Annotated in this window: 55 protein-coding genes (2 of these 55 running past the window's edge); 30 read left to right on the top strand and 25 right to left on the bottom strand. The window is 66.1% G+C overall.

The genetic code is table 11. The annotated features are described in order from the left end of the window. On the bottom strand, positions 1-125 hold the start of the coding sequence (locus DCG74_RS19160) for an aspartate/glutamate racemase family protein (RefSeq protein WP_172784640.1). It extends 589 nt beyond the left edge of the window; 125 of the gene's 714 nt are visible here — the first part of the coding sequence; the start codon lies at positions 123-125; its stop codon lies beyond the left edge, outside the window. Positions 126-356: 231 nt separating this feature from the next. On the opposite strand from DCG74_RS19160, the gene DCG74_RS19155 reads away from it, so the two are divergent. Beyond that, positions 357-1,067: a GntR family transcriptional regulator gene (locus DCG74_RS19155; RefSeq protein ID WP_172784490.1), complete on the top strand. Its 711-nt coding sequence runs from the start codon at positions 357-359 to the stop codon at positions 1,065-1,067. A gap of 3 nt (positions 1,068-1,070) precedes the next feature. Further along, complete coding sequence (locus DCG74_RS19150; RefSeq protein WP_172784489.1) at positions 1,071-1,820, top strand: aspartate/glutamate racemase family protein; 750 nt, start codon at positions 1,071-1,073, stop codon at positions 1,818-1,820. On the opposite strand, the gene DCG74_RS19145 is transcribed toward DCG74_RS19150, so the two are convergent. Beyond that, the gene (locus tag DCG74_RS19145; RefSeq protein WP_172784488.1) at positions 1,821-3,209 is read right to left on the bottom strand and encodes an amidase; all 1,389 of its coding nucleotides are present in this window, start codon (positions 3,207-3,209) and stop codon (positions 1,821-1,823) included. An 88-nt stretch (positions 3,210-3,297) separates the two neighbouring features. Between DCG74_RS19145 and DCG74_RS19140 the strand changes: the two genes are divergently transcribed. Genes DCG74_RS19140 through DCG74_RS19125 form a run of 4 tightly spaced genes read left to right on the top strand, consistent with a single transcriptional unit; the run spans position 3,298 to position 7,166 of the window. After that, on the top strand, positions 3,298-4,392 hold the full coding sequence (locus tag DCG74_RS19140) for an ABC transporter ATP-binding protein (protein ID WP_172784487.1): 1,095 nt from the start codon (positions 3,298-3,300) through the stop codon (positions 4,390-4,392). Positions 4,393-4,437: 45 nt separating this feature from the next. Then, positions 4,438-5,484 (top strand): ABC transporter substrate-binding protein, encoded by a 1,047-nt coding sequence (locus DCG74_RS19135; protein ID WP_172784486.1) that lies wholly within the window; start codon positions 4,438-4,440, stop codon positions 5,482-5,484. A 3-nt stretch (positions 5,485-5,487) separates the two neighbouring features. After that, positions 5,488-6,351: an ABC transporter permease gene (locus DCG74_RS19130; protein WP_172784485.1), complete on the top strand. Its 864-nt coding sequence runs from the start codon at positions 5,488-5,490 to the stop codon at positions 6,349-6,351. Next, positions 6,351-7,166: an ABC transporter permease gene (locus DCG74_RS19125; protein WP_172784484.1), complete on the top strand. Its 816-nt coding sequence runs from the start codon at positions 6,351-6,353 to the stop codon at positions 7,164-7,166. The genes DCG74_RS19130 and DCG74_RS19125 overlap by 1 nt, the downstream gene beginning before the upstream one ends. On the opposite strand, the gene DCG74_RS19120 is transcribed toward DCG74_RS19125, so the two are convergent. Then, complete coding sequence (locus tag DCG74_RS19120) at positions 7,167-7,502, bottom strand: hydroxyisourate hydrolase (protein WP_172784483.1); 336 nt, start codon at positions 7,500-7,502, stop codon at positions 7,167-7,169. It lies immediately after the preceding gene. Between the two features lie 26 nt (positions 7,503-7,528). On the opposite strand from DCG74_RS19120, the gene DCG74_RS19115 reads away from it, so the two are divergent. Genes DCG74_RS19115 through DCG74_RS19105 form a run of 3 tightly spaced genes read left to right on the top strand, consistent with a single transcriptional unit; the run spans position 7,529 to position 10,970 of the window. Then, a complete protein-coding gene (locus DCG74_RS19115) occupies positions 7,529-8,737 on the top strand; it encodes an MFS transporter (RefSeq protein ID WP_172784482.1) in 1,209 nt (402 codons plus the stop codon). Next, positions 8,718-10,085: an amidase gene (locus DCG74_RS19110; protein ID WP_172784481.1), complete on the top strand. Its 1,368-nt coding sequence runs from the start codon at positions 8,718-8,720 to the stop codon at positions 10,083-10,085. Before DCG74_RS19115 ends, DCG74_RS19110 begins: the two co-directional genes overlap by 20 nt. Before the next feature lie 24 nt (positions 10,086-10,109). Next, the gene (locus DCG74_RS19105; protein ID WP_172784480.1) at positions 10,110-10,970 is read left to right on the top strand and encodes an alpha/beta hydrolase; all 861 of its coding nucleotides are present in this window, start codon (positions 10,110-10,112) and stop codon (positions 10,968-10,970) included. A gap of 124 nt (positions 10,971-11,094) precedes the next feature. On the opposite strand, the gene DCG74_RS19100 is transcribed toward DCG74_RS19105, so the two are convergent. From DCG74_RS19100 to DCG74_RS19055, 10 genes are all read right to left on the bottom strand, one after another. Continuing rightward, positions 11,095-11,427 carry a Rieske 2Fe-2S domain-containing protein gene (locus DCG74_RS19100; RefSeq protein ID WP_257187581.1) on the bottom strand — a complete coding sequence of 111 codons (333 nt, stop codon included), beginning with the start codon at positions 11,425-11,427 and terminating at the stop codon, positions 11,095-11,097. Beyond that, positions 11,420-12,124: an ABC transporter ATP-binding protein gene (locus DCG74_RS19095; protein WP_172784478.1), complete on the bottom strand. Its 705-nt coding sequence runs from the start codon at positions 12,122-12,124 to the stop codon at positions 11,420-11,422. The genes DCG74_RS19100 and DCG74_RS19095 overlap by 8 nt, the downstream gene beginning before the upstream one ends. Further along, on the bottom strand, positions 12,117-12,899 hold the full coding sequence (locus DCG74_RS19090) for an ABC transporter ATP-binding protein (protein ID WP_172784477.1): 783 nt from the start codon (positions 12,897-12,899) through the stop codon (positions 12,117-12,119). Before DCG74_RS19090 ends, DCG74_RS19095 begins: the two co-directional genes overlap by 8 nt. Continuing rightward, positions 12,899-13,945, bottom strand: a complete 1,047-nt coding sequence (locus DCG74_RS19085) for a branched-chain amino acid ABC transporter permease (RefSeq protein ID WP_172784476.1) — start codon at positions 13,943-13,945, stop codon at positions 12,899-12,901. The genes DCG74_RS19090 and DCG74_RS19085 overlap by 1 nt, the downstream gene beginning before the upstream one ends. Further along, entirely contained in the window at positions 13,942-14,814 is an 873-nt protein-coding gene (locus DCG74_RS19080) for a branched-chain amino acid ABC transporter permease (RefSeq protein WP_025035388.1), read from the bottom strand. The genes DCG74_RS19085 and DCG74_RS19080 overlap by 4 nt, the downstream gene beginning before the upstream one ends. A gap of 282 nt (positions 14,815-15,096) precedes the next feature. Then, positions 15,097-16,251, bottom strand: coding sequence for an ABC transporter substrate-binding protein (locus tag DCG74_RS19075; RefSeq protein WP_172784475.1), 1,155 nt, complete (start codon positions 16,249-16,251; stop codon positions 15,097-15,099). 72 nt (positions 16,252-16,323) lie between these two features. After that, positions 16,324-17,523 (bottom strand): 2Fe-2S iron-sulfur cluster-binding protein, encoded by a 1,200-nt coding sequence (locus tag DCG74_RS19070; RefSeq protein WP_172784474.1) that lies wholly within the window; start codon positions 17,521-17,523, stop codon positions 16,324-16,326. After that, on the bottom strand, positions 17,520-18,356 hold the full coding sequence (locus DCG74_RS19065; RefSeq protein ID WP_172784473.1) for a xanthine dehydrogenase family protein subunit M: 837 nt from the start codon (positions 18,354-18,356) through the stop codon (positions 17,520-17,522). Before DCG74_RS19065 ends, DCG74_RS19070 begins: the two co-directional genes overlap by 4 nt. Then, positions 18,353-20,746, bottom strand: coding sequence for a xanthine dehydrogenase family protein molybdopterin-binding subunit (locus DCG74_RS19060; protein ID WP_172784472.1), 2,394 nt, complete (start codon positions 20,744-20,746; stop codon positions 18,353-18,355). Before DCG74_RS19060 ends, DCG74_RS19065 begins: the two co-directional genes overlap by 4 nt. Positions 20,747-20,755: 9 nt before the next feature. Next, the gene (locus DCG74_RS19055; RefSeq protein WP_172784471.1) at positions 20,756-22,033 is read right to left on the bottom strand and encodes an amidohydrolase/deacetylase family metallohydrolase; all 1,278 of its coding nucleotides are present in this window, start codon (positions 22,031-22,033) and stop codon (positions 20,756-20,758) included. A gap of 210 nt (positions 22,034-22,243) precedes the next feature. On the opposite strand from DCG74_RS19055, the gene DCG74_RS19050 reads away from it, so the two are divergent. Both DCG74_RS19050 and DCG74_RS19045 read left to right on the top strand, forming a co-directional pair. Next, positions 22,244-22,687 carry a MarR family winged helix-turn-helix transcriptional regulator gene (locus DCG74_RS19050; RefSeq protein WP_172784470.1) on the top strand — a complete coding sequence of 148 codons (444 nt, stop codon included), beginning with the start codon at positions 22,244-22,246 and terminating at the stop codon, positions 22,685-22,687. 266 nt (positions 22,688-22,953) lie between these two features. Next, on the top strand, positions 22,954-24,372 hold the full coding sequence (locus DCG74_RS19045; RefSeq protein ID WP_172784469.1) for a cytosine permease: 1,419 nt from the start codon (positions 22,954-22,956) through the stop codon (positions 24,370-24,372). 20 nt (positions 24,373-24,392) lie between these two features. Here the strand turns inward: DCG74_RS19045 and treZ are convergent, their stop codons facing one another. Then, positions 24,393-26,222 carry a malto-oligosyltrehalose trehalohydrolase gene (treZ, locus tag DCG74_RS19040; RefSeq protein ID WP_246708749.1) on the bottom strand — a complete coding sequence of 610 codons (1,830 nt, stop codon included), beginning with the start codon at positions 26,220-26,222 and terminating at the stop codon, positions 24,393-24,395. Positions 26,223-26,400: 178 nt separating this feature from the next. Here treZ and DCG74_RS19035 point away from each other — a divergent pair, with 178 nt between their 5' ends. The 3 genes from DCG74_RS19035 (at position 26,401) to DCG74_RS19025 (ending at position 30,207) form a co-directional block, all read left to right on the top strand. After that, a complete protein-coding gene (locus DCG74_RS19035; RefSeq protein ID WP_172784467.1) occupies positions 26,401-26,634 on the top strand; it encodes a DUF3606 domain-containing protein in 234 nt (77 codons plus the stop codon). Positions 26,635-26,668: 34 nt separating this feature from the next. Continuing rightward, complete coding sequence (glgX, locus tag DCG74_RS19030; protein ID WP_172784466.1) at positions 26,669-28,906, top strand: glycogen debranching protein GlgX; 2,238 nt, start codon at positions 26,669-26,671, stop codon at positions 28,904-28,906. 290 nt (positions 28,907-29,196) lie between these two features. Then, positions 29,197-30,207 carry a patatin-like phospholipase family protein gene (locus DCG74_RS19025; RefSeq protein WP_172784465.1) on the top strand — a complete coding sequence of 337 codons (1,011 nt, stop codon included), beginning with the start codon at positions 29,197-29,199 and terminating at the stop codon, positions 30,205-30,207. A gap of 317 nt (positions 30,208-30,524) precedes the next feature. Here DCG74_RS19025 and DCG74_RS19020 read toward each other — a convergent pair whose 3' ends face one another. From DCG74_RS19020 to DCG74_RS18990, 6 genes are all read right to left on the bottom strand, one after another. Then, positions 30,525-30,962 carry an NUDIX hydrolase gene (locus DCG74_RS19020; protein WP_172784464.1) on the bottom strand — a complete coding sequence of 146 codons (438 nt, stop codon included), beginning with the start codon at positions 30,960-30,962 and terminating at the stop codon, positions 30,525-30,527. 367 nt (positions 30,963-31,329) lie between these two features. Further along, positions 31,330-31,800: a metallophosphoesterase family protein gene (locus DCG74_RS19010; RefSeq protein ID WP_172784463.1), complete on the bottom strand. Its 471-nt coding sequence runs from the start codon at positions 31,798-31,800 to the stop codon at positions 31,330-31,332. Between the two features lie 14 nt (positions 31,801-31,814). Next, positions 31,815-32,033, bottom strand: coding sequence for a hypothetical protein (locus DCG74_RS19005; protein ID WP_172784462.1), 219 nt, complete (start codon positions 32,031-32,033; stop codon positions 31,815-31,817). Between the two features lie 190 nt (positions 32,034-32,223). Then, on the bottom strand, positions 32,224-33,993 hold the full coding sequence (locus tag DCG74_RS19000) for an SDR family oxidoreductase (protein WP_172784461.1): 1,770 nt from the start codon (positions 33,991-33,993) through the stop codon (positions 32,224-32,226). 88 nt (positions 33,994-34,081) lie between these two features. Then, a complete protein-coding gene (locus DCG74_RS18995; RefSeq protein ID WP_172784460.1) occupies positions 34,082-35,014 on the bottom strand; it encodes a hypothetical protein in 933 nt (310 codons plus the stop codon). Continuing rightward, entirely contained in the window at positions 35,011-35,157 is a 147-nt protein-coding gene (locus DCG74_RS18990) for a hypothetical protein (protein WP_172784459.1), read from the bottom strand. Before DCG74_RS18990 ends, DCG74_RS18995 begins: the two co-directional genes overlap by 4 nt. 206 nt (positions 35,158-35,363) lie before the next feature. On the opposite strand from DCG74_RS18990, the gene DCG74_RS18985 reads away from it, so the two are divergent. From DCG74_RS18985 to DCG74_RS18915, 15 genes are all read left to right on the top strand, one after another. Beyond that, complete coding sequence (locus tag DCG74_RS18985; protein ID WP_172784458.1) at positions 35,364-36,464, top strand: inositol-3-phosphate synthase; 1,101 nt, start codon at positions 35,364-35,366, stop codon at positions 36,462-36,464. After that, complete coding sequence (locus DCG74_RS18980) at positions 36,464-37,060, top strand: histidine phosphatase family protein (RefSeq protein WP_172784457.1); 597 nt, start codon at positions 36,464-36,466, stop codon at positions 37,058-37,060. Before DCG74_RS18985 ends, DCG74_RS18980 begins: the two co-directional genes overlap by 1 nt. After that, the gene (locus tag DCG74_RS18975; RefSeq protein ID WP_172784456.1) at positions 37,057-38,160 is read left to right on the top strand and encodes a glycosyltransferase; all 1,104 of its coding nucleotides are present in this window, start codon (positions 37,057-37,059) and stop codon (positions 38,158-38,160) included. The genes DCG74_RS18980 and DCG74_RS18975 overlap by 4 nt, the downstream gene beginning before the upstream one ends. A gap of 2 nt (positions 38,161-38,162) precedes the next feature. Then, positions 38,163-38,963, top strand: a complete 801-nt coding sequence (locus DCG74_RS18970; protein ID WP_172784455.1) for a nucleotidyltransferase family protein — start codon at positions 38,163-38,165, stop codon at positions 38,961-38,963. Then, positions 38,960-39,727, top strand: coding sequence for a TIGR04290 family methyltransferase (locus DCG74_RS18965; RefSeq protein WP_172784454.1), 768 nt, complete (start codon positions 38,960-38,962; stop codon positions 39,725-39,727). The genes DCG74_RS18970 and DCG74_RS18965 overlap by 4 nt, the downstream gene beginning before the upstream one ends. Beyond that, on the top strand, positions 39,724-40,674 hold the full coding sequence (locus DCG74_RS18960; RefSeq protein ID WP_172784453.1) for a beta-xylosidase: 951 nt from the start codon (positions 39,724-39,726) through the stop codon (positions 40,672-40,674). Before DCG74_RS18965 ends, DCG74_RS18960 begins: the two co-directional genes overlap by 4 nt. Further along, positions 40,662-41,867 (top strand): phosphopentomutase, encoded by a 1,206-nt coding sequence (locus DCG74_RS18955; RefSeq protein ID WP_172784452.1) that lies wholly within the window; start codon positions 40,662-40,664, stop codon positions 41,865-41,867. The genes DCG74_RS18960 and DCG74_RS18955 overlap by 13 nt, the downstream gene beginning before the upstream one ends. 195 nt (positions 41,868-42,062) lie before the next feature. Next, positions 42,063-43,175 (top strand): SDR family NAD(P)-dependent oxidoreductase, encoded by a 1,113-nt coding sequence (locus tag DCG74_RS18950; protein ID WP_172784451.1) that lies wholly within the window; start codon positions 42,063-42,065, stop codon positions 43,173-43,175. Continuing rightward, complete coding sequence (locus DCG74_RS18945; RefSeq protein ID WP_172784450.1) at positions 43,175-44,236, top strand: SDR family NAD(P)-dependent oxidoreductase; 1,062 nt, start codon at positions 43,175-43,177, stop codon at positions 44,234-44,236. The genes DCG74_RS18950 and DCG74_RS18945 overlap by 1 nt, the downstream gene beginning before the upstream one ends. Further along, on the top strand, positions 44,233-45,519 hold the full coding sequence (locus DCG74_RS18940; protein WP_172784449.1) for a TIGR04295 family B12-binding domain-containing radical SAM protein: 1,287 nt from the start codon (positions 44,233-44,235) through the stop codon (positions 45,517-45,519). Before DCG74_RS18945 ends, DCG74_RS18940 begins: the two co-directional genes overlap by 4 nt. After that, positions 45,516-46,628 (top strand): glycosyltransferase family 4 protein, encoded by a 1,113-nt coding sequence (locus tag DCG74_RS18935; RefSeq protein WP_172784448.1) that lies wholly within the window; start codon positions 45,516-45,518, stop codon positions 46,626-46,628. The genes DCG74_RS18940 and DCG74_RS18935 overlap by 4 nt, the downstream gene beginning before the upstream one ends. After that, positions 46,625-47,755, top strand: coding sequence for a glycosyltransferase (locus DCG74_RS18930; protein ID WP_172784447.1), 1,131 nt, complete (start codon positions 46,625-46,627; stop codon positions 47,753-47,755). Before DCG74_RS18935 ends, DCG74_RS18930 begins: the two co-directional genes overlap by 4 nt. Beyond that, positions 47,752-48,840, top strand: a complete 1,089-nt coding sequence (locus DCG74_RS18925) for a glycosyltransferase (RefSeq protein ID WP_172784446.1) — start codon at positions 47,752-47,754, stop codon at positions 48,838-48,840. The genes DCG74_RS18930 and DCG74_RS18925 overlap by 4 nt, the downstream gene beginning before the upstream one ends. Further along, positions 48,837-49,961: a glycosyltransferase gene (locus DCG74_RS18920; protein WP_172784445.1), complete on the top strand. Its 1,125-nt coding sequence runs from the start codon at positions 48,837-48,839 to the stop codon at positions 49,959-49,961. Before DCG74_RS18925 ends, DCG74_RS18920 begins: the two co-directional genes overlap by 4 nt. 11 nt (positions 49,962-49,972) lie before the next feature. After that, entirely contained in the window at positions 49,973-51,037 is a 1,065-nt protein-coding gene (locus DCG74_RS18915; protein ID WP_172784444.1) for a UDP-glucuronic acid decarboxylase family protein, read from the top strand. Positions 51,038-51,082: 45 nt separating this feature from the next. On the opposite strand, the gene DCG74_RS18910 is transcribed toward DCG74_RS18915, so the two are convergent. Then, positions 51,083-53,395: a TonB-dependent receptor gene (locus DCG74_RS18910; protein WP_172784443.1), complete on the bottom strand. Its 2,313-nt coding sequence runs from the start codon at positions 53,393-53,395 to the stop codon at positions 51,083-51,085. Beyond that, positions 53,376-54,440, bottom strand: coding sequence for a HoxN/HupN/NixA family nickel/cobalt transporter (locus tag DCG74_RS18905; protein WP_246708747.1), 1,065 nt, complete (start codon positions 54,438-54,440; stop codon positions 53,376-53,378). Before DCG74_RS18905 ends, DCG74_RS18910 begins: the two co-directional genes overlap by 20 nt. 270 nt (positions 54,441-54,710) lie before the next feature. Here DCG74_RS18905 and DCG74_RS18900 point away from each other — a divergent pair, with 270 nt between their 5' ends. Continuing rightward, positions 54,711-54,914: a hypothetical protein gene (locus DCG74_RS18900; RefSeq protein ID WP_172784441.1), complete on the top strand. Its 204-nt coding sequence runs from the start codon at positions 54,711-54,713 to the stop codon at positions 54,912-54,914. Positions 54,915-54,939: 25 nt separating this feature from the next. On the opposite strand, the gene DCG74_RS18895 is transcribed toward DCG74_RS18900, so the two are convergent. The 3 genes in view from DCG74_RS18895 to DCG74_RS18885 are tightly spaced (at most 40 nt apart) and all read right to left on the bottom strand, a layout consistent with a single transcriptional unit that may run on beyond the window. After that, positions 54,940-55,941: a formate dehydrogenase subunit gamma gene (locus tag DCG74_RS18895; RefSeq protein WP_172784440.1), complete on the bottom strand. Its 1,002-nt coding sequence runs from the start codon at positions 55,939-55,941 to the stop codon at positions 54,940-54,942. A gap of 40 nt (positions 55,942-55,981) precedes the next feature. Beyond that, positions 55,982-56,578, bottom strand: coding sequence for a formate dehydrogenase FDH3 subunit beta (fdh3B, locus tag DCG74_RS18890; protein WP_027571966.1), 597 nt, complete (start codon positions 56,576-56,578; stop codon positions 55,982-55,984). A 13-nt stretch (positions 56,579-56,591) separates the two neighbouring features. Next, positions 56,592-56,731: the end of a formate dehydrogenase subunit alpha gene (locus DCG74_RS18885; protein ID WP_172784439.1), read on the bottom strand. The gene runs 2,803 nt beyond the window's last position; the window shows 140 of its 2,943 coding nt (coding positions 2,804-2,943); its start codon lies beyond the right edge, outside the window; it ends in the stop codon at positions 56,592-56,594.

Genomic DNA, 56,731 nt, shown 5'->3' with positions numbered 1-56,731 from the left:
GCGGCGGCATCGAGCGCGATCTCGGTGACGCGGAAGCGCGAGAAATGTGCGGTGATGCCGGAGACACCGGCCAGCATGGCGCTGGTGACGGGCTCGAGCACCGAGTTGGAGGACGGCGTGATCATGCCAAGGCGTTTGCGCAAGACTACATCGGTCACGATCGCTCCGTTGCCGTGGAACGCATGAACGCTCCCTCGAAACGATCATCGGCATCCCCCGTGGTGCGCGCAACCGGCAATTTGCATACTGCATGCAATTTGTTCGATATGCATTTGTTTTAAGCCACATACGTCGCCTATTTGGGCATCGCCTTCGGCTCGGGATGGCTAGGATGAGTTGCAAGCAGGAAATCTCTCGTGCAGCAGAAATCCGAACCGAACCCGGGGCGAAAGTCGCCCAAGCTCAAGCGAATGGGACTGCATGAGCGCGCCGCCGCGCGGATGCGGACGATGATCATTCGCGGCGAGCTGCCGCCGGGCTCGCAGACCCAGGAGACGAAACTGTCGAAGGAGCTCGGCGTATCGCGCACCCCCTTGCGCGAGGCGATGAAGGTGCTGGCGGCGGAAGGGTTGATCGAGCTGCGTCCCAACCGCAGCCCGCGCATTGCCGATATCGCGGTCGACGGCATCTCGGAATTGTTCGAGGCCCTCGCCGGCATCGAGCGGCTCGCCGCCGAGCTTGCCGCGGAGCGCGCCACCGAGCGCGATCTCGCCCGCCTGCGCACGCTGCAGACCCGGATGGAAGGTCATCACCGCAACGGCAAGCTCGACGATTATTTCGCACTCAACGGCGAGATCCACAACACCATCGTCCGCATGGCGCGCAACACGCCGCTGCGCGAGGCGCACGAGACGCTGATCTCCCGCGCCGAGCGCGCGCGCTATCTCGCGCTCGGCGCCGACAGGCGCTGGAGCAATTCGGTCGACGAGCACGCCGACATCCTCGCCGCCCTCGAAGCGCGCGACGGCGAAGCGGCCGGCCGCTTGCTCGGCGCGCATGTCGCGCGCACCGGCACGGCGCTGCTGGAAGTCCTCGCCGCCTCTCAGGCCAAGCGGACGGCGGCCTGAACCATGAAGCTGCTGCTGCTCAACCCCAACACCAGCACCGAGGTCACGCAGCTGATGCTGGAGGTCGGGCAGCGCGCGGCCTCAGAAGGCACCGAGCTGATCCCCTGCACCGCGACCCGCGGCGTGCCCTATATCGCGACCCGCACCGAGGCGCAGATCGGCGGCGCCATCGCGCTGGAAATGCTGGCCGAGCAGCACAGGAAGGTCGACGCCGCGATCATCGCGGCGTTCGGAGATCCCGGCCTGTTCGCCGCGCGCGAGAGCTTCGACATTCCCGTGGTCGGCATGGCGGAGGCGGCGATGCTGACCGCGTGCATGGCTGGACGCCGCTTTGCCATCGTCACCTTCGCTCAGGCGCTAGGGCCCTGGTACGAGGAATGCGTCCGCGCCCACGGCCTGTGGGAGCGCTGCGCCGGCATCCGCATGCTGGATACGCCGTTTCAGGCGATCTCCGAGGTCGGCACCGAGAAAGAGGACGTGCTGGTCGAGCTCGCCCGGCGCGCCATCGTCGAGGACGAGGCCGATGTGCTGATCTTCGCCGGCGCCCCGCTCTCGGGCCTTGCCGAGCGCGTTGCCGACCGGATCCCCGTCCCCGTGGTCGATCAGGTCATAGCGTCAGTGAAGCAAGCCGAGGCGCTGCATGCGCTGCGTCTGCGCAAGGCGAGCGCCGGCACGTTCCGCCGGCCCGCCGCCAAGCCGACCATGGGCCTTGCCGATGCGCTCGCCGCCCGGCTCGAACATCGCGACAGCTGATCAGAGAGGCGGCCGGCGATGCGAAAAACCCAGTTCGTTTTCGAGCATGCGGCCGAAGGCAAACAAGCGGGATTCGCATCCCGGCGGCGCGATGATCTGGATGCCGAAGGGCAGCTCATTCTCCCCGCGCGGCACCGGCAAGGTCAGGACCGGAAAACCGACCAGCGACACGATGAAGGTGACGGCGAGATAATCGATCGGCGTCTCGAGCGCGGCCCCATCGATGGCAGTGATGTCGCTGATCTCATTCGGCCAGGGAAAGACCGACGCAGCCGGCGCGACCAGGAAATCGGTAACAGTGAACAGCTCGCGAAAGCTGCGATAGATCGCGGTGCGACGCCGCTCGGCGGTGAGGTAGTCCTGCGCGGAGAGGTTTGCGCCGGCCTCGATGTTCCAGATCACCGTCGGCGTGAGCTCAGAACGCCGCGTCCTCAGCAAGTCGCCATAGCTGTTCGCGATGTGCGCGGCTCGCAAGGTGCGGAAGGCTTCGATGGCGCCGCTGCAATCGGGCGAGGACGGCACGACATCGGCAACACGCGCGAGCGACTCGCAAGCCGCAGCGAAGCGCACACGAACCTCGTGTGCAACGGGCGCGACACCGAAATCGGGCGTGACGGCAATCCGGGGACGGCCAGCGATGGGTGGATCATCACCGGCGCTGCCGAGCGAGAGCGGATCATCCGCATCGCCTCCAGCGCAGACCGACAACGCGAGTTCGAGATCATCGACACCACGGGCGAGGAAGCCGTGGGTCGCCAGCATGTCCCAGCCGAGCGGCCGGCGCGGCGACGGGATGCGGCCGGGCGTCGGCCGGATCGAGGCGACGCCGCAGAAACTGGCGGGCGTGCGCACCGAGCCGCCGAAATCGGTGCCATGCGCCAGCGGCACCATGCCGGATGCGACCGCGACGGCAGAGCCGCCGGACGATCCGCCGGAGGTCAGCGCGGGATCGAACGGATTGCGTGTCGGTCCGCGCAATCTGTTGGTGCAGACCGCGCCGAAGCCGAACTCCGGCGTGTTGGTCTTGCCCAGAATGATCGCGCCGGCGCGCCGCAGCCGCGCCACAACGAGATCATCCTCGGCCGGGACGTGATCGCGGAACAGCACCGATCCGTAAGTCGTCGCAAGTCCCGCAGTGTCGGTGAGGTCCTTGATGCCTATGGGCACGCCGTGCAGCGGGCCGACCGGCGCGGAGGCCGCATCGCACATCCGCGCAGCGCGGCGGGCGCCGTCCGCATCCACCGTCACGAATGCCGCCAATTGCGGATCGAGGCTCGCAATCCGCGCCAGATGCGCTTCGACGGCCTCACGCGAGGATACTTCGCCCCTCGCAATGGTGCGGGCAAGCTCGGTGGCCGTGAGGTCGCAAATCGATCCGTCCGATGTCATCGGACCACCATGCCAAAGCGCTCGCCGAAAAGCGACAGGTGCGGGCACAAGACTTGCTTTCTCCTTGGGAGCAACGGGAGGCAACACCATGGCTGATGCGCCAAGCGGCCGATCGCTCGTCGTCGATGCGGTCACCCACCGGTATCCGAGTGGCGCGCTTGCGGTCGAGAACATCAATCTCGACATCAAGGGCGGCGAGATCATCGCCCTGCTGGGCCCCTCCGGCTGCGGCAAGACAACGCTCCTGCGCATCATCGCGGGCTTCATCGCGCAGACGCAAGGGAGGATTATCATCGGCGACGACATCGTCGATGCGCTGCCGCCGAACAAGCGCGCCGTCGGCATCGTGTTCCAGAACTACGCGCTGTTCCCGCACCTGTCGATCAGCGAGAACGTCGCCTATGGCCTCGCCGCCCGCGGCATCGACAAGGCGACACGCCAGCGCGAGGCACAGCGCCTGCTGGAGCTGGTGCAATTGCCCGCGATGGCCGAGCGGCTGCCGCGGCAGCTCTCCGGTGGCCAGCAGCAGCGCGTGGCGCTCGCCCGCGCGCTCGCGATCAAGCCGTCGATCCTGCTGCTCGACGAACCCTTCGCCGCGCTCGACAAGAATTTGCGGCTGGACATGCAGATCGAGGTCAAGCGGCTGCAGCGCGTCTCCGGCATCACCACGCTGATCGTGACCCACGACCAGGAGGAAGCGCTGTCGATGGCCGATCGTGTCGCCGTGCTGAGCCATGGCAAGCTCGAGCAGTTCGGCTCGCCATCGGACGTCTATGACCGTCCGCAGACGCTATTCGTCAACACCTTCGTCGGCTCCACTAACCGCATGCCCGGTGTCGTGGTCTCGGCGGACCGCACTGCTGCCAAGGTGCGTCTCGATGCCGGCGCGGAGATCATCGCACGGCCCGCGGGCGGTGCACTCAGCGAAGGCGGCCGCGTCACCGTCTGCATCCGCCCCGAGCATCTGCAATTCGTCGGCGACGAGACCGGCTTTGCCGGCGTCGTCGGCATGTCGCTGCCGCTCGGCGCCACCGTCGTGCACGAGGTCACCACGGCCGACGGGTCCGGCGTCAAGGTTTCTCAGGCACGCATCGGCGAGACGCGAGCTTTGGAGAACGGCGCGGCGGTGCGCCTCGCACCGCTTGCCCCATCGCTCGCCAATGCCTTTCCCGCAACGCTTTAGATCCAGTCCAGAACGCTTTAGATCCAGTCCAGAGGGGAGTTTGACATGATCATGAACCGCAGAAGCCTGCTGACCACGGCGCTCACACTCGGGGCCATGAAGGCGTTTCCCGGCCTGAGCTTCGCCCAGGCGCGGCCGCTGGTGTTTGCGACCTTCACCGGAAGCTGGGAGGAAGCGCACAAGGCCGTGCTGGTGCCCGCGTTCCGCAAAGCCAATGCGGATGCCGCGATGGTGCTCGATCCCATGCTCTCGGTCGACCAGATCGCCAAGGTCAACGCGGCGAAAGCAAATCCGCCGATCGACGTCATGCTGCACGATCCCGGCCCCGCCCTCGTCGCCGTCGGCCAGGATCTGGTCGAGCCCTATCCGGTCGAGAAGAGCGCGTACTACAAAGATCTGATCGCCGAGGCGCAGGAGCCGATGGGCCCTGCACCGTTCTTCCAGGTCGTCGGCCTCACCTACAATCCGGAAGCGGTCAAGACGCCGCCAACCTCCTGGGCCGATCTCTGGAAGCCGGAGTTCAAGGGCCGCGTCGGCATCACCAACCTCAACTCGACGCTCGGCACCGGCTGGCTGGTCGAGATCGCCAAGATGCGCGGCGGCTCGGAGGCCAATGTCGATCCCGGCTTCAAGGCGCTGGAGGAGCTCAAGCCCAGCCTCGCCGCGGTCGCCGCCAATCCCGGCGCGCTCGCCACCTTGTTCCAGCAGGGCCAGATCGACATCTCGCCCGGCAATTTCAACGCCATCCAGATCCTGAAGGCGCGCGGCGTGCCGGTCGAGTTCGTGGCGCCGAAGGAAGGCGCGATCGCCTTCAAGACCACGATCCACATCGTCAAGAATTCGCCGAACCGCGAGCTCGCCTTCAAGCTGATCGAGGCGGCGCTGACGCCAGAGGTGCAGACCACGCTGATGAACCCGCCCTATCTGATCGTGCCGACCAATTCCAAGGTGACGATGGGCGGAGAGATCGCGCGTGTGCTGGCCAAGGACACGGCCGAGCTGAAGAAGAAGTTCGTGTTCCAGGACTGGAAGAAGATCAACGAGCAGCGCTCGGCCTGGATCGAACGCTTCAACCGCGAGATCAAGATCTGAGCTATGGGCGCAGCGCCGGCATCACGGGACGTGACGTCCTACGGAATGGGATTGGCAGCGCCGCTGGCGCTGTTCTTCCTGGTCTTCTTCGTCGCGCCGCTGCTGCAACTGTTCTGGCTCTCGCTGCACAACGACACGGCCGGGCTCCATTGGGGGCTCGGCCAATACCTGCACTTCCTCACCGACCCCTTCAGCCTTGGCGTGCTCGGCTCGACGCTGCTGCTGGGCGCGGAGGTGACTGCCGTCTGCCTCGTGCTCGGCTTTCCCATCGCCTGGCTGTATCAGCGGGTCGGGCCAAAGCTTCAGACCATCATCATCCTGATCGTGCTGCTGCCGCTTCTGACCAGCGTCGTGGTCCGCACCTTCGCCTGGATCGTCATCCTGGGGCGGCAGGGCATCATCAATGCGACGCTGCAATCGCTCGGCCTGATCGATACCCCGCTGAAACTGCTCTACACCCAGTTCGGCGTGGTGATCGCGCTGGCGCAGGTGCAGATGCCCTTGATGACGCTGCCGCTGATCACCGCGCTCGGCCGCATCGATCCCAATCTCGACGATGCCTCCTGCTCGCTCGGCGCCGGAAGCTGGCGCACCTTCTTCCGGATCGTGCTGCCGCTATCGCTGCCGGGCGTCATCGCCGGCTGCACGCTGACCTATGCCGCCGCGATCACCGCCTTCATCACCCAGTCGCTGATCGGCGGCGGGCAGATGCTGTTCATGCCGATGTATCTCTACCAGCAGGCCTCGACGTTGCAGAACTGGCCGTTCGCGGCCGCGATCTCGATCATCTTCCTGGTCGCCGTGCTCGCGGTCGTCTCGGTGTTCACCACGCTCGGCCGCATGTCGCGCGGCTATGGAGGCGCATGATGAGCGGCCGCAAGCGCACGCTCGAGGCGATCAGCTTCGAGCTCGTCATGACTGTGATCGCGGTGATCGCGCTTCTCATCATCATCGCGCCGTCGCTCGTGGTTCTGATCGTCTCCTTCACCAGCGGCTTCTCGCTGCGCTTCCCGCCGCCCGGCTATTCGCTGCGCTGGTACGTCGAGCTGTGGAATGCCTGGCAGCTGCATTTCGCCGCCAAGAACAGCCTGATCGTGGCGCTGTGGGCGACCGGCCTGTCCGTCGCTCTCGGCGTCGCTGCGGCGCTTGCGATCTCACGGTCACAGACGCTGTCGGCACGGCTGCTCGATTCGCTGTTCATGTCGCCGCTGGTGCTCCCCGCCCTCGCCTTCGGCCTCGCCGCGCTGATGCTGTTCTCGCTGGTCGGACTGCCGGTGTCGCCGCTGACGCTGGTGATCGGCCACACCGTGGTCTGCGTGCCCTATGTCGTGCGCAACACGGTCGCGGCGCTCGCCCAGCTCGAGCCGACCCTGCTCGAAAGCTCGGCCGTGCTCGGCGCGAGCCGCCTCTACACCTTTCGCAGGATCGTGCTGCCGCTGATCCGGCCGGGCATCATCGCCGGCGCCTTCATCGCCTTCATGTCGTCCTTCGACAACGTGCCGGTGTCGCTGTTCCTGCGCGATGCCGCGACCGACATGCTGCCGATCCGGATGTGGCAGGATCTCGAAGGCAAGCTGGATGTCACCATCGCCGCGCTGTCGGGCGTGCTGATCATCGCCACCGTCGCGCTGGTCGCACTCATGGAGCGCGTCACCGGCCTGTCGCGTCGGCTCACCAACTGATCAGGCGCCGCGGAACAGCGAATAGCCCCAGCGCGTGAATTTCAGCGGCAGATGAAAATGCTCGTCAACGTTCTTGATGCGAAAGCGGAACGGCGTCACGGTGAGGAAGCCGTCGTGCTCGCCAAAGAACTCGCCGAGATGAAACAGCACCTCGTACTCGCCAGCCGTGACGCCTGTGCCTTGCGCGACGGCATGATCGAGCACGCCGTTTGCGCCGAGCCGCCCGTCGGCGATGCGCTGGGACTCCGGATCGATCCGCCAGATCTCGACGCGCAGGCCCTGCGCGGGCCGTCCGCTCGCCACATCGACCGCGTGAATGGAAATACCGCCTGCCACAATGTTCCTCCCATGAGCACGCCGCCATGGTAGACGGAAACACGGCCGCTCGGCCAGCGCCCGCGCTGCTGCCGGCTCTGTTGCCTGCTTTGGGGGCGATGACCGGGCTTCAGGCCCTCGTGGCGCTGGCCTTGTTCGCGCCCGGCGTGGTCGCCCCGCGCGCCCAGATCGAGGTCTGGCAGCTCTCGATGTTCTCCTGCGCGGTGTTCGCGGTCGGCATCCCCGCCTCGTTCTGGGGCGGCGGCTTCATCGCGCGGGTTGGCTCGCTGCGGATCGCGAGCCTGTGCGCGGCGGCCATCGCCGTCGGCATGGCACTGGCTTCGCTCGGAACGAGCGCCGCCCTGCTGGCGGCAGGCCTCTGCATCGGCCTTGCCATGGGGCCCGAGACGCCGGCGAGCGCGGCGCTGCTGGCGCGGCTCGTGACCGCCGAGCGGCGCGCCTTCGTGTTCTCGGTGCGCCAGACCGGCAACCAGATCGGCGCGGTCTGTGGCTCGCTGGCCCTGCCCGCAATCGCCATCGCGTTCGGACCGGCATGGTGCTATGCGGCCGTAGCTGCCGTGGCGCTGCTGGCGATCTTGCTGTTCGAATGGTTGCGGCCGACCTATGCTGGCAAGGTCGCCCCGCCGCCGAAGCTCGATCTCCGCGCGCGGCTGGCGCTGGTGATTGCGGACCGGCGGATCGCGATGCTGGCGCTGGCCTCGATGCCGTTCAGCGCGATGCAGGTCTCGCTCAACACGGTCTTCGTCACGCTCGGCACGCGCGAGCTCGGCCTCAGCCATATCGCGGCCGGCATGGCGCTCGCCTGCGCGCAGGCCGGCGGCCTCGTCGGCCGGCTCGGCTGGGGCTATGTCGCCATGCGCCTCGATGCCTCGCGCGCCGTTCTCGTCGTCATCGGCCTCGGCATGGCCTTCTGCGCCGCGCTGCTGGGCCTCGGTGGCGCATCGCTCGGCCGCAACGGGCAATTCATCGTTGCCGCATTGTTCGGCCTGACGGCGTCGGGCTGGAACGGCGTCTTCGTCGCCGAGATCGCCCGCCTCGCGCCGCAGGAGCGGATCGGCGAGACCACCGGCGCGGTGCTGACCGCATCCTATGTGGGCCTCCTTGCGGCGCCGGCGCTGGTGTCGATCCTGGATGGCGTGGCCAGCCTCGGCATGGCGTTCTTCGCCCTGGCGTGCCTCGCCCTCTGTGGCACAGTGGCGCTGATCTGGGGAGGCCATGACAAAGCCAGCACATAGCGCCCGCGAGATCGCGGCTGATGTTGCGGCCGGACGGACGAGCGCCGTCGAGACCGCAAAGGACGCGCTGGCGCGGATCGAGGCGGCCAAGGCCTTGAACGCGGTCGTCACGATCGATCCTGCACGCACGCTGGCCGATGCTGCGGCGGTCGATGATCGCCTGCGTATGGGCGAGATCATGCCGCTCGCCGGCGTGCCCATGATCGTCAAGGACAACATCTGGGTCGGCGGCTGGCGCGTGACGCAGGGTTCGCGCCTGTTCGCCGACTTCATCGCGCCGCGCGATGCCATCGCGGTCGAGCGGCTGCGCAAGGCTGGTGCCGTCGTCGTCGGCATCGGCGCGACATCCGAGTTCGCCTGCAAGGGCGTCACCACCTCACAGCTATACGGGCCGACGCGACATCCGCTCGATCCCGCGCTGACGCCGGGCGGCTCGTCGGGCGGCCCGGCCGCGGCCGTTGCGGCCGGCCTGGTGCCGCTCGCGATCGGCACCGATGCGGGCGGCTCCAGCCGCAGGCCGCCGGCCCATGTCGGGGTCGCCGGCTTCAAGCCGTCCTATGGCGCGATCCCCTATGGGCCAGGTTTCGCCGAGCCGTTCTTCGGCGTCTCCGTCATCGCGCCGATCGCATCCGATGCGACCGACATCGCGCTGGCCTTTGAAGCCATGGTCGGCACCGATCCGCGCGATCCGGATTCTGCCGTCGTGGCGCAGCAGGCCAAAGACATCGGCGGTCAGCGCATCGCATTCTCGCCGCGCCTTGGTCTCGACGCCGCGATCGACGACGTCGTCGCGAATGGCCTCGCCGCCGCCGTCGACCGGCTTTCCGCCGCAGGTCTGCGCATCACACGACGCGATCCCGTCTGGCCGGCAGGCGCCGCGGAGGACGCCATCATGCCGCTGCAGCATGCCGGCCTCGCGGCGCTCCATGGCGACACCTTCCGCAAGGATCCGGCTGTCTTCGATCCTGACATCGCCAAGCAGATCGAGCGAGGTCTCTCCTGGTCGGGTGCCGACGTTGCCGCAGCGCTGCTCGCGAGCACCGCGATCGCCAACGCCTTCGCGGCGTTCTTCACTGAGATCGACCTGCTGCTGACGCCGACCGTCCCGTGCGTCGCCTGGCCGCTGACGCAGCTCGGCCCTGATATGATCGGTGGAAAAGCCGCAAGCCCGCGGGCCCACGCGGTGTTCACGCCCTTCGTCAATCATGCCCGCCTCCCGGCGATCTCGATTCCGTGCGGAACGGATCAGCGCGGGCTTCCCTTCGGCCTTCAGATCATCGCGGCGCGCGGACAAGACCGCTCGCTGCTCGCAGCCGCGCAAGAGATCGAAGCGATCTTGCGAGCGTAGTGCCTGACGCAAACGGAGACTCCCATGGTTGAGAACGCTCATTCGACAATTCGGCCGCTCGACCCTCGCGACCACTGGTCCGAGCTGTCCCGGGCGGAGCGCAGCGCGGCCTATGACAACAACGCGGCGGTCAGGAACAGCCCGGCCCTGATCGCCGAGCGCAATGAGGCTTCGGCACGGATGCGGAGCACGCTGAAGTCCCATCTCGACCTGCCCTATGGCGAGCGGGCCAACAACAAGATCGACATCTACCCGGCCGCCAAGCCTGATGCGCCCTGCCTGGTGTTCCTGCATGGCGGCTACTGGCAGCGCAATTCGCGCGAGCTGTTCGCCATGCTGGTCGAAGGCGTCGCCGCGCATGGCTGGTCGGTTGCGATCCCCGGCTATTCGCTGGCGCCCGAGGTGTCCCTCACCGACATCGTCGCCGAGATCCCGCGCGCACTCGACTGGCTCGCGGCGCACGGCGCGTCCTACGGCGTTGCCGGACCGGTCGTGCTGTCGGGTTGGTCCGCCGGCGCCCATCTTGCTGCGATGGCGCTGGACCATCCGCGGGTCCATGCGGGGCTCGCGCTCTCGGGCGTCTACGATCTCGCGCCGATCCGCGATACCGGGTTGAACGATGCGCTGAAGCTGACCGACGAGGAGATCGCCACGCTGTCGCCGCTGCGCCTGCCCGTCACCCGGAAGCGCCTCGACATCGCCTATGGCAGCAGCGAGCTGCCGGCGCTGGTCTGCGATTCAATCAATCTCTTCGACAAGCGCGTGGCGGAGAGAGCGCCGGGCAAGCTCATCTCGGTCGAAGGCGCCGACCATTTCACCATTCTCGAGGCGCTGCGCCGGCCGGACGGAGTCCTGGTGGAGGCCGCGCGGCGGCTGCTGGACTAAGACTCGCGAAAACAACCCCATGCACAGTAGCGATGCCGTTGTTTGCAAAGGGACATTTTTCGAAGGCCCATCGACACCGTCGTGACCGCTTTGACTCGTCGGGCAAAACAGGGGCATGATGTCATCATCGCCCCGGCTGCCGCTCCTGCAGCTCAATCCAGATTTTCTCGCCCATGATCCGCGCCGGATAAAGCCGCAACGGCGGACTCGGCCATCCCGCGGTGATCGCGCCATCGCGCAAATCGAACGATGCCGCGTGACGCGGGCAATACAGCCGCCCCGTGCTCACCTGCCCCAAGGCCAGATCAGCCTGTTCGTGCGGACATGCACGTTTGCAGGCGACGACATCGCCCTCGTTCCAGATCACGAGCAGGTCGCATCCGGGGACGCGGACGATCGTCTCCGCCTTCAGCCGGTCGAGATCGCAGACGGCAATCCACCCGGCGTCGTCAGCCACCGAGATAGGCCTTGCGCACATGCTCGTTCGCGATCAGCTCGGTGCCGGCGCCCGACAGCACGATGCGGCCGTTCTCGAGCAGATAGGCGTGATCGCACATCTCGAGCGCGGCGAACGCGTTCTGCTCCACCAGCAGCACCGTGGTGCCGGCATCGCGAATGCCGCGGATGATCGCAAAGGTGCGCTCGACGATGTTGGGCGCGAGCCCGAGCGAGGGCTCGTCGAACATGATCAGCCGCGGCCGCGACATCAGCGCGCGCCCGATCGCGAGCATCTGCTGCTCGCCACCCGACAGCGTGCCCGCCGCCTGCCGGCGCCGCTCGGCGAGCCGCGGAAATTCCGTGTAGATGCGGTCGCGGTCGGCCGCGATCTCGCCCGAACCACGCCGGAGGTAAGCCCCCATGTCGAGATTTTCCTCGACGCTCATATGCGGAAACACGCGCCGCCCTTCCGGGCAATGCGCGATGCCGCTCGCCAGCACGCGCGGCGGCCTCGCGCCGGTGATGTCGATGCCCTCGAATTTCATCTGGCCCGAGCGCGGCGGCACCAGGCCGGAAATCGCGCGCAGCGTCGTGCTCTTGCCGGCGCCGTTGGCGCCGATCAGGGCGACCAGCTGGCCGGCCTTCACGTCGAGCGAGATGCCGCGCAGCGCGGTGACGCCGCCGTAGGTGCAGACCATGTCGCGGATCTCAAGCACGCCCCGCTCCATGTCCGAGATAGGCTTCGATGACCGCGGGATCGTTGCGGATCACCTCCGGTGTCCCTTCGGCGATGATGCGGCCATAGTTGAGCACCACGATGCGATCCGAGACCGTCATCACCATCGGCATGTCGTGCTCGACCAGCAGGATGGTGATGCCGCGGTCGCGAATGCTGCGGATCAATTCGACGAAGCGGTGCGTCTCCGAGGCGTTCATGCCGGAGACGGGCTCGTCGAGCAGCAGCATCGACGGCTCGGCTGCAAGCGCCAGCGCGACGCCAACGAGACGCTGCTCGCCGTAGGACAGCGAGCCAGCGGCATCGTGGACGCGGCGTTCGAGCCCGACCCATTCGAGCAGCTCGCTCGCCCGCTGCCGTAAGCGGCGCTCCGAGGCGCGCGCGCCTGGCAGGCCGAGGATGGCGTCGAGCAGCCGAACCCGACCCTGCCGGTGCAGGCCGATCAGGAGGTTGTCGTAGACGGTGTCGTTCGGGAATACGCTGGTGCGCTGGAAGGTGCGGATCAGGCCTAGATCGGCGATCTCATGCGGCTTCAATCCGGCGAGCGCAGTGTTGCGATAGGTGACGCGGCCCGCGCTCGGCGTCAGGAATCCGGTCATGACGTTGAAGGCGGTGGTCTTGCCGGCGCCGTTCGGCCCGATCAGGCTGACGATCTCGCCCTCGCCGACGTCAAAGCTCATGTCGGAGATCGCGACCAGTCCGCCGAAGCGCACCGCGACTTGATCGATGGTCATGGCGATGCTGCGCGCCGTCATCAGGCCGACTCCTTGGCGCTGGTTTCACTGAGCGCGACCGGTGCCAGCGCCGCCGTCCCGCTCCGTTGTCGGGTCAACCGCTGCGCCAGCGACGGCACGATGCCGCGCGGCAGCACGAACAGGATCGCGATCAGCACGCCGCCATAGGCGATCCATTGCGCCTCCGGCGCCATGACCGGACGAAGCGCGACCGGCAGAAGCCCGAAGATCAGGCCGCCCACGACGGGCCCCGCCAGCGAGCCCTTGCCACCGCTGATCACCATGATCACCATGGTGACGGTGTTGATGAAGGCAAACACTTCGGGATCGATGATCCGGATGTAGTGCGCATAGAGGCTGCCGGCCGCACCGGCGATCGCGGCCGAGATCACCGCCGCAATCGTCAGCGTCCTGGTCACGTCAATGCCGACGGAGACGGCGAGCGTTTCGTTCTCCATCAAGCCACGCATCGAGCGGCCGAAATGGGAATGAACGAGGCGCGCGATCAGCAGATAGGCGATGAGCGCGACAACCAGGACGAGATAGTAGCTGTGGAATTTCGTGCGCAGCGTCAACTCGCCAAAGCCGGGCAACGGCAGCGCGATGGAGGGGATGTTGGTCAGCGCCAACGGGCCCTGCGTCAGCTCGACCCAGTTCAGCGCGACCAGCCGGACCACCTCGGCAAATGAGATCGTCACGATGACGAAATAGGCGCCGCGAACGCGGAACGACAAAAGGCCGACGAAATAGCCGCACAATCCCGCAATCAGGATCGCCAGCACGAAGCCTATGATCGGTGGCCAGGGCGTGTGAACCAGCCGAAAGCCTCCGGGCAGGCCGATGTCGAAGCCGAGCGAGGTCAGCGCGCTGACATAGGCGCCGATCCCGAAGAAGGCGATGTGGCCGAGGCTGAGCTGGCCGGTGAAGCCGAGCAGCAGATTGAGGCTCATCGCGCCAATGACGAAGATGCCGGTGGTGATCAGCGCGTTGAGCAGATAGGGATCGCGCAGCCAGAGCGGCACGGAGGCGAGCGCGGCAACGGCGAGGATAGTGATGATCGCCCTCATCCGACGCGCTCCGCGCGCGCGAACAGGCCGGTCGGCCGGAAGATCAGCACCGCGATGATGATGAGAAAGCCCATGGCGTCGCGGTAGCCTGACGAGACGTAGCCGGCGCCGAGCTCTTCGGCGAGCGCCAGGATGAAGCCCCCGATCACCGCGCCGGTGATGTTGCCGAGGCCGCCGAGGATGACGATGGCGAAGGCCTTCACTGCGGCGAGGTCGCCCATCTGCGGGAAGATCACGTAGACCGGCCCGAGCAGCGCGCCCGCGGCGGCGGCAAGGCTGGAGCCGATCGCGAAGGTCGAGGTGTAGATCATGTCGACGTTGACGCCCATGAGCGAGGCCGTGTCGTGATCCTGGAACGTCGCCCGCATCGCGCGGCCGAGGCTGGTCTTGTTGATGAGCAGATACGTCACCAGGATCAACATGGCCGCGGCGGCGAGCACGAACAGGCGCAGCCAGGAGACGGAGACCGGCCCGAGCACCAGCGGCGCCTCCGGGAATGGTGTCGTCACCGATTTGGCGACCCCGCCCCAGATCCACAGCGTGCCCGACTGCATCGCGATCCAGGCGCCGATCATCACCAGCATGGTGGTGTCGATGTCCGAGCCGCGCAGCGGACGCAGCAAGGTCAATTCGATCGCCGCACCCAGCAGCCATCCGGCCAGCACCGCCACGGGCAGCGCCAGAAAGAAGTTGAGCCCCAGCTGCTGCACCACGATGAACATGATGTAGGCGCCGAACGTGTAGAGCACGCCATGCGTGAAGTTCACGACGTTCATGATGCCGAAGATCAAGGTCAGCCCGATGCCCAGCAGCGCATAGGTGCCGCCGAGCACGAGCATGTTGATCAGATGCTGGAGGAATTCGCTCAAGGCTGGTCCCTGAATTTCTGGATGCCGGCGAAGGCCGCAACGTGCCGCCCTCGCCCGGGATTGATCGATGCTAAAGCTGAATGGCTTTAGGTTGGATCGATGACTGCGGCGGCTCCTTCACCTCTCCCGCTTGCGGGAGAGGTCGCGCCGAAGGCGCGGGTGAGGGCTTTCTCCCCTAGGGGAAAGTCCCATTGCGGAGACACCCTCTCCCCAACCCTCTCCCGCAAGCGGGAGAGGGGGCGCACCTCCTTGATCGCTGCGTCGAACCTGATCTCATCCGCTCTAAAGCGTTTTCATCTCGACCTTGCCGTCGTTGATCTCGATGAGATAGACGTTCGGCTGGCTCTGACCGCTTTCCTTGCCCTCGGGGCCCGACTTGCGGAACACGATGTCGCCGTTCAGCCCCTTGATGTTGATGTTCCAGAGCGCCGCCTTGATCGCGGCGGGCTCGGCCTTGCCGGCCTTCTCGATCGCGGCAGCCACGGTGCGGATGCCGTCATAGCCGCGAAAACTCTCGGTGCAGCCGGCGAACTCGAAGCCGCGCTTCTTCCATTCCGCGATGAAATAGTTGGTGGCTTCCGGGTTCGGCGTCTTGTCCGGGAACCAGGGCAGGAACGTCGTCAGATGCATGGTGCCGTTGGCGGCAGCGCCGGCTTGCGCGATGATCTGGTCCGGGTTCTGCGAGCCGCCGGTGGTGATGATACGCTTCTTCAGGCCGAGCGCGGCGGCCTGCTTGAAGATCAGGGTCAGCTGGTCGACGGCGGTGGTGACGATCACCGTCTCGGAATCCGAGCTCTTGATCTTGGAGAGCTGCGCGCTCATGTCCTGCGCGCCCTGATCCATGGTTTCGACCAGGCCAATGGTGATGCCCTTGTCCTTCATCATCTTGCTGAAGTCCTCGGCGGTGCCGCGGCCCCAGTCGTTGTTGATGACGAGGAAGTCGACCTTCTTGAGCGCGAGCTTGTCGACGATGCCCTTGAAGGCAGCGGCCTCGACCGCCGAGGGCGGCGAGATGCGGAAGATAAAGGAATTGCCCGTCGTCGTGATCTTGCCGGAAGACGAGGTCTCCACCACCATCGGCGTCTCGTATTCCATCAGCTTCGGCATCACCGCGAGCGTCAGGCTGGAGCCCCAGGCGCCCATCAGCACCGGCACCTTGTCGCTGGTGATGAGTTTTTCGGCAACGGCGGCGGCCTCCGTCGGGTTGCTCTTGTTGTCCTCGATGACGAGCTCGATCTTCTTGCCGAGGATGCCGCCCTTGGCGTTGATCTCGTCGGCGGCGATCCTGGCACCGTTGACGACGTAAGTGCCGGACGCGGCGAAAGCGCCGGTGAGCGGCTCGTTGACGCCGATCTTGATGGTCTGCGCCCCCGCGGCGCCGCCGAACAAGGCCGTCGCCAGCGCGATAGCCGGAACCAGTCCGAGTGTTCGTGTCATGCTGTCTCTCCAAATCCCACGCTGTTGATTGTTATGGCAGTCCAGGCTCAGTCCGCGGCGCCGGCGCGCCGATCATTCCGCGCCACCTTTTCGGTTGAAGGCGCGGCCAAACATGCGTGCGAGCCGGGCTCGCAAAACATCCGAGACAATCGACCAGCCACTAAGCTCTGCCGCGGCCGCCTGCCCGGAAGGCATGCCGGACATGTGGCGGTCGAGATTGGCGGCGAAGTCCGCGACCAGACGGCGGGCGAGATCGCGCACCAAGCCTGGGCGGCCGACCTGCGCCAGCATTCCCGTGAGCGTGTAGCCGATCGACAGCTCGACGGCCGTCGCCGCGCCGTCTTCGCGCGCAAGCAGGCGATAGCGGATCTCACCTTGCGTTGCCGAATGGCTGCGCTGGTCGGTGCCGATGCCGACGATGCGGCCAGACAGCGTTGCGGGATCGCGCTCGACGCGAGCGGCGCCCTCGAAGCTTGCTGCGATCGGCCCGAGCCTGACGCGGATCAAGCCTTCCACGCGCTCCGGCCTTGGCGGCGATTTCAGCGATACGCCGGGAAGGCAGGCGGCGATGCCTGCGATGTCGTCGAACAGCGCGAACACCTTGGCCGGCGGATGCGGCAGCGTGAAACGCTGATCGAGAACGGTCGCCGGGATGAAGTCGGGGATGCTGCCGGGCGCGGCACTCTCCGATGCTGGAGCCAACGCCTGCTGCGCCGGCCGCGGATCGCTTCGGCCGGATGCAGCTCGGTCCGATCCCGCAGGACCAAGGACTGTCCGGCCGCCATCCGCCACCGGCGCGACGTTGCGCGCGCGCCTTGCCTCGATCACGGACTGCACCGCGCGCACGATGCCGACATAGCCGGTGCAGCGACAGAGATTGCCGCTGAGGCCGACGCGGATGCGGCGCTCGTCGGCATCGGGCAGACGCAGCACCAGGTCGCGCGCCGAGACCAGCATGCCGGGCGTGCAATAGCCGCATTGCAACGCGTGCTCGCGGGTGAAGGCGGCGCGCAACTCGGTGGTGATCTCGTCCTCGTCGAGGCCTTCGATGGTGGTGACGTCGGCGCCCTCGCAAGCTGCCGCATAGGTGATGCAGGAGCGCGCCGGCGCGCCGTCGAGCAGCACGGTGCAGGCGCCGCAGACGCCGTGCTCGCAGCCGAGATGCGTGCCGGTGAGATCGAGCTTGTCGCGAACGAAATCGGCAAGGCTGGTGCGCGGCTCGGCGGGCAGCTCCACCGCGCGGCGATTGACCTGAAGCGCGATCGTGGTCATGCCGCGGCCTCCTGGACCGCGCGCTTGAGCACGCTGACATGGATGTGGCGCTGCACGGCATCGTCGATGCCGGCCCTGGCCAGAGCCGCGTCGGCAACCCTTGCATCGAAACGTTGCTTGTAGTCGGCGGCAATCCGTCCGCCGAACAGCGCGGCCACATCGGTCATGACGATCGGCGCCGTGTCGATCGCACCGATCACGACACGAGCGGTCGCGCCGGCGGGATCGACCAGCACCGCGCCGATCGCATGGGCGAACTCGCCGGTCTTGCGGCAGCTTTTGGCATAACCCCAATGGGACGAAGCCGTGCGCGCCGGCACATGGACCGCCTCGACGATCTCGCCGGCGTGCAGCGCGGACTCCAGCGCACCGACCACAAACGCTTCGACCGCCATCGATCGCGCACCGGCAAGACTGCGCAGCGTCACGCGTGCGCCCAGGGCCGCCAGCGCCGAAATCCAGTCCGCGGCGGGATCGGCATGGCTGAGCGAGCCGCCGATGGTGCCGCGGTTGCGCACGGCACGGTAGGCAATATTGGCCGCGACGCCGCGCATCGCGCCGCGCGTCACGTCGGCGGTGCGCCCGTCCTCGATATCGGCATGGGTGACGAGCGCGCCGAGCACGAGCTCATCGCCGGAGACCTCCGCGCGCTTGAGCTCGGCAAGACCGGAGATGTCGACGATCAGCTCCGGCTGCACCAGCCGCAGATTGAGCATGGGACCGAGCGACTGTCCGCCGGCGATGATTTTTGTCGATCCATTGCTTGCGGCGAGCATCGACAGCGCGGCATCGAGATCACGCGGGCGTTCGTAAGCGAAGGGCGCCGGTTTCATGCCGCGCTCCTCTCAGCCGCGCGCGCGGCCAGCACGGCCGCGACGATGCGATGCGGCGTGATTGGCGACTGCATCAGCTCGACGCCGAGCGGGCGCAGCGCGTCGTTGACGGCATTGGCGATCGCGGCCGGCGGCGCGATAGCGCCGCCCTCGCCGATGCCTTTCACCCCGAACTGCGTATAGGGCGACGGCGTCTCCATGTGGTCGAGGCGCGCGGCCGGGACCTCGGTCGGGCCGGGCAGCAGGTAATCTGCGAGCGTCGTTGCCAGCGGCTGACCGGAGGCGTCGAACGGCATCTCCTCGTAAAGCGCGGTGCCGATGCCTTGCGCGAGGCCGCCAAAGATCTGGCCGTCGACCACAAGCGGATTGACCAGCACGCCGCCGTCCTCGACGATCACGTAGTCGAGGATCTCGACCTCGCCGAGATCGGGATCAACCGCGACGACGGCGGCATGCGCGGCATAGCTGAAGGTGCCGCTGTCGCGCACGGGCTTGTAGCCTTGCGTCACCTCCAGCCCGCCCGGATCGACGTCGGCCGGCAGGTCCTGTGGGCGGCGGTACCAGGTGTGGGCGATCGCCTTCAGGCTGACGCTGCCGTTGACGCCGCGCACCTCGCCATTCTGCAACACAACGGAGGCCGGATCGTGCTGCAGGAGTTTCGCGCCGATGCGGCGGGCACGTTCGCCGAGCTCGCGGCAGGCGGTCGCGACCGCACCACCCGCCATCACCATCGAGCGCGAGCCCCAGGTGCCGGTCGAATAGGGCGTCATGGCGGTGTCGCCGAGGATGATGCGGATCTTCGCCACATCCACGCCGAGGATTTCATGCGCGACCTGGGCGAGCGTGGTCTCCATGCCCTGCCCGTGCGAGTGCACGCCGACGCGCAGTTCGAGGCCGCCGTCCGGCGTCATCCGGGCCGAGGCCTGCTCGTGGCCCGGCACCATCGGGATGCCCCAGCCGGAATAGACCGAGGTGCCGTGCGCGGCCTGCTCGCAATAGATGGAGACGCCGACGCCGATGCGGCGGCCGTCGGCCTCGCCCTGCTTTTGCCTGGCGCGGATGGCGTCGATCTCGATGGCCGCGAGCGCGCGGCGCATCGCTTCCGGATAATCGCCGCTGTCGAAATGCTTCCTGGTGATATTGTCGAACGGCATCTGCTCGGGGCGCACAAGATTGCGCAGCCGCACCTCGCCGGGCTCGAGACCGGCTTCCGCCGCTACGAGGTCCAGCATCAATTCCAGCGCAAAGCAGACGCCGGTGCGCGCGACGCCGCGATACGGCAAAATCGGGCATTTGTTGGTGGCGACCGAGAAGGTGCGGCAGCGATAAGCCGGCATCTTGTAGGGACCGGGCAAAATGCTCGCGACCTGCGCGGCTTCGAGACAGGCCGAGAACGGATAGGACGAATAGGCGCCGGAATCCACGGTCGCCTCGCAATCGATACCGCGCAGCGTGCCGTCGCTGTCAGCATAGACCGTGATCTTGTAATGATGCTCGCGGCAATTGGAGCTGGCGACGAGGTGCTCGCGGCGATCTTCAAGCCAGCGCACGGGATGGCCGCAGCGCATGGTCAGCCAGGACAGGCAAACCTCTTCGGGCAGCAGAATGCCCTTGTGACCGAAACCGCCGCCCACATCGGGCGAGATCACGCGGATCCGACCCTCCTCCATGCCGAGGCATTCGGCAAGGCCGCTGCGCGTAATGTGCGGCATCTGTGCCGCCGAGTGCAGCGTGAGCTGGTCGAGCCTCTTGTCGAAGGTCGCGACCACGCCGCGGCCTTCCAGCGGCGACATGCATTGCCGCGCGGTCGAGATCTCGCGCGTCACCTTGATCGGCGCGTCGAGCGCGGCGGAGATGTCGACCTCGTAATTGGTCTCCAGGAAGACGTTGTCGCCCCAATGCTCGTGCACCAGCGCCGAGCCGGGCTCGCGCGCCTTCAGCATGTCATAGATTGCCGGCAGCTCCTCCAGATCGAGCGTCACGGAGGCCGCGATGTCCTCGGCCTCGGCGCGCGTCGGCGCGAGGCACATCGCGACGAGCTCGCCGACCTGGCGCACCTTGCCGGTCGCCAGCACCGGCTGCTCGGAGGTCTTGAAGCCCGGAAGTCCCGACACCGCGCGGATCGGCTTGATGCCGACGAGATCGGCTGCCGTGAACACACTTCCGCGATAACGTTCGGGCACATGGATGCCGCGGATGCGCGCATGCGCCAGCGGGCTGCGCACGAAGGCGACGTCCTGAAGGCCGGCGAGCCTGACGTCGCCGACATACTGGCCGCGGCCGCGCATCAGGCGGTCGTCTTCCTTGCGCGGCAGCCGCGCGCCAACGCCCTGCCCGGATCTGCTAGACGGAAATTCCCGCTCGTTGCGCACCCCCGCGCCCTCCTTCACCGCCCGGCCTTATGCCGCGACGGCTTGCGGCAGGATCGGCGCGACCGCGTCGAAGCGCGTGCCGGCGCGCAGGCAGAAGGCCGGCTGCAGCAGGCGCTCGGCAATCACCTCGTTCTTCTCGTTGTCCTTGAGGACGAAGCGGCCATTCTTCTCGGTGAGCACGGAGACGTCGGCGTCCATGCCGACCTTGAGCGCGCCGATCTCCCCGCTGCGGCCGAGCATCTTTGCGGGATTGGCGGTGACCATCGGCACGACCTGCTCCAACGACAGGCCGAGCGCCATCATCGAGCTCATCGCCTGGACCAGGCTGAACTTGGCCTGGCCGGCGAAGGGATGGTTCTCGTCGTCCTCGTGCTGGTCCGGCGTTCCCGCCGGCGCGGGCACATGGGTGTTGTAGCCGTGGATGTCGGCGCCGAGCGTGGTCGGAATGATGCCGGCGGCGATCGCCTTCTTCGCAAGCCGATAGGAGAAGTGGCTGCCATGGCCGACATCGACCTTGAGGCCGCGGTCGAGCGCGGCCTGGATCACCGGGTGCACCTCGCCCTCGCGGTTGACGAAGCCGCCGGGATGGCGCGTGAAGGGATGAGCGAGGATGTCGCCTTCGCGCAAGAGCGGGATCACGCGGGTGAGGATGGTGTCGGCGTCCTCGCCATTGGCGCCGCTCTCGGGCAGGCCCCAGAGCTGGCCGAAATGCACATAGACCGGCAGGTCGGCGCGCTTGCCGATCTCGGCTGCCATCTCGATGACGCGAATGCCCCAGCGCGCGAAGCCGCCGATCTCGGCATGGGCCTTGATGCCGCGCACGAGATCGAGATTGGCGGTCGCCGCCTTGACGGTGGCATCGATGTCGACGCCGTCGGGGCTGTAGAGCTGCGGATAGAAATGTCCCTCGAGGCCGCCGACGAGATAGGCGGAGATAAACGCATAGACGCGCGAGGCAGAGGCTTCCGCGATGAAATGGCGGAAGCCCGGCAGCGTCATGCAGGACGGACCGCCCTGATCGACGAGCGTCGTCACGCCGGACTGCACGCCGACCATGTCGGGGTTCATGCCGAAGCGGCCGGAGACATATTGATAGACGTGGGCGTGGGTGTCGATCAGCCCAGGCAGCACGAGCTTGTCGCTGACATCGACGATCTCCTTCGCGCTGGTCGGCAGAATGTCGGATGCGACCGCCGCGATCTTGCCATTGCGGATGGCGACGTCCTTGAGGCCATCGACGCCGGAAGCCGGACAGATCACGCGGCCACCTCGCAGCAGAAGATCGAAGCTGGCAGTGACGGACATGGCGCTCTCCTTGGCTCTCGCGCAGGCGGTTGCCCCGCTCTCGAATTACGAAGCATGCTTCGCATTTGGATAAAAGCAAGCTTCGTGCCATGATCCTGTTGTGGCGAGCGCGTTCGAATCGAGCTAAGCGCGAAAGGTCTGGGGTTGGGAGAGCGTGCATTGCGGCAAGCTAGGAAAAGTCGCAGCGGGGGCAAACACCGCCCCTGGCCATTGTCGGAACGGCCCGGCTATCTGATCCGGCGCTTGCACCAGATTCACGTTGCGCTGTTTCAGGAAGCCTGCGGCGAATTCGAGGTCACGCCGCTGCAATACAGCCTGCTCTCGGCGCTGGCGGTGCGCGAAACCGCCGATCAGACCACTTTGGCGGCCGATATCGCGCTCGATCGCACCACGACGACAGGCGCATTGAAGCGGCTCGCCGCGCGGAACCTGGTCGAGCGCGCGGTGAACAAGGACGATCGGCGCGCGCGATTGTGCCGCCTGACGCCCGCCGGCGCCGCGCTGCTAATCAGAATCGAGGGCGCGGCACGGCGGGCGCATCGCGCAACGCTCGGCGATTTGAGCCAGCGGGAACAGGCCCTCTTCATCGAGATGATGCAGCGCATCGTGGCCGGCAACCCCAGTCGCGACAGCGCCGCTGCCCTATTCGACTAGAGGCGCGTGCTGCGCTTTTGAGTTGGGCTGCTCAATTTATCATCGTACCGCTGCCCGGCCGTGCATCGATCGCGACCATCAGGCGTCAGGTCAGGTGTGACGCAGCACGTCGGCGCGTCAGCATCGCCCGCGCTTGAAAACGCAGTCGCATCCGAGGCGAGCCTCGCTATGTCCGGCATCCGAACGTGCCCTGCCCGGCCGCCCCGCAACCCATGGCACGATTTATGCTGCGATGATGCGAAGCGTGCTTCGTATTGGGGGATGTCATGACGGATTCCGAACTTCGCGCTGATATTCACAGCATCGAGCCAATTCCCGACGCGGACCGGGACTCGACCGGGCCGCAGCAGATGTGGATCTGGGCCGGCGCCAACATCGCGCCGGTGAACTGGGCGCTCGGTGCGCTCGGCATCATCCTCAAGCTCGGCCTGATGGAGACGATCGCGGTCATCGTGGTCGGCAACATCGTGGGCTGCGCGATCTTCGCCACCTTCACGGTGATGGGGCACAAGACCGGCGTCAACCAGATGGTGCTGAGCCGGTCCGCCTTCGGCGTCCGCGGCGCCTACCTGCCGAGCATCCTGATGTTCCTGATGACGCTGGGCTGGATCGGCGTCAACACCTACTTCCCGGTCAAGGTCTCGATGGGCATCCTCGGCCAGTTCGGCGTGCCCGACACCTGGCTGGTCGAGATGATCGTCATCACGCTGGTGATGGCGGTGCAGGTGCTGATCGGCGTCTACGGCTTCTACGCGATCCGCACCTTCGAGAAATACACGGTGCCGCCGACCATCGCCATCATGGCGCTGATGAGCGTGCTGGCGTGGACGCGGCCCGGCGTCGTCAACTGGGGCCTGACCACCTCGCTGCCACCCGGCGCGCATCTTGCGATGCTGACGCTGCTGATGACCGCGATCGGCGTCGGCTGGGGAATTTCCTGGGTGACCTGGGCCTCCGACTATTCGCGCTTCGTGCCGCGCTCGACGCCGTCGAAAGCCGTGTTCTGGTACAGCTATGTCGGCATGTTCGTGCCGACGGTCTGGCTCGGCATCCTCGGCGCGACCATCGCCTCGACGACGCTGGACACCGATCCCGCCAAGATGGTGAGCGCGGTGTTCGGCGGTCCGGTCAGCATCCTCGTGCTCTTGATGGTGCTGCACGGCCCGATCGCCACCAACATCCTCAACGTCTATTCGGCGACCTTGGCGGCGCTGAGCGCGGGGCTGAAACTCTCGCGCTTCTGGCTTACCGTCATCGTCGGCATCGCCGGCTATCTGGGCACCCTCTACTTCATCTTCGCGCCGTCCTTTGCGAAGGCGTTCGACAATTGGATGATCAGCCTGCTGTTGTGGATGAGCCCGTGGGCCGGCGTGGTGCTCGCCGACTTCTTCATCAAGCGCAAGGGCAAGATCGAGGTGGCCGAGCTCTATCGCTCGCCGGAGACCAGCGCCTATGGCGATATCAACTGGGCCGGCATGATCGCGTTCTTCGCCGGCCTCGTTGCCGGATGGCTGGTGCAGGACGGCCTCGTCGGCGCGCTGCAGGGACCGATCTCGATCAATCTGCTCGGCGGGGCCGATCTCAGCTGGCTGTTCGGGATCGGTGTGGCCGGCCTCGTCTACCTCGGGCTCGGCAAGTTCGCGACCTCGCCCACACCGGCCGTCGCGAGCCGGGCCGGCGGATAGCCCACTGACCTCGTCTCTCGTCAGCGCTTCCGTCCAAGCCTCACCATCATGTCGCCGGGCCCAAGCCCTCCGGCGACATGAGGTCGCAATCGCCACAGGCTCTCGCCGTCGACCAGCGAGGGCATCTGGAGTTCGTGGTCGGCGAAATTGGCGACGATCTGCAGCACGTCGCCCTGCTCGGTCTGCCAGCGTACATCCACGCCGCCCATGCGGGGATCGGTGCCCAGCAGCTGTCGCTGCGCCGAAACGAACCCGCGTTTGATCAGCGGCACGATCTTCTCGCGCCGCATCGTCAATAGCTGCGCCGTCAGCGCCCGGAACCTTGTGCCGGCAGGCGACTGGTCGATGCCGGTCCAGTCCAGCTTGGAGGCGAGGAAGGTTCTTTCGTCGCACGGGTCCGGGATCCCGGCGCGCATTTCGGGCGCCGCGAACGCTTTGAAGTGCGAAAACTCCTTGCGGCGGCCCTCCCGTGTCAATTCGGCAGCTTCGCCCGTCCAGTCGGCGAAGAACAGGAAGGGCGTTTCGGCTGCCGCTTCCTCGCCCATGAACAGCAACGGAATATGCGGACTGAGCAGAACCAGTGCGAGGGCCAGTTCCAGTCTGTCCGGACCGACCAACCGGGACAGCCGTTCGCCGAAGGCGCGGTTGCCAACCTGGTCGTGGTTCTGGGCGAAGAAGATGGTCGCTTCGGGCGGCAGGTGCGCGCTCGGCTCGCCGCGCGGCGCCTGGTGCAGGGGAAAGACCTCGCCCTGATAGGCAAAGCCTTCGGCCAGGGATCGCGCGAGATGTTGGAGCGGCGTGTCTGCAAAAGCCCGGTAATAGCCTTCGTCCTCGCCGGTGAGCAGGACGTGGAGCGCGTTGTGGAAATCGTCACCCCATTGCGCGTCGTAGTACGTCGCGCGTCCCTGTGACCGCGCGAGCAGGTGCGCCTGATTGGCCTCGTTCTCCAGCATCAGATGAACGCGCCGGCCCGCCAGCTGACTGCGCAGGGTCTCGGCGAGCTCGACCAGGAAATGACGCTTCGAATCGTCCTTCAGCGCATGAACGGCATCGAACCGCAGTCCGTCGAACCCATAGTCGCGCAGCCACATCAGGGCATTCTCGATCAGAAATCCGCGCACGAACGCACCGTCGGCTCCTTCGAGGTTGACGGCGGGGCCCCATCCAGTGGTGTGGCGCGGATTGAAGAAATTCTCCGCATAGAGATGCAGATAGTTCAGCTGCGGCCCGAAATGGTTATAGACGACGTCGAGATAGACCATGATGTCGAGCGCATGCGCGGCCCACAGCAGCCGCTTGAGATCCTCCGGCCGGCCGTAGCGGGCATTCGGCGCGTTCAGGAGCACGCCGTCATAGCCCCAATTGTGCCGTCCGGGGACGTCGTTGAGCGGCATCAGTTCGATGGCGGTGACGCCGAGATCGCGAAGATAGGGCAACTTCTTCTCGACGCCGGCATAGCTCCCCTCCTCGCTGAACGTGCCGACATGCAGCTCGTAGATCACGGCTTCCGCCCAGGGACGGCCCGGATAGAGCACCGAGTCCCTCAACGCGGCCGTATCGATCACCTCGCTCGGCGCGCCGACGTCGTCCGGCTGGAAGCACGAGGCGGGATCAGGGACGAGGAGATCTTCGTCGATCCTGAACTGATAGCGCGTGCCGGCGCGCGCGGTCCGGCTGAGCAGCTGACACCAGCCGTCCGCATCGCGCGGCATCTTCCGTGGCGGCTGGCCGATTTCGAGCAGCTCGACGGATCGCGCCGTCGGCGCCCACAAGTTGAACGAGACCCCTTGATCGACGATCTGAGGACCATGGCGCCGACTTTGCTCGGCCTTTCCCAGTCTTTGATTCAAGCCCGTCGCCTTTCGCCGCATGCCCCCTCGGCGCGCTCCAAGATCGCTTGCGCGCGTCGTGGCGACAAAGCGGAGCCGCACGCGTTCGTTCCTCCACGGCGCCGACGCCGGACATTTGCAACGCGACGGGAACGGAATCAGCAGCGCGACGGTTACCGTTCCAACAGGAGCTGTCGCCATGCGCCGCCCGAAGCCGCAACCGATCCGTAACAAGCTCGACCTGACCGACCGCACCCAGGTACGCCTCGTCAAGAAACGGCTCGGACTGTCGGACGCCGAGCTGATCGCGATCGTAGGGCGCGTCGGCAATTCCATTCCGGCCATCAGCAAGGAGGCGGCTCTGCAGAGAGCCAACGCGCTGTCCAAGCCGGCCAACGTGGAGCCCATTGCCGCGACTGCGGCGATATCCTGACGGGCAATTCGGGGGCAGAAATTCGGGGGCAGAGATGGACCAGCCAGCACATTCAGACGAGGCCCTGACGCGGACGGCCTCGCGCCTCCGCCGCACCCGGATCACCGAAGGCAGACCCTTCCCGCTCGGCGCCACCTGGGATGGCCTCGGCGTCAATTTCGCGCTGTTCTCAGCCCATGCCACCAAGGTCGAGCTCTGCCTGTTCGACGATGCCGGCGAAACCGAGCTCGAGCGCGTCGAGCTTCCCGAATATACCGACGAGGTCTGGCACGGCTATCTGCCCTCCGCCCGCCCCGGCACCGTCTACGGCTATCGCGTCCACGGCCCTTACGAGCCCGACGCCGGCCACCGCTTCAATCCCAACAAGCTCGTGCTCGATCCCTACGCCAGGCAGCTGGTCGGCCAGCTCCGCTGGGGACCGGAACTGTTCGGCTACCGGCTGGATCACGCCGACAAGGACCTCTCCTACGACGAACGCGACAGCGCGCCCTTGATGCAGAAATGCCGCGTCATCGATCCCGCCTTTACCTGGGGCATGGCGCGCAAGCCGGAAGTGCCGTGGGAACGCACGATCTTCTACGAGATGCACGTCAAGGGCTTCACCCAGCTGCATCCGCTGGTGCCGGAAGCCGACCGCGGCACGTTCTCGGGGCTCGCACATTCGGAAATCCCGGCTTACTTGCGCTCGCTCGGCATCACCAGCGCCGAGCTGCTGCCGATCCATGCCTTCGTCGACGACAGCTATCTGGTCGAGAAAGGCCTGCGCAATTACTGGGGCTACAATTCCATCGCCTTCTTCGCTCCTGATCCGCGCTACCTGAAGGCGACGTCTGCGAACGAGTTCAAGGCCACGGTCAACCAGTTTCATGCCCATGGCATCGAGATCATTCTCGACGTCGTCTACAATCACACCGCGGAAGGCAACGAGCTCGGCCCGACCCTGTCGTTCAAGGGCATCGACAATGCCAGCTATTACCGCCTGCTGCCGGACAAGAAGCGCTACTACATCAACGACACCGGCACCGGAAACACCGTCAATCTCTCGCATCAGCGTGTGCTGCAACTCGTCGCCGATTCCTTGCGTTACTGGGCGACCGAGATGCGGGTCGACGGCTTCCGTTTCGATCTCGCCACCATTCTGGCGCGCGAACCCTATGGCTTCGATGAAGGCGGCGGCTTCCTCGACGCCTGCCGCCAGGATCCCGTGCTCTCCAGCGTCAAGCTGATCGCGGAGCCCTGGGACGTCGGGCCCGGTGGCTACCAGGTCGGTCAGTTTCCGCCGGGCTGGGCCGAGTGGAACGACAAGTTCAGGGATACCGCGCGCGCCTTCTGGAAGGGCGATCCGGGCACGCTGGCCGACTTTGCCAAGCGCGTCTCCGGCTCCGGCGACCTCTTCAACAAGCGCGGACGCCGGCCTTGGGCCAGCGTCAACTTCGTCACCGCCCATGACGGCTTCAACCTCAACGACCTCGTCTCGTACAACGACAAGCACAACGAGGCGAATGGCGAGGACAATCGCGACGGTCACAGCAACAACCATTCCTGGAATTGTGGCGTCGAAGGGCCGACCACCGACCCGGAGATCATCGCCTTGCGCGAGCGCCAGAAGCGGAATCTGCTGGCAACGATGCTGCTGTCCCACGGCACGCCGATGCTGTTCGCGGGCGACGAGTTCGGGCACACCCAGAACGGCAACAACAACGCGTACGCCCAGGACAACGAGACCACCTGGCTCAACTGGATGGGCATCACCGCGAACGGCCGCAGCCTGCGCGAGTTCGTGCGCAAGCTGATCGCCACCCGCAAGGCGTTTCCGATCCTCTACCGCAGCCGCTTCCTGGTCGGCTCGCACAACGAGGAGCTCGACGTCAAGGACGTGACCTGGCTGTCGCCATCGGGCGAGGAGATGACGACGGAGCAATGGCAGGACGGCAATGCCAAATGCTTCGGCATGCTGCTCGACGGCCGCGCGCAGGAGACCGGCATCAAGCGCCGCGGCTCGGATGCGACCATGCTGCTGGTCTACAACGCGCACCATGACGTCGTGAATTTCACCCTGCCGGAAGTCACCGACGGACGCAGCTGGCTCGGCCTGATCGACACCAATCATCCCGACGCGCCGATGGCCGAGTTCGAGTTCGGGCATGCTTACGCGGTGACCGCGCGCTCGCTGGTGGTGTTTGGCCTTGCGAACGACAGCATCGCGACGCGGCGCCTCCGCCAAGGCCTCGGCGCGCTGATGGACATCGCCGACACGCCCCTGCCCGAGTAGCCGCGTGCCGTTCGCTCGCGATCAGCGATCGACTTCGCCGAAAACGATGAGCCAGCGAGCCAAGAATGGCCGGGACGTCCGCCAGCAATGCCCCTTACAGCGGAAAATCCATCGCTTGAGCCTTTGGAACACCGCATCAAGAGCCGCGTTCAATGTCGGAATTGGAGACTTGAGATGAATGTCGATTGCTCGCCGCCGCTCTCGCGATCAATCCTCGCTACGCCTGCGCGCGCCGTTACAGGAGTTACCGGTGATCGGCCCGACCAACCGACCGGCAACTGGCGCTCGTCTTGACCGACCGTGCAGCTGGACCGGGCGGCGCGAGCGCAGCCGAGCGCCCTCTCTCCGCCGTCGCGTTCTCGGGCGGTCTCGGCCTCGGCGCCTATCATGGCGGTGTGTTTGAAGCACTCACTTCGCTTCGGCTGCCGATCGACTGGGTGACCGGTTCGTCGGCAGGAGCCATCACGGCTGCGTTGATCGCGGGGAGCGCGCGCGACGACCGGCTGCGGAATTTACGCAGCTATTGGCATGCGCCAAGCAGTCCAACCGACGTGCCGAACGCGAGCCGCCATACGTTCGCGTGGCTGAGCTCGATCAGTACGCGCGTGCTGGGCCATTCGGGATTCTTCCATCCCCGCCTCCCGATTCCGGCTTCTCACTACGGCGGCCTCTACGATCTCGGCCCGACCCGCGAACGCCTGCAGCGCTTGATCGATTTCGGACGTCTGAACGGCGGCGATCCGCGCGTCACGATCTGCGCCACCGACGTCGAGAGCGGCGATGCCGTGTTGTTCGACACCGCGTCGGAGCGGATCGAAATGGACCATATCCTGGCCAGCTGCGGGTTTCTCCCTGAATTCGCTCCGGTGCAGATCGCCGGCCGCTGGCTCGTCGACGGCGGGTTCTCGCTGAACGCGCCGTTCGACCCGATCCTCGAAACTGCAGGCCCGCTCCGCCTCTATGTGGTCGATCTGTTTCCGCGCGACGGCAAGGTCCCTGACGGGCTCGAGGCCGCGTCGGAGCGCAAGAGTGACCTGACCTTCGGCAATCAGACCTTCCAGCGCCTCGGCTACGCTCTCGAAGCCCGTCAGCTCCGCGCCGAGCTCCAGGACCTCCACTACGACGACGAGGTCCATCTCCTGAGCTACCGCCCGGGCCGCGAGGAAGCTGGGCCGGAAAAATCCTTCGATCTGTCTGAGACAGCCATGGCGCAGCGCTGGTGCGCCGGCTTTCTGGACATGCAATATGCCGCAAGCCTCACGCCAGTCCCGAACGAGATCTGCAGCGTGCGGCGGCCCTAAAGCGGAATGGCTTTAGGTTGAATCATTTGCCACGGGCTCGGTGCAACCTCTCCCGCTTGCGGGAGAGGGAGCGCACTTACCTTGTCGCAATCGAACCTGATCTCATCACGCTTTTAGTGATGTCTGTCGGTGTCGGGACCCGAGCTGCCCGCTGTCTTGCCGCCCAGCCGCTCGCGAATGTCGCGCAGCAGCTGCCTGAGACCGTCATCGGCAGCCATGCCGTCGGGCGGGGCGATGCTCCTCGGATATGAGCCCTGTCGTTTGTTGGTCCATCAAGCTTTGAATGACGCGTGAGGCGTTCCTAAGGCTGACTACCCTCACCGGCTCGTCGGCGAGGATGCCTCGCGCACCGTCTGCGCTGCGAAGCGGGCGATCAGGCGCCGGAGCTGCGCCTTGTGCACCAGGCGGGCCGCCGTCTTGGGCGAGACCCAGATGGCTTCCCGCTCTCCCTTCTCGGGCCACCAGCGCTCGCGCCCGTGCACCTTCATCGGAAAGACGGCAACGTTCATGGTCCGCTTGCGATCGCCTATTCGCTTGCGATGCTTGAAGCTGCCCAAGGCGCGCGTTGCCACGACACCGACCAGGCCCGCCTCCTCATAGGCCTCGAGCGCTGCCGTCAGGTGCGGCTCCTTGTTGTGCATCGGCGATCCCTTTGGGACGCTCCACCGGCGCTTGCGCCTGGTCGTGATCAGCATCACCCGCAGCTCGGACTTGTCCAGACGAAACGGCAGAGCGGCAAATTGCTTCTTTCCCATCGAGCGCCTCCAATTCGCGTTCGATAAGCGAGCGCCGCAGCCATGGTTCCTGTTCTGCGAAGTGGCGCCTCATCCACGCAGGGAACACCCTGCTGCCACCTGGGTTATTTAAAGGGCGGTGGCACAACGCCATCGTGCGAGCTCGACAGGGAAACATATGCCAAAGTCGACTGAAAACGACCCGCGAGAGACACCGCTTGACGATCCGCGCCAGCAGACGGACATGCCGACGCACCGGCAAACGAACAAGCCGTGGCAAGGCAATCCCGAGAAGGACCAGATCGATCCGAAACGGCCGCCGGTGGACCTTGAGCGTTGGCAGAAATCGAAGACGCACTAGGCAGCGGCCGCTGGCAGTCTGCGGCAGTCAGATCCTGTCGAGATCATGAATGACGGGCCGCAGCGGCCCGCCCGGCTCGAGGTCGAGCGTTGCCAGCGTAATCGGCAGCTTGAAGCGTCGCTTCCCTGCACTGCCCGGATTCAGATAAAGCACGCCTTCCCTGGTCTCGATCCGCACGCGGTGGGAATGCCCTGAGACCACGACGTCGATGCCGCGCTCGGCAGGATCGATCGCCAGCTCGTTGAGGTCGTGCAGAACGTAGAAGGCGCGACCGCCGAGGCGCAGCGTTTGCGTTTCAGGAAAGCGTTCGGCCCACGCGCCCCGGTCCACATTTCCTCTGATCGCGGTGACGGGCGCGATGCGGCCAAGCCCGTCCATCACAGCCTGGGCGCCGATGTCGCCGGCGTGGATGATGTGCGAGACGCTGGCGAGACAGCGCTCCGCCTCGGGCCTCAGCAGGCCATGCGTGTCGGCGATCACCCCAATCCTGAACGTCATGTCAGATCATCGCTTCAGTGCATTACGTCCAACGGCACCCGGCCGATTTCCTCACCATCCTCGTTCGTGACGAGGATCGCGAAGTGACGGCCCTTGAGCTCGGGACGCTGCGCGAGCAGACGCCGCGCAATTTCTTCGGCGACGTCCAGGGCCTGCATGTCATCCGGCAACTCGGCACCTCCTTCGTCTGCCACGGTTTTAGAATCCACCAAATCAAAATGATAGCGCGGCACGTCTGGCCCTCAGCTTTTCCCGCAGGAACGCCCGGTCTCGAAGCTTCGTTCCGGCGTGGGAGCCATCTGCGGTCCAGCAGACAATACGTCGTGACGGTGGACGGAGGCCACGGCTCGTTCGGCACCAGGCTCGGCGATTGCGTCAGGGCCTATGCCTTGCCGGAGCGACGGCAACAGACGAGCGGCGGCCTCACGCGCGGCGCCGCCGCGTCCGCGCGCGGGGGCGGTACGGACGGCCAGCCCTCGATGCCGCGATCGCCAGGCCGGCAGCGATCCCGAGCAGCACGAGCCCCTTGCTGAGCACAGCGGCGGGCGGAACTTGCCTCCGCAGCAGCCAGCCGCCGTCGACGGACGTGCCCTGCGGACCCGCTTCGAGCAAGGTGCCTTCGTTCCTTGCGGCGGGACGCGCGCGCGACAGCAGCCAGCGGAATGCAGCTCCCAGGATATTCTCGGTGATCTCAGGGGCCATCGCATAGGCCAATTGTCCGGCGCGCGCCGGCCACCCCACCGCCACCTCGTCACGAGGCGCGTGGGCGAGGCGCAGGAAAGTCTCGGCCACGTCCTCGGATTGATAGAGCAGCGGACCAGGATCGAGCCGTCGTCCGGAGGCGTTGGCGCCGTGGACGAAGCCCGGCGTATCGACGATGGATGGGAAGACGCCGCAGACATGAATGTCGGGATGAGCCCGGAGCTCCTGACGCAAGCTTGCGGTGAAGCCGCGCAGGCCGAACTTGCTGGCGGTGTAGGCTGCGGCAAACGGCGTCGGCGCCCAGCCGCCGAGCGAGATGTTGTTGATCAGGACGCCACGGTTCTGGCGGAGGAAGATCGGAAGCACCGCGAACGCGCCATGCATGGTGCCGAGCAGATTGACCTCGATGGTCCGGCGATGGAGCGCGATATCCGCCTCCTGATAGGCCCCGAACACGCCGGTGCCGGCGTTGTTGATCCAGACGTCGATGCCGCCGAAGGCCTCGTCCGCCGCGCCGGCTAGACGCTGCATCGCCTGCGCGTCAGTGACGTCGGTCGGCACGGCCAGAGCACGGCCTCCGAGCGCCTCACATTCCGCAGCAAGGCGCATCAAGACCTCGCCGCGGCGCGCCGCGAGGACCACGCTTGCGCCCTCGCGGGCAAAGGCCAGCGCCGCAGCACGCCCGATTCCACTGGAGGCGCCGGTGATGACGACGCGCGTGCCGGCCGTCTGCCCCTGCACGCGTCCCGAGACCTCCGCCGGAAGCAGCCAGCGCAGGGATCGCCGCAGGCGCGCCGTTCCCTGGGTTTCGAACCAGTCGCCATGCGCAAAGATCACCCGCTCCGGAGCCAGCTTGACGAGCCGCTGGGCCGCAGCCTGCGCCGAACGGCCACCGAGCCGCAGCAGCAGCCGCAGATAGACCGGGGCCTTGCCGTCCGGCTTGGCAATGCCGAGCAGGTTCGCCGCCGCCGCATTCGGCGCGCTGAGGTGGCGGGGAGCGAGGTTCTGCACGAGATCGGTCAGAACCAGTGTTCCGCTCCGCCGGTCGAACAGCTCGACCTCGGAGAACATCGGAGCATTCACCGACGATGTTTGGAGGTCGGCGGCCCACTCCTCCGGCGTCGTGTCTCCAATTTCGCGATCGATACGGATGCCGGCCGCCCGCACCTGCCCGCGCGCCGCAAGGCCGCGCGCGGCAAAGATCGCGGCCTGCGGCAGCTGCCTTTGCCATTCAGGCAGAAACATCCAATGCGCGATATTCGGCGCCAGCAGGTACCTGATCGAGCCCAGCCGCTCCAGCTCCTGGCGCAGAGCGGGCGAATAACGCACCGGCGAATGCAGCACGAGGTCGCCATTCGACAAGCGGATGACGGTCATCCGCACGGGCAGTTGCAGGCCGGCGGCGCTGATTGGCTTGTCGTCCAGGATCCAGATATCGTCCGTCACCCGCGACAGGCTGGCGGTCGACACGGCGGCGTCGGAACTTTGCATGAGCGTCTTTCCCTCGCGAGGACGTTGCTCCAAAGCGCGTGGGCGACGCTCGTTCCTCAGCAATGTCTTGGAAATAATGGTCTGGAAATCACGTCGCCGCAGTGGCTCGACCTGCTTCGAGGCGCGCCCGCAGCGCGTCGCGGACTTCGGCGACGACATGGCCCCAATCGCCCGGCCGTCTTTGGTGAAACAGGCGCAGGCTCGGATACCAGAACGAGCGCGCGCCGGATGGAGGCCAGCGCCAGTCGCAATCGGCATGAAGCAAGACCCAGGCCTCGCATCCAAGCGCGCCCGCAAGGTGTGCGACCATGGTATCGACACATACGACGAGATCGAGCTGCCGCAGGCGATGGCCGAGAGCTGTGATGTCGGGCGTGCTGACGTCCCGCGCCCCGACCGCCGCAAGCTCTTCGGTGCTGGCGCCGCGCTGGAGCGAATGGAGCGTGACGCCGAACCCTGCGAGATTGCGCAACAAGGCGGCCGGCACCTCCCGCCGCTTGTCCCACTCACCGACCTTCCAGACCAGGCCGACGGCCAGACCTTGTCCTCTTCGGGGCGGCGGAACGGCAAGTGGAGGCAGCGCCAGGTAAGGCCCGCGCATCTCGACCTGATCGCGGCGCGCTCGGATGGCGTGCGGCACCTCCATGATCTCGATGTCGACCTCGAAAGCGATCTCGGGCGCACCATCATGCAGCGGGATCGCACGATCGACGCCGGCCGCGCCCTCGAGCAGCGGCAGCAGCTCGGGTTGACACCACAGGGTCACGCTGCGCGCAATCGCACGAAGCGGGCTCATGAAGCGCAGGAACTGGATGGTGTCGCCGAGCCCGTGATAGCAGCGCACCAGCACGTGCTTGTCCTTGAGGTCCTCGCCGCGCCAGATGCGCTGGAGATGGCGCGGACCGGTGTGCTTCGGCGGATGTGCGATCTCCAGCAGATCACGATCGTTGATCATCCAGGCGCGCGCGAAATCGCCCGCCCTGATCGCCTCCGCCCAGCAACCGGGCGCCGTCGACGTCATGTCACCTCTCTTTGACGAACCGGGCGATGAGCCCGTACCGCACCGAACCATTGGCCGACAAACGCGGGCCGGAATGATTGGTTCTTCGCGGCAGATTCGAAGCGGTCGTGCGAGGCGAGCATCATCTTCTTCATCTTCATCATGAAAGCTGTTCGTTCCCGGTTGGCGGTTCGGGAATCTATCCCATGTTAAGCACGTCGCATTTTGTCGCGATGAATCGCCCAAGCCCTGCCGCTCGCACCGCCTTTCCAGGAACGAACATACCTTCCGCACGTTCGCCGACGTACTTACACCGACTCTTGCACCGACTCTTGCACCGACGCCGCGTGTTTCCGGAGGGCTTCATTCCATGCATTCTCGTCTTCAAGACAGGCGCCGCGTGCGCGTCGGACTCGTCGGCGTCGGCAATTGCGCGAGCTCCTTCGTCCAGGGCCTCACCTACTACCGGAACGCCAAGTCGAACGAGCCGGTCCCGGGACTGATGAATGCGGACCTCGGCGGTTACCATATCAGCGACATCCAGATCGCGTCGGCCTTCGACGTCAATGCCAACAAGGTCGGCCGCGACGTCGCCGATGCGATCTTCGCGGCGCCCAACAACACGCACCGCTTCTCCGACGTCGCGCCGACAGGCGTGATCGTGCAGCGCGGTCCGGTCCTGGACGGCATCGGCCAATATCTTACAGGCGACGTTCCGGTTGCGGACGTGCCGGAGGCCGACGTGTCCGAAGTGCTGGCGATGTCCCGCACCGACGTTCTGGTATCCTATCTTCCGGTCGGCTCGCAGCGCGCCAGCGAGTGGTATGCGGCGCGCGCCATCGAGGCCGGCTGCGGCTACGTCAATTGCATTCCGGTCTTCATCGCCTCGAATCCGGAATGGCGGCGGCGCTTCGAGGAGGCCGGCCTGCCGATCGTCGGCGACGACATCAAGAGCCAGGTCGGTGCCACCATCCTGCATCGCGTGCTCGCCAATCTGTTCCGTGACCGCGGCGTGCGGCTCGACCGCACCTACCAGCTCAATGTCGGCGGCAACACCGATTTCAAGAACATGCTCGAGCGGGAGCGGCTGGCCTCGAAGAAGATCTCCAAGACCCAGGCCGTAACCAGCCAGTTCGACGTCCCCATGGACCCCGACAACATCCATGTCGGACCGAGCGACCACGTGCCATGGCTCACCGACCGCAAGCTCGCCTTCATCCGCCTGGAGGGAACGACGTTCGGCGGCGTTCCCTTGAGCGCCGAGGTCAAGCTCGAGGTCTGGGACTCCCCGAACTCGGCCGGCGTCGTGATCGACGCGGTGCGTTGTGCCAAGCTCGCCATGGACCGCGGCCAGGCCGGAGCGCTGACCGGCCCTTCCAGCTATTTCATGAAATCGCCGCCGCAGCAGTTCACCGACGAAGAGGCCGGACGGCGGACACGCGCCTTCATCGACGACAAGGCGCTTGCGTGATGGCTGGGATCATCCATCTCGTCCGGCACGGTCATCATGCCCTGCTCGGCCGCATCCTGTGCGGCCGGATGAAAGGCGTCGAGCTCAGCGATCTCGGCTGTGAGGAGATGGCACGCTGTGCCGGCACCATCGCGCCGCGGCCATCGCTCATTCAGTCCAGCCCGCAACGGCGCTGCGTGCAATCGGCCTGCATCCTCGCCGCGCATTTCAGGCTGCCGGTGGAGATCGTCCCCGCCCTCGACGAGCTCGATTATGGCGAATGGACCGGACGATCGTTCGACGACCTGGCGCCGGATCGTCGATGGTCGCGCTGGAACGGGCGACGCGGCACGAGCCGCCCGCCCGGCGGCGAGACCATGCGGTCGCTTCAGAACCGCGTGGTCGCTCATCTGGAGCAGCTGCGTGGCGATCGCAATCTGGACGCCGTCGTCCTCGTCAGCCACGCCGAGCCGATCCGCGCCGCACTCCTGCACTATTCGCGCACGCCGCTCGACCAGTTTCTTTCGATCGAGATCGATCCTGCCAGCATCAGCACGCTCCGCGCCGACAGCCGCGGCATGAAGATCACCGGGATCAACCAGCGGGTGGCGGCGTGAAGATCGTCATCTTCGGCCTGACAATCTCCTCGTCCTGGGGCAACGGTCACGCCACCTTGTGGCGCGGCCTCTGCAAGCATCTCGCGCGGTCGGGGCACAGTATCGTCTTCTTCGAGCGCGACGTTCCCTATTATGCCGGTGCCCGGGATCTCCATGAACTGCCGGGCGGCGCGCTCCGGCTGTTCGCGAACTGGGACGATGTGCGGCAGGCGGCAAGCGCCGAAATCCGTGATGCCGACGTTGCGATCGTGACTTCCTATTGTCCCGATGCGATTGCCGCGACCGAGCTGATCCTCTCCGAAGGTCGTGCTGTTCCCGTGTTCTACGACCTCGATACGCCGGTCACGCTGGCAAAGCTCGACGCCGGCGAGTCTGTGCCCTATATCGGCCCACGCGGCCTGCGGGATTTTGAGCTGGTGCTCAGCTTTACCGGCGGACCTCACGTTGAGGATGAATTCCGCAATAGGCTCGGAGCGGGGGAGACGCGGGCGCTTTATGGGCATGTCGACACGGATATCCACCATCCGGTCATGCAGCAGCCGCATTATCGCGCCGATTTGTCCTATCTCGGCACCTACTCCGAAGATCGCCAGCGCACGCTCGAGGCGCTTTTCGTCGCGCCCGCGCGGGCGCGCCAGGACCTCCGCTTCCTGATCGGCGGCGCGCAATATCCGGACGATTTCCCGTGGTCGCCGAACATCTACTTCGTGCGGCACCTGCCGCCGTCCGAACACGCACCGTTCTTTGCCTCGTCGCGGCTGACGCTCAACGTCACCCGCCGGGCCATGGCGGAAATGGGCTGGTGCCCATCCGGCCGGCTGTTCGAGGCCGCGGCCTGCGGCGCCCCGCTGCTGAGCGACCACTGGCCCGGAATAGCGGACTTCTTCGCGCCCGGAGAGGAGATCCTGATCGCACGCGACGAGCACGACGCGCTCGCCGCGCTGGCGACGCCGGATGCCGAGCTCAGGCGGATGGCCCGGCGCGCCTATGACCGCACCATGGACCAGCACACATCCGACAAGCGCGCGCGTGAACTGATCGCGATGCTCGAGCAGACAACGTCGAGCCGCATCAGCCGGCAACAAATCGAGGAGGCCTGATCATGTGGGGCATCGTTCCGGCCGCGGGCCGCGGCAGCCGTATTCAGCCGCTTGCCTTCTCGAAGGAATTGCTGCCGGTCGGCAGCCGGCGCGACGACGGTACGGACCGCCCCTGCGCGGTCTCCGAATATCTGCTGGAGCGCCTCATCCTCGGCGGCGCCGACAAGATCTGCTTCGTGATCTCGCCCGGCAAGTCCGACATCCTGGAATATTTCGGCGACCATTACGGCAGCGCCGAGCTCGCCTATGTGGTGCAGCCCGAAGCCTCCGGCCTGTGCGACGCCGTGTTCAGGGCAAGCACCGTCGTCGGGCAGCACGAGGATGTCATGGTCGGCCTGCCCGACACGGTCTGGTTTCCCAAGGCGGCCCTGCAGTCCCTGCCCGACGCAGACCTCTCGTTCCTGCTGTTCCCGGTCGAGCATCCCGAATTCTTCGATGCGGTCGTGCTGGACGGCGAGCAGGTGACGGAGATCCAGGTCAAGCAGCCGAATGCAAGCTCGCGCTGGATCTGGGGTGCTTTCAAGATGTCGGCACACGGCTTCCGCCAGCTGCAGTCGCTGTGGCACGCACGCGAGCGCCGCGACGAATATTTCGGGACGCTGGTCAACGCCTATCTTGCGGGCGGCGGCAACGGCATCGGCGTCAAGGCCGGCGAGTCCTACGTCGATGTCGGCACCATCGACGGCTATCGCACGGCGATGGCCCTGCTTGCCGAGAGCGCCGAGGGCCGCTCCAAGTCGCGGGCCCACGCCTCATCGGACGGGGCCCGACCTGTCATAGTCAACAACGGAGCGATTGCATGACCATAGGCGCCCTCTCCCGTGAGGAAATCCGCCAGCGTGTCGATGCGCTGGGGCCATGGTTTCACAATCTCGACCTCCAGGGCGTGCCGACCGCGCCGTCGCACTTTCTCGGCGACTATCCCAATGTGAAGTGGCAGCGCTTCTCCGGCATCATCCCGGACCGGCTCGAAGGCAAGACCGTGCTCGATATCGGCTGCAATGCCGGCTTCTACGCCATGGAGATGAAACGGCGCGGCGCCGAGCGCGTGCTCGGCCTCGACACCGACGAGGAATATCTGGCCCAGGCCCGCTTCGCGGCCGAGGTCAACGGGCTCAGGATCGAATTTCGCAAGATGTCGGCCTATGATGTCGGGCAGCTCCGTGAACAATTCGACCTCGTGATCTTCATGGGCGTGCTCTATCATCTGCGACACCCGCTGCTGGCGCTGGACCTGATCCATGAGCACGTCGCCGGCGATCTCCTGCTGTTCCAATCGATGCAGCGCGGCGACAGCCACGTCGATGCGATCGAGAAGAACTACGACTTCTGGACCACCGACCAGTTCGGTTCCTCCGGCTACCCGAAGCTGCACTTCATCGAGCACAAATATGCCGACGACCCCACCAATTGGTGGGTGCCCAATCGCGCCTGCGTCGAGGCCATGCTGCGCAGCGCCGGCTTTGCCATCGCGGCCCATCCCGAGGAGGAGGTCTATCTGTGCAAGCGCACGGCGCGGCCGCAGGCTGACGGGCCGGTCTATCCGTCACGGGAGGCGGGTCCATGATCGAGGCTGCCAAGATCTGGAACGAGCCCAACAACAAGTCGCATTGGGACATCCTGATCGACCCGGACTGGGCGATGTTCGCAAACCTGGCGCTCGCGGCCGGAAAGGCCATCCGCAGCGCGCATCCGACCTTGCCGCGCGTGCTCGGCGGCATCTCGCCGATCGACCCATCCTTCATGCACAACATGCAGGCGCGCGGCGTGCTCGATCACGTCGACGCCGTCGCCGTGCAAGGCTTTCCGCTCGACTGGAATTTATGGCAGATCGGAGAATGGCCGGCCAAGATCGAGGAGATCAGGGCCGTCACCTCGCTCCCGGTCTGGGTGACCGAGGTCGGTGTCTCCTCGTTCGGCGCCGAGGAGGTGCAGGCGTGGGGCCTGTCGCGCACCGCCGATCTCCTGATCGGCCGCGCGCCGCGCATCCATTGGTACAGCCTCTATGACCTGCCTTCGGCCTGGGAGGCGACCACCCGGCACAAGGAAGCCGAAGGGTCCTCCTACTACCGGCATTTCCACATGGGCCTGCTGCGCGAGGATGGAACGCCGAAAGCCGCAGCGGAGCTGTTCGGGCAATATGCCGCCGACATGGGCCTGTGCCAGTGGTTTCATTTCGAGGACCATCGCCTCGATGACGCCGTGCGCTGGATGCGCCGCTTCGGCGTGAGGCACTTGCGGACCGGGCTGTCATGGGCCGACAGCTTCCGTCCCAACGCGCTGGACTGGTTCGACCGCCAGATGGATGCGCTGGCCGAGTTCGAGGTCACCGTGACGTTCTGCTTCACGCCGGAACACCGCGGTCTCGAACCGCATCACACCAGCCCGCCGCTCGACGTCAACGAGTTCGCCGACTTCTGCGCGCAGATGATCGAGCGCTATTGCACCAAGACCGGTCTCGCCGCCTCCATTGGCGCCTCTCCACCGATCAGGGAGCCGACATGCGTGCCCTGATCCTGGTGATGGATTCCGTCGGAATCGGCGCGGCGCCCGACGCTGTCAATTACGGCGACGAGGGTGCCGACACCGTCGGCCACATCGCGGATGCGTGCATGGCCGGCCGTGCCAATGGTCCGCAACGGGAGGGCCCGCTGCGCCTGCCCAATCTCGTGGCGCTGGGCCTCGGCGAGGCCTGCCGCCTCTCCACGGGCCGGATCCCGCCCGGGCTCGACGGCCGGACACAACATGCGCGCTATGGCTGCGCCAGCGAGATCTCGAGGGGCAAGGACACGCCATCAGGCCATTGGGAGATCGCCGGCGTGCCTGTCGCGTTCGATTGGGGCTATTTTCCTAAGATCCAACCCTGCTTTCCGCGCGATCTCGTTACGAAGCTTTGCGAACAAGGCGGACTCCCCGGCATCCTCGGCAATTGCCACGCTTCCGGCACCGACATCATCGCCGAATTCGGCGAGCGCCACATGCGCGGCGGCGAGCCGATCTGCTACACCTCGGCCGACAGCGTGTTCCAGATCGCGGCGCACGAGGAGACGTTCGGGCTCGAGCGGCTCTACGACGTCTGCGCGGTCGCGAGGCGGCTGGTCGATCCCCTCAACATCGGCCGCGTCATCGCGCGTCCGTTCGTCGGAACGAGCGCGGACAATTTCAAGCGCAGCTCGCACCGGCGCGATTTCTCGGTCCCGCCGCCCGAGCGAACCATCCTCGACCTTGCAGAAACTGCCGGCCGCGACATCGTGACGATCGGCAAGATCGACGACATCTTCGCTCATCGCGGCACCGGGCGAAACCTGCGCGGCGACGGCAATGCGGCGCTTTTCGATGCCACGCTCGATGGGCTGGCAGGCCTTGCAGAAGGCGGGCTGCTGTTCGCGAACTTCATCGATTTCGACACACTCTACGGCCACCGTCGCGACGTCGCGGGCTACGCTGCGGCGCTTGAAGCCTTCGACGCCCGCCTACCCGAGCTGCTGAGCCGGCTGCGAAGCGACGATCTCCTGATCATCACCGCCGATCATGGCTGCGATCCGACCTGGAATGGCACCGATCACACGCGTGAGCAGGTCCCGATCCTGACGTGGGCCGCACAATCGACGTCTCCGATCGGCCGGCGCGCCGGCTTTGCCGACATCGGCGCGACCGTTGCAAGACATCTCGACCTGCCGGCGTCGCTTCATGGCGCGCATTTCTAGCCGGGATTCACCTGGGTTATTGATCCAGGTTAGAGAACTTTTCGTTTGTAGGTTTCGCAGGAACGAACATTCCTAGCACCGCTTCTAATTCCCAGACGTGACTGGCGCGCAGGTCGCCCGACCGAGCAAAGCGCGCTTCAACTCTCATCATCGGCCGGTCCGAACGGATCGGTCCCATGCGGCACGGAGCGGTGAATGACGCGAGTACTGATCACTGGGGGCGCGGGATTCATCGGTTCGCATACGGCGGACGTGCTGCTTGCGGCCGGGTACGAGGTCCGCCTTCTCGACAATCTCTCTCCGCAGGTCCATGGCGGCAACCGTCAGCGGCCCGCCTATCTCGCCGACGACGCCGAGCTCGTGGTCGGCGACGTCACCGATGCCGCCGCGGTCGAACAGGCCTTGCGCGGCGCCGACATGGTCCTGCATCTCGCCTCCGCCGTCGGCGTCGGCCAGAGCATGTACGACATCGAGACCTATGTCAGGACGAACGAGCTCGGCACCGCCGTGCTGCTGCAGGCGCTCGCCAGGCGACCGGTCGCACGGCTGGTGGTGGCATCCTCGATGAGCATCTACGGCGAAGGCCTGTATCGTGATGCCGTTGGAAGCGTCGTCGCCGGCGACGAACGACCGATCGAGCAGCTTCGCAAGGGCGAGTGGGAATTGCAGGATCATGCAGGCCATGCGCTCGATCCCGTGCCCACCCCTGAGACCAAGCAGCCGTCGCTGAGCTCGATCTACGCCCTGAACAAATATGCGCAGGAGCGCATGTGCCTGATCACAGGCAAGGCCTACGGCATTCCGACCGTCGGCATGCGCTTCTTCAACGTGTTCGGTCCGCGGCAAGCCCTGTCGAATCCGTATACCGGCGTGCTGGCCATCTTCGCCGCGCGGCTGCTCAACGGCCGGCCGCCGCTCGTCTTCGAAGACGGCCTGCAGCGGCGCGATTTCGTCCACGTGCACGACGTCGCCCGCGCCTGCCGCATGGCGCTCGAATCCGACCACGCCCAGGACGTCTTCAACGTCGGTTCGGGTCAGAGCCGCACCATTCTGTCGGTGGCCGAGGATCTGGCGCAGGTGATGGGACGGCGCGAGATCGATCCCGAGATCACGCGAAAATACCGTGTCGGCGACATCCGGCACTGCTTCGCCGATATCGGCAAATCACGCGACCTGCTCGGTTTCGAGCCGCATGTCGCGTTCAAGGACGGCCTTGAAGAGCTCGCCGGCTACCTCGCCGACCAGATCGCCGACGATCAGGCAGAACGGGCGACCCGTGAGCTGCTGCAACGAGGGTTGGTCGCGTGATGAGTGAGCAAGACAACAGGCCCGTCCTAGTCACCGGCGGCTGCGGCTTCATCGGCTGCAATCTCGCCGACCGTCTCGCCGAGCGGGGCGATCGCGTGCTGGTGCTGGACAATCTCGCCCGCGCCGGCGTGCGCGAGAACGCGCAATGGCTGAAATCCCGGCATGGCGACCGCGTCGCGATCACTGTGGCCGATATCCGCGACCCCATTCCGGTGATCGACGCCGTGCGCGAGGCGCGGGCCGTGCTGCACCTCGCAGCCCAGGTCGCGGTGACCGACAGCGTCAGCGATCCCTCGGCCGACTTCGAGATCAATGCGCGCGGCACGCTGAACGTGCTGGAAGCCGTTCGCCTGCACAACGCTCCGGCCCCGGTGATCTTTGCCTCGACCAACAAGGTCTATGGGCGCCTGATCGAGGACAGCGAGATCGCGCTCACCGACCGACGCTACACGCCGGTCAATGATCTGCTCGCGGGGGGCATTTCGGAGAACGCGCCGCTGGATTTCTACAGCCCCTATGGCTGCTCCAAGGGGACCGCCGATCAATACGTGCACGACTATGCCCGGGTGTTCGGGCTGCAGACCGTGGTGATGCGCATGAGCTGCATCTACGGGCCGCGGCAATTCGGCACCGAGGATCAGGGCTGGATCGCGCACTTCCTGCTCAGCGCCATCAGCGGCAATCCGCTGACGATCTACGGCGACGGCAAGCAGGTCCGCGACGCGCTGCACGTGTCGGACGCGGTGAGCGCCTGGCTCGCGGCGCTCGACCACATCGCGCTGGCCCGCGGGCGCGTCTTCAATCTCGGCGGCGGTCCGGCGAATGCGGTCAGCCTGCTGGAGTTGATCGACCGCCTCACCGAGCTGACGGGCCGCAAGGTCAGCTATCGCTTTGCGGACTGGCGACCGGGCGATCAGCCCTGGTACGTGACCGACACGCGGGCGCTCGCCACCGCGCTCGGCTGGACGCCGCAAATGCCGCTCGCCGACGGCCTGCGCTCGCTCCACACCTGGCTCGACAGCCGCTTCGGATCACAGGACAGGAGCGAGGCATTGGCATGACGCGGGTCGCCCTCATCAATCCGAACTGGGATTTTTCGGGCAGCATCTATTTCGGCTGCCGCTCGCCTCACCTGCCACTCGAGCTCGGCATCTCCGAGCATTATCTGAAGGCGGCGGGCCACAACACGCTGCTGCTCGATGCGCATATGTTCGATCTCTCCCTCCCTGAGATCGAGGCCGAGCTGCGCGCCTTTGGTCCCGACCAGATCGTCTTCACCACCGCACCGACCTATCTGTTCTGGCGCTGCGCGCCGCCCGAGCTGCGTGTGCCGCAGCAGCTCGCCATCGCGGCGCGGGACCTCGCGCCGACCCTGATCGCGGTCGGCCCGCATGGTTCGACCACGCCGAAGACTGCCCTGAAGAAGCTCGGCGTCGACATCGTGGTGATGGGCGAGTGCGAGTCGTCGCTGCTGCGGCTCGCCAATGGCGAACGGGACTTTCCCGGCCTGTGCTTCGCCGACGGTGCTTCGCTCCGGGTCAATCACGGCCCACAGGCGGTCGCGTTCAACGATCAGCCCGTGCTCGAATGGCCGGGCGAGATGATCCGGCGTCACCATCACCATCATCACCGCTTCGAGGCCGAGCCGATTGCGCCGGGCGCCGAGGTGGAGGCCTCGCGCGGCTGCCCCTACAATTGCACGTTCTGCGCCAAGGAGAATTTCCGCAACGCCTATCGGAAGCGGCCGCCCGCGATCATTCTCGACGAGATCGATCGTCTGCGCCGTCACGGCATCGAGTACGTCTACTTCATCGACGAGATCTTTCTTCCCAATCGCGAGCTCATGGAGGGCCTGACGACGCGCGGGCTGAAGTTCGGCGTGCAGACGCGGATCGATTTGTGGAAGCCCGACACTCTCGCCCTACTCGGGCGCGCCGGCTGCGTCTCGATCGAAGCCGGCATCGAGAGCCTCACCGTGGAAGGGCGCGCGGCCCTCGCCAAGAACTGCAAGATGACGACGGATCAGCTCGCCGACCGGCTGGTCGAAGCCCGCCGCCACGTCCCCTTCGTGCAGGCCAATCTGATCGAGGTGCCCGAGGACGACGATCCCGTGGTGCAGCGCTGGCGCCGCACGATGCAGGATGCCGGCGTCTGGGCCAACGATCCGGTGCCGCTCTATCCCTATCCCGGCTCGCCCGACTACCGGAAGCTCTGGGGCGAGCCTGACGATGTCGCCTGGGAGCGCGCGCACCAGCACTATCTCGCGATGTTCGACCAGTTCAGCGACGTGCAGAACGATCGCCCGGTCCCGCTCGACAGCCTCGAACTCCAGGTGGCCTCATGAGCCGTGGCGCCGACATCAGGGTCATGATGACGACCGACACGGTCGGCGGCGTCTGGACCTATTCCTGCGCCCTCGCCGCCAGTCTCGCTGCGTCCGGGGCCGACGTCACGCTCGTGACGCTGGGCCCGCGGGCGCGTGTCGATCAGCGTCAGATGCTGCGCGAGACCAGCGTGCACCTGATCGAGACGGACCTCGCACTCGAATGGCAGGACCCGGAGGGGCGGAACGTCTCCGACGCAAGGCGCGTGCTTGCGAACCTCGAAGCCAGATTGGTGCCTGATGTCGTGCATCTGAACAGCTTTCGCGAGGCGACCTTTGCCTGGCACGCCCCGACCGTGCTGGTGGCGCATTCCTGCGTGAACTCCTGGGCGCTCGCCTGCCACGATACGGCCTGGCTCGGCGAACCCAGATGGCGCCGCTACAGCGAACGGGTCGCCGCGGCGCTCGACATCACGCAGGCCTGGGTCTGTCCGAGCCGGGCCTTCCACGACGACATGACGGCGATCTATCAGCCGCGATCGCGCGGCACGGTGATCTGGAACGGAATTGCGCCACGCGCCCCTTCTGGACGAAAGCAGGGCGTGATTTTCGCGGCGGGACGGCTGTGGGATCGTGCCAAGAACATCGAAGCGCTCGCCACCGCCGCGCCCGGGCTGGATTGGCCGGTCGAGGTGGCCGGTCCTAGCGACGCACGTCTGCCAGCTGACGTCACCTGGCTCGGAGAGCTACCGCACGGGGCGCTGGAGACGCGCTTGCAGCATGCAGCGATCTTCGTCAGCCCCGCACTCTATGAACCGTTCGGCCTTTCGGTGCTGGAAGCCGCCGCCGCGGGCTGCGCGCTGGTCCTGTCCGACATCCCGACGTTCCGGGAGTTGTGGCGCGGCGCCGCCTTGTTCGTCGATCCCGCCGACAGCGTCGCGCTGCATCGGACACTGGCAGAGCTTTGCGCTGACGATAGGGGTCGAGCAAAGCTGCAGCGCGCTGCCTACGAGCAATCCCTGACCTATTCCTTGACGCGCATGACGAGCGCTTATCTCGGGCTCTACCAGGACCTGATCGCATCCAGCCGGACGAGCGCGGCGGCCAGCCAGATCGAGGTGCGCGCATGAAATGCGTCCTGTTCTACCATGCCTTCACCTCCTGCTGGAACAACGGAAACGCGCATTTCCTCCGTGGCTATGCGCGCGAGCTCCATGCGCTCGGACACGAGGTCGTCGTGTTCGAACCCATCGACGGCTGGAGCCGGCTGAACGCCATCCGCGAAGGCGGCAGTCATGCCATGGACGATATTCCGGCGCTCTTTTCCGGCATCGACATCCGCCGCTACGATACCAGCCTCGATCTCGCGCGGGCGCTTGACGGCGCCGATCTCGTCATCGTGCACGAGTGGAATTCGCCCGACCTCATCGCGCAGATCGGGCGCGGGCGGGCGCAAGGCGCGCCCTTCACCCTGCTGTTTCACGACACCCATCACCGCGCGGTCAGCGCACCCGAGGAGCTTGCGCAATTCGATCTCGACGGATTCGATGGCGTGCTCGCTTTCGGCGAGGTGCTTCGGCAGATCTATCTGAAGCTCGGCTGGGCCGACCGGGTCTTCACCTGGCACGAGGCCGCCGATGTCGCGCTGTATCATCCGCTGCCGCAGGTCGAGCGGACCGACGATCTGGTCTGGATCGGCAACTGGGGCGACGGCGAGCGCAGCGCCGAGCTGAACGAGTTCCTGGTCAAGCCCGTGGCGGAGCTGAAGCTCCGCGCCAGCGTCCATGGCGTCCGCTACTCGGATGACGCACTCCACACCATCAGGAGCGCAGGCATCCGCTATGGCGGCTGGCTGCCGGCGCACTGGGCCCCCGTCGCCTTCGCGGGCGCGCGCGCGACCATCCATGTGCCGCGCGGGCCGTACGTCGCCCTGCTTCCGGGCATCCCGACCATCCGCGTGTTCGAGGCGCTGGCCTGCGGCATTCCCCTGATTTCAGCACCCTGGTCGGATGCGGAAGGCCTCTTCCCCGAGGGTGCGTATCTCAGCGCTGCCGATGGCGCGCAGATGAAGCAGGCGCTTCGTGCCGTCATCGACGATCCGGAATTCTCTGCCGCGATGGTGGAGACCGGGCTGAAGGTCATCAGGGATCGTCATACCTGCCGCCACCGCGCCGAGCAGCTCATCGACATCGTCACCGACCTCAGGGATTCCAGCCGTTCGGCACGGCCTCAGCACGACATCGGAGCCGTCGCATGAAGATCTGCTTCTTCGGATCCAGCCTCGTCTCGTCCTATTGGAATGGCGCCGCCACCTATTACCGCGGCATGCTCAAGGAGATCGCGGCGCTCGGCCACGAGGTCACCTTCTACGAACCCGACGCCTTCGACCGCCAATCGCATCGCGACATCGACGCGCCGGAATGGGCCAAAGTGGTCGTCTATCCCGCGACTTCGGACGGCTGGCGCCGCTCGCTCGACACCGCCGCACAATCGGCCGACATGCTGGTCAAGGCCAGCGGCGTCGGCGTCTTTGATCGGGAGCTGGAGAACGCCGTCGCCGCGCTGCCGTCGCGGCTGATGCGGATCTATTGGGACGTCGATGCTCCCGCCACGCTCGAGGCGATGGAAATGGATCCGCAGCATCATCTGCGCCGCGCCATTCCGTGCTACGATATGGTCCTGACCTATGGCGGCGGCGAGCCCGTCGTATCCGCGTATCGATCGGTGGGCGCGCGGGATTGCGTGCCGATCTACAACGCGCTCGATCCGGCCACGCATTTTCCGTCGCCGCCCAATCCGCGCTTCGCCTGCGATCTCAGCCTGCTGGCGAACCGCCTGCCCGACCGCGAGACGCGCGTCGAGCATTTCTTCCTCGACGTTGCACGCCGCCTGCCCGAAAAGTCCTTCGTGCTCGGCGGTTCCGGCTGGGACGACAAGGATGCCTCCGCCAATCTGCGTAAGGTCGGCCATGTCGGCACCGCCGACCACAACGCGTTCTTCGGCTCGGCGCTCGCCACGCTCAACGTCAATCGCGACAGCATGGCGCGCTACGGATTCTCGCCGCCAACGCGGGTGTTCGAAGCGATCGGCGCCGGCGCCTGCCTGATCACCGACCAATGGGCCGGTATCGATCATTTCCTCGAACCGGACCGCGAAGTTCTGGTCGCCGCTGACGGGGCCGAGGTGGCCGAGCACCTCGCCGCGCTCGATCCCGAGCGGGCCCGGTCGATCGCCCGGCGCGCACGCGCACGCATTCTCAGCCAGCACACCTACCGGCAGCGCGCCCGCCAGTTCAACGATCTCTTCGTCGCCCACAGCTCCCGAATCGAGGCAGCAGAATGAACCTCTCCATCGTCGTCATCGGTCTTTCGGTCACTTCGTCCTGGGGCAACGGTCATGCCACGACCTACCGCGCCCTGATCGAAGCGCTGGCGCGACGAGGTCACCGCGTCACGTTCCTGGAGCGGGACGTGCCCTGGTATCGGGATCACCGTGACCTGACCAAGCCCGCTGGCTGGACTGTCGAGTTGTACCAAACTTCGAAGGATGTTCCGCGCCGGTTCGGCAAGCTGATCCGCGATGCCGATCTGGTGATCATCGGCTCTTACGTTCCCGACGGCATCGCACTCGCCGAGTGGACCACGACCCACGCGAGGGGTGTCACGGCGTTCTACGACATCGACACGCCGGTCACTCTGGCGCGGCTGGAGCAAGGTCTCGACTATCTCTCGGCGGCAATGATCCCGCGGTTCGATCTCTATCTGTCCTTCACCGGCGGACCGGTGCCCGGCCTGATCGAGCAGAGCTACGGCAGTCCGCTCGCGCGCGTGCTTTATTGCAGCGCGGATGCGGAGACCTACGCACCGAAGCAGGCGCAGCCGAAATGGGCGCTCGGCTATCTCGGGACCTACAGCGAGGACCGGCAGCCCGTTCTCGACGAGCTGCTGCTTGCACCGGCGCGCACGCTGCCGTCGGATCAATTCGTCGTCGCCGGCGCGCAATATCCGGACGATATCGCCTGGCCCGCCAACGTCGCCCGGATCGAGCACCTCTCGCCGAAGCAGCATCCGGAGTTCTACGCGGCGCAGCGTTTCACGCTGAACGCCACCCGCGCCGACATGAAGGCGCTGGGCTTCTCCCCGAGCGTCCGGCTGTTCGAAGCCGCCGCCTGCGGCACGCCCGTCATCTCGGACCATTGGCCGGGGATCGAGACGATCTTCGCGCCGTCGAAAGAAATCCTGCTGGCAACCAGCCCGCGCGAGGTCGTCGAGATCCTGCGCGACATGCCGGACGAGCAACGGCGCACGATCGCGCACAATGCGCGGCGGCGGGTTCTGGCCGATCACACCCCCGATCATCGCGCGCGGCAGCTGGAGACCTATTACGCCGAGGCAGCCGCGCGGCGCCGCCGCAAGGCGGCGCCACTCCCCGCCGTTCGCACCATGCAGGTCGCCCAACTCTGAAAGGCCACATCATGACGCTCCAGACCCGCATCCACGCGTCCCGCCGCTCGCCGACGGTCCTGGTCGCCGGCGGCGCCGGCTTCATCGGATCGCATCTCTGCGACGTGCTCCTGCAACGCGGCAGCATGGTGATCTGCCTGGACAATCTGTTCACGGGAACCACCGACAACATCCGGCCCCTGCTCAACCACCCGAATTTCCGCTTCATCGAGCATGACGTGCGCGATCGCATCGAGATCGAGGGCGAGATCGACCGGATCTACAGCCTCGCCTGCCCGGCCTCGCCCCGCCATTATCAAGTCGATCCGGTCGCGACGATGAAGACCTGTGTGCTCGGCTCGATCAACCTGCTCGAACTGGCGCGGCAGAAGGGCTCCCGGATCCTTCAGGCCTCAACCAGCGAGGTCTACGGCGACCCGGAAGTGCATCCGCAGCCGGAATCCTATCTCGGCAACGTCAACCCGATCGGGCCGCGGGCCTGCTACGACGAGGGCAAGCGCGCTGCGGAGACGCTGATGTTCGACTACCGGCGTATGCACGGGACGGAGATCAAGGTCGCGCGCATCTTCAACACCTACGGGCCGCGCATGCTCGAGAATGACGGCCGCGTCGTCTCCAACTTCATCGTGCAGGCGCTGCGCGGAGAGCCGATCACGATCTACGGCCAGGGCACGCAAACCCGCAGCTTCTGCTTCGTCGACGATCTGGTGCGGGGGCTACAGCTCCTGATGGAGAGCCCCGCCTCGGTCAGCGGTCCGTGCAATCTCGGTAATCCGCACGAGGTCACGATCGAGGCGATCGCCCGTGAAGTGCTGGCATGCACCGATTCGGCCTCCCCGCTGCGCTTCGAGCCCCTGCCGAAGGACGATCCCAGGCGGCGCAAGCCCGTGATCGATGCCGCCGAGAAGATCCTGGGATGGCGTCCGAAGGTGGCACTGAAGGACGGCCTTCAAGCGACCATTGCCTATTTTGCGCTCCGCCTCGCCGGGGAAGCGCCCACGCTCGTGCCGGCCATTGCCGCGCGCAGGACGCGCCAACCCGCACGCGGCCGGCTGACGATGTCCGAGCAAGGGTAAAGGCTCATCATTGACGGGGCGCCCAGTTGCGCTCGCGCAATAGGCCTAAAACGTCCCGGCCAAAGTGACCCGAAACGTCATCGGCTCGACCGGGTGCAGCACATAGTCCATGACGCCGTTCCGGCAGACCGCGGCCGGTGCGGCATTGGCGGCGCAGAGATTGTAGAGCGTGTCGGTCTTCAAGAGCGAGCCATAGGCATAGGTGATCTGGTTCGCCTTGCTGTTGAAGAGGTTGAGCACGTCGAACTGGATGCGCCAATCGTTCCCGGTGCGGTAGCCGAGCCGCGCGTTGACGATGCTGGTCGGCCGCGAGCGGAACGCATTGTCCTCCGTCAGCGGGCTGGAGCCGATGTAGCGCCAGCGCGCACTGCCGAACCAGCCCGTGTTCTCGCCAAGCGTAATTCCGGCCGATGCCACCATTGCCGGGGCGTTGGGAATGGAGTTGCCGGGCGCATTGCCGATCTGCGCCTCGGGATAGCCGGCGAGCGAGGCATAGACCGCGGCCTGCTCGCCGTCATGGCCGCGGAAGCGCGCATGCGTCATTGCGAGATCCGCATCGATATCGATCCAGGACCGCGGCCGGTAACGGTTGGTCCACTCGAAGCCGTAGCGGCGGCTGGCGCGGGTTGCCGAGGTATCGCCGGCATCGCCGGAGAACAGGATCTCGGAATCCTGGTCCAGGATGAAGAGGCTGAGAGAGCTGTCGAGGTAGGGAACGATCCGGCTGCGAACACCGACCTCCGCGCCTCTGGTGCGCACCAGGAGCGGCGACGGCGTGAGCCTTGTCGCGGGATCGGTGGGATCCTCCGTCGTGGTCGCGCCGCGGGCATCGTTCGAGTGCATGCCGTAGCCGGCGCCAAGGAAGAAATCCGTATGATTGAACGGACCAAGCACCATCCTGAATTTCGGGCTGCCGAGCGCGGCATCGGCGCGACCGGAATTGCTGGAATTGAACTGCGAGACGACGTCGGCGGCGTAATAATCGCCGCGCCAGCCCATTGTCGTCCGGAGCCAGTCGGTCCAGCGCACCGTGTTTTCGGCATAGACCCCGACGCTGCCCTCGCCGACCTTGTCGCTGCGGATATTGCCAATGAAGCCGCGATGGAACGTGTTGGTGAGCGCGAGGTCGATCGCGTCATAACGCGATTGCAGACCGAAGGTGGTCTGCATCGGCAGGCCGGCAAAAGAGCCGTTCAGCGTACGGGAGACGTTGGCGCCCGCCATCAGGCGGTTGTCGTGCTGGTGGAACTGGTCGCCGAGCACGGGATCGTCGAGGACGTAAGTGAAGTTGTTGAAGAGGTCGAGCTGGCTCTTCACCACATAGGCGTTGGCCTTCCACGCTCCCGCGTCATCGGTCTGCGCGATGCGCCCGGACAGCGCAAAGCGGTTGGCATGGCCACCGTCGCTCGGATCTTCCGAACCGTACCGGCCGAGCAGGCCGCTGGTGATGGCGCGCTGCGGCACCTGGTCGGTCGAATTCCATGTGTTGTCGTAGGCCATGCCCGTGACGGACATGCCGTCGGTCGCGGTGCCCTGGCTGTAGCGCACGAGGCCGTTGAGCTTTCGTACCTTGTCCGGATTGTCCCACGGGCCGTTATAGGTACCGATCTCGCCGGCCACCAGCAGCGAACCGTCGCCGACCTTCGTTGAATCCATGCCGAGCAGACGGCGGTAACCGAAGCTGCCGGCGCTCGCCTGCGCCAGCCGCTGGGTGCGGTCGATAAGGCCGATACGAACGCTTCCGACCGAGGCGAAGTCGCCTTCGTCGGCGAAGTAAGGTCCCTTGCGCACGTCCATTGCGGCGATGGTTTCCGGGATCAGCCAGTTGAGATCGGCATAGCCCTGGCCATGCGCATGGGTGCGCATGTTGACGGGGACGCCATCGACGATGATCGCCAGATCGGTGCCATGGTCGAGATTGTAACCGCGCAGGAAATATTGGTTGGCTTTGCCTTCGCCGGAATGCTGCGTCACGATCAGGCCCGGCACGGCTTCGAGCGCCTCGCCCGGCCGTGCGAAAGGGCGCGCGTTGATCTCTTCACCGGAGACGGTGATCTCGCTCGCCATGCCGGCTGCGGCCTTTGCACCCGAGCCAGCACTGCGCGGATCCGCCGCCTGCGTCGTTGCGGGAGAAACGAAGATGTGGCGCCCGGCCCCGGACGGTCTGGCGGTACGGCGCGATGCGGCCGGCATCTTGCGCCCGGGCGCGGCGCTGCCACTGACCTCGACCGGCGGCAGTTCGCGCGCGGCGCCATTGCTCTGCGCGAGGGCGCGGCCGTCATCCGCGAGCAGCGCCAAGGCCGAGAGTGCCGTCAAAGCGACGCTGCAACGACCGGGCTCAGGCCGCCTCGGTCGCATCAGTGCATTCCAGGACCTTGATGCCGGCGCGGCGACGGCCGTTCGCGAACATGCGGCGATAGAGCACGACCGAGACGAGCCATGCGGCCGCGAACAGCGCGATCACGACAAAGCCGACATTGGCAAGCGACTCGTTGAGGTCCTCGACCAGCGTCCATGCGCCGCCGGAGAGGCCGAGCCGATCGCTGATCAGGCCGAGCGCCTCGATGCCACCGATGAACAGCGCGACTGCGACGGAGGCGCCGGTGATCGTGAGATTGTACCAGAGCTTGCGCAGGGGATCGACGAAGGCCCAGCGATAGGCGCTCACCATCAGTGCCGAATCGGCCGTGTCGACCAGCGCCATGCCTGCAGCGAACAGCGCGGGGAAAACCAGCACGTCGGCGAGCGAGGCACCGCGCGCGGCTTCGCTGGCGGAAATGCTGAGCAGGCTGATCTCGGTCGCGGTGTCGAAGCCGAGGCCGAACAGGAAGCCGAGCGGGTACATGTGCCACGGCTTCGTCACCAGGCGGAACATCGGGCCGAGCAGCCGCGCCAGCACGCCGCGGCCGGCAAGCAGCGCATCGAGCTGCGCAGCGTCGTGAACGCCCTGCTCCCGCGCCGCGCGAAACGTCCGCCACAGGCCGGCGAAAATGACGAGATTGATCGCGGCGACCGCGAGCAGGAACAGCGCCGAGACCGAGGTGCCGATGAGGCCGCCGACCTCCTTGAGCAGGCTGTCGCCGCCAAGGCTCACGACGCCCAGTGCCAGCAGCATGGTCGCCACCACGACCACGGTGGAATGGCCGAGCGCGAAATAGAGGCCGACCCTGCGCGGCGTCTCACTCCCATGCATCAGCTTGCGCACGACGTTGTCGATCGCGGCAATGTGGTCGGCATCGACGGCGTGGCGCAGGCCGAACACCCAGGCCAGCAAGGCGGTCGCCATCACCGTCGGCCGCTCGCCGAACAGCGTGAAGGCCCAGGCCCATGCGGCGAGATTGGCGGCGACGAGCCCGCCGAGCAGCGCCACCGTTCCGGGCTCGACCGCCCGCAAAGTCCGCATCGCTACTCGTTCCATTCGCCCGCCTTTACAGTATGACGTTTATCAAGATTTCTCATACTGACAAGAGCAAGACCTGGAACCAGTTTCGCGCTGACGCCTGACGAACCGACGGAATGGGAGCCAAATGGCTGGCCTGATGGAAGAATTCGGCTTCCAGAGCAGGCTCCGTCTCCACGCAAGTGGAACCGATCGCTGTGAAGCGGCTCACATCGGATGCGACGATCCGGATGTATTCATCGTGCCGGGTGGAGATGGCAGACGGAGACGCGCATGAAACTCCTCATGCTCTCGCTTATTGCAGCCATGCTTCTCGCCGGTGCGGCCAACAGCGTGTTCAGGCCGCAGGCCGTGCCTCATTTCGGTCAGCATGGCATGGCGTCCATTCAAGACATGCAGACAGGAAAGGCCGACCAGCTTCCCGAGCAGGAGCTGCAGGATCGCTCCGTCTTGTTTGCGAAAGAGCCGGCGCGGTAGTCCGGCGCGGCCGCGCAAGAACCCCCTATTCGGCCGCTGCGGTCGCGGGTTGCGGCTGCCCGTCGTTCGGTCCCGTTCGCGCCTTCTGCTCGTCGAGCCAGAGGCTATGGTGCTCGCGCGCCCAGTTGACGTCGACTTCGCCCGAGCCCATGGCCTCGAACGCGCCTTCCATGCCGATCGTGCCGATATAGATGTGCCCGATCATCGCCGCGACGAACAGGACCGCCACGATGGAGTGAACGATCTGGGCCATTTGCATGCCCTCGATCCCCGTGCCGTAGAACGGGAACATCAGCGCGTAGCCCGACGCTGCGACCAGTGCGCCGCCGATCACGACGATCCAGTAGATCATCTTCTGGCCGCCGTTAAAGCGGTAAGCCGGCGGATGGTCATGTCCGATCAGCCCGCCGCCGCGCTTGGCCCATTCGATATCCACCTTGTTCGGGATATTGCCGCCGATCCACATCAGGAAGATCAGGACGACGCCGAGAGTGAACGGGAAGCTCAGATAATTGTGCGCGTACTTGGCCCATTGCGACCATTCCGAGAACGCTTCGAAACCGATCAGCGGCAGCAAGAGCGGCCGGCCGAACGTGATGTTCAGCCCGGAAATGGCCAGCACGATGAAGCAGGTCGCCGTCAGCCAGTGCACGAACCGCTCGAAGGCGTTGAAGCGCACGATGGTGCGGCCGGACCGTCCGGCTTCGAGACGCACCATCCCGACGGTGAGATAGAAGATCACGACGGCCGCGATCGCGCCGAGGATGGCGATGCCGCCGATCCAGCGCAGCGTCACATTGCGGAATTCCCGCCATTCCCGTCCCTGCGGCTGCTCGAGCACGCCGGAGCGCTGATCGGGAATACTGACGCGGCCCTGGATCCGGTTGAGCTCCTGCAGGAGCTGCTGCTCCTTGACCGAGCTCGCTGTCGGGTTGACCTGCTGAGCGCTCGCGGGCGCCATGCTCACCAACAGAAGCAGCGCCCAGGCGCCCAGCGCCAGACGAACGAACCTTCCAAACGACGCCATCACGTCCTCCCCGGTCTTGCGCGCCCGTCAGCTGCCCACGTCAGGACTCGATTGTCTCGCGATATGCGGTCTTCCAGCCCCACGCACCCGAGCCGTAGCCGCGCTTCATGACGCGCTCCTTGTAAATCTGCGCGATGATCTCGCCGTCGCCGGCAAGCAAGGACTTGGTCGAGCACATCTCGGCACACAGCGGCAGCTTGCCTTCGGCCAGCCGGTTCGCACCGTATTTCTCGTATTCCTCCTTGCTGCCGTCGGCCTCCGGGCCGCCGGCGCAATAGGTGCATTTGTCCATCTTGCCGCGCGAGCCGAAGTTTCCGACCTTCGGATATTGCGGCGCGCCGAACGGACAGGCGTAGAAGCAATAGCCGCAACCGATGCAGAGGTCCTTGGAGTGCAGCACCACCGCATCGGCCGTGGTGTAGAAGCAGTTCACCGGACACACGGCCGCGCAGGGCGCGTCCGTGCAGTGCATGCAGGCCATCGAGATCGAGCGCTCGCCCGGCTTGCCGTCGTTGATGGTGACGACGCGCCGCCGGTTGATGCCCCAGGGCACCTCGTGCTCGTTCTTGCAGGCGGTGACGCAGGCGTTGCACTCGATGCAGCGATCAGCGTCGCAGAGAAATTTCATCCGAGCCATGTGCGTGCTCCTCTCAGGCTGCGACGATCTGACAAAGCGTGACCTTCGGCTCCTGCATGCCCGTTGCAGGATCGTAGCCGTAGCTCGTGATCGTGTTGGCGCTCTCGCCCAGCACGATCGGATCGGTGCCGGCGGGATAGTTCTTGCGCAGGT

This window comes from Bradyrhizobium sp. WBAH42, from assembly GCF_024585265.1.
Taxonomy (GTDB): domain Bacteria; phylum Pseudomonadota; class Alphaproteobacteria; order Rhizobiales; family Xanthobacteraceae; genus Bradyrhizobium.
The sequence above is the reverse complement of the archived record's forward strand: the minus strand, read 5'-3'. Positions and strand labels throughout refer to the sequence as shown.

Bases quoted from the DNA above. Each gene is read 5' to 3' on its own strand.
- DCG74_RS19150 (WP_172784489.1), top strand. From the start codon at position 1,071: ATGAAGCTGCTGCTGCTCAACCCCAACACCAGCACCGAGGTCACGCAG.
- DCG74_RS19145 (WP_172784488.1), bottom strand. From the start codon at position 3,209: ATGACATCGGACGGATCGATTTGCGACCTCACGGCCACCGAGCTTGCC.
- DCG74_RS19140 (WP_172784487.1), top strand. From the start codon at position 3,298: ATGGCTGATGCGCCAAGCGGCCGATCGCTCGTCGTCGATGCGGTCACC.
- DCG74_RS19135 (WP_172784486.1), top strand. From the start codon at position 4,438: ATGATCATGAACCGCAGAAGCCTGCTGACCACGGCGCTCACACTCGGG.
- DCG74_RS19130 (WP_172784485.1), top strand. From the start codon at position 5,488: ATGGGCGCAGCGCCGGCATCACGGGACGTGACGTCCTACGGAATGGGA.
- DCG74_RS19125 (WP_172784484.1), top strand. From the start codon at position 6,351: ATGAGCGGCCGCAAGCGCACGCTCGAGGCGATCAGCTTCGAGCTCGTC.
- DCG74_RS19115 (WP_172784482.1), top strand. From the start codon at position 7,529: ATGGTAGACGGAAACACGGCCGCTCGGCCAGCGCCCGCGCTGCTGCCG.
- DCG74_RS19110 (WP_172784481.1), top strand. From the start codon at position 8,718: ATGACAAAGCCAGCACATAGCGCCCGCGAGATCGCGGCTGATGTTGCG.
- DCG74_RS19105 (WP_172784480.1), top strand. From the start codon at position 10,110: ATGGTTGAGAACGCTCATTCGACAATTCGGCCGCTCGACCCTCGCGAC.
- DCG74_RS19090 (WP_172784477.1), bottom strand. From the start codon at position 12,899: ATGACGGCGCGCAGCATCGCCATGACCATCGATCAAGTCGCGGTGCGC.
- DCG74_RS19085 (WP_172784476.1), bottom strand. From the start codon at position 13,945: ATGAGGGCGATCATCACTATCCTCGCCGTTGCCGCGCTCGCCTCCGTG.
- DCG74_RS19075 (WP_172784475.1), bottom strand. From the start codon at position 16,251: ATGACACGAACACTCGGACTGGTTCCGGCTATCGCGCTGGCGACGGCC.
- DCG74_RS19070 (WP_172784474.1), bottom strand. From the start codon at position 17,523: ATGACCACGATCGCGCTTCAGGTCAATCGCCGCGCGGTGGAGCTGCCC.
- DCG74_RS19065 (WP_172784473.1), bottom strand. From the start codon at position 18,356: ATGAAACCGGCGCCCTTCGCTTACGAACGCCCGCGTGATCTCGATGCC.
- DCG74_RS19055 (WP_172784471.1), bottom strand. From the start codon at position 22,033: ATGTCCGTCACTGCCAGCTTCGATCTTCTGCTGCGAGGTGGCCGCGTG.
- DCG74_RS19045 (WP_172784469.1), top strand. From the start codon at position 22,954: ATGACGGATTCCGAACTTCGCGCTGATATTCACAGCATCGAGCCAATT.
- DCG74_RS19035 (WP_172784467.1), top strand. From the start codon at position 26,401: ATGCGCCGCCCGAAGCCGCAACCGATCCGTAACAAGCTCGACCTGACC.
- glgX (WP_172784466.1), top strand. From the start codon at position 26,669: ATGGACCAGCCAGCACATTCAGACGAGGCCCTGACGCGGACGGCCTCG.
- DCG74_RS19020 (WP_172784464.1), bottom strand. From the start codon at position 30,962: ATGGGAAAGAAGCAATTTGCCGCTCTGCCGTTTCGTCTGGACAAGTCC.
- DCG74_RS19010 (WP_172784463.1), bottom strand. From the start codon at position 31,800: ATGACGTTCAGGATTGGGGTGATCGCCGACACGCATGGCCTGCTGAGG.
- DCG74_RS19000 (WP_172784461.1), bottom strand. From the start codon at position 33,993: ATGCAAAGTTCCGACGCCGCCGTGTCGACCGCCAGCCTGTCGCGGGTG.
- DCG74_RS18995 (WP_172784460.1), bottom strand. From the start codon at position 35,014: ATGACGTCGACGGCGCCCGGTTGCTGGGCGGAGGCGATCAGGGCGGGC.
- DCG74_RS18990 (WP_172784459.1), bottom strand. From the start codon at position 35,157: ATGATGAAGATGAAGAAGATGATGCTCGCCTCGCACGACCGCTTCGAA.
- DCG74_RS18985 (WP_172784458.1), top strand. From the start codon at position 35,364: ATGCATTCTCGTCTTCAAGACAGGCGCCGCGTGCGCGTCGGACTCGTC.
- DCG74_RS18980 (WP_172784457.1), top strand. From the start codon at position 36,464: ATGGCTGGGATCATCCATCTCGTCCGGCACGGTCATCATGCCCTGCTC.
- DCG74_RS18970 (WP_172784455.1), top strand. From the start codon at position 38,163: ATGTGGGGCATCGTTCCGGCCGCGGGCCGCGGCAGCCGTATTCAGCCG.
- DCG74_RS18965 (WP_172784454.1), top strand. From the start codon at position 38,960: ATGACCATAGGCGCCCTCTCCCGTGAGGAAATCCGCCAGCGTGTCGAT.
- DCG74_RS18960 (WP_172784453.1), top strand. From the start codon at position 39,724: ATGATCGAGGCTGCCAAGATCTGGAACGAGCCCAACAACAAGTCGCAT.
- DCG74_RS18955 (WP_172784452.1), top strand. From the start codon at position 40,662: ATGCGTGCCCTGATCCTGGTGATGGATTCCGTCGGAATCGGCGCGGCG.
- DCG74_RS18950 (WP_172784451.1), top strand. From the start codon at position 42,063: ATGACGCGAGTACTGATCACTGGGGGCGCGGGATTCATCGGTTCGCAT.
- DCG74_RS18945 (WP_172784450.1), top strand. From the start codon at position 43,175: ATGAGTGAGCAAGACAACAGGCCCGTCCTAGTCACCGGCGGCTGCGGC.
- DCG74_RS18940 (WP_172784449.1), top strand. From the start codon at position 44,233: ATGACGCGGGTCGCCCTCATCAATCCGAACTGGGATTTTTCGGGCAGC.
- DCG74_RS18935 (WP_172784448.1), top strand. From the start codon at position 45,516: ATGAGCCGTGGCGCCGACATCAGGGTCATGATGACGACCGACACGGTC.
- DCG74_RS18930 (WP_172784447.1), top strand. From the start codon at position 46,625: ATGAAATGCGTCCTGTTCTACCATGCCTTCACCTCCTGCTGGAACAAC.
- DCG74_RS18925 (WP_172784446.1), top strand. From the start codon at position 47,752: ATGAAGATCTGCTTCTTCGGATCCAGCCTCGTCTCGTCCTATTGGAAT.
- DCG74_RS18920 (WP_172784445.1), top strand. From the start codon at position 48,837: ATGAACCTCTCCATCGTCGTCATCGGTCTTTCGGTCACTTCGTCCTGG.
- DCG74_RS18915 (WP_172784444.1), top strand. From the start codon at position 49,973: ATGACGCTCCAGACCCGCATCCACGCGTCCCGCCGCTCGCCGACGGTC.
- DCG74_RS18910 (WP_172784443.1), bottom strand. From the start codon at position 53,395: ATGCGACCGAGGCGGCCTGAGCCCGGTCGTTGCAGCGTCGCTTTGACG.
- DCG74_RS18905 (WP_246708747.1), bottom strand. From the start codon at position 54,440: ATGCGGACTTTGCGGGCGGTCGAGCCCGGAACGGTGGCGCTGCTCGGC.
- DCG74_RS18900 (WP_172784441.1), top strand. From the start codon at position 54,711: ATGAAACTCCTCATGCTCTCGCTTATTGCAGCCATGCTTCTCGCCGGT.
- DCG74_RS18895 (WP_172784440.1), bottom strand. From the start codon at position 55,941: ATGGCGTCGTTTGGAAGGTTCGTTCGTCTGGCGCTGGGCGCCTGGGCG.
- fdh3B (WP_027571966.1), bottom strand. From the start codon at position 56,578: ATGGCTCGGATGAAATTTCTCTGCGACGCTGATCGCTGCATCGAGTGC.